This is a genomic window from Nitrococcus sp. (assembly GCF_059432795.1).
Genome location: NZ_JBXWZQ010000124.1, coordinates 1 through 49,476, shown reverse-complemented (window position 1 = coordinate 49,476; position 49,476 = coordinate 1). Strand labels below are relative to the sequence as shown.

The window sequence follows — 49,476 nt, the reverse complement described above, 5'->3', positions numbered from 1 at the left end:
GTTTAACTATGCAGAAGGTCCAGCAGGGCTTCACGCTGATCGAGCTGATGATCGTGGTCGCGATCATCGGCATCCTGGCCGCCATCGCCATCCCGGCCTATCAGGACTACACCATCCGCGCCCAGGTTTCCGAGGGCCTGAGCCTCGCCGACGGCGCCAAGACCGCCATGTCGGAGTTCTACAACAATCGTGGCTCGTTCCCCTCGAACAATGCCTCCGCCGGCTTGGCGCAGGCCGCCAGCATCAGGGGTAACTATGTGACCGGCGTCAACGTCGGCACGACACAGGGCATTGCCACGGTGACTTATGGCAACGACGCCAACACCACCATCAGCGGCGACACGCTTCTGCTCTCGGCCATTACCAGCGGGGGCGGCAGCCTGGTGTGGACGTGCCGGAGCACCACGCTCGACTCCAAGTACGTGCCCACGAACTGCCGCTGATCCCGATCCGGGAGCAACGGCCTGACGTTCGGCAAGAGCCCCCCAATTGGCGGGGCTCTTTTTTATTCGCCACGCCCATCCGCGGCGTGGCAGGCATCCGATGAAAGCGAAAAAAAAGGCGGGCGAGCCATGCGCACGATCACCCGGGGGTTTACACTGGTCGAGTTGCTGATCGTGGTCGCGATCATCGGCATTCTGGCCGCCATCGCCATCCCCGCGTATCAGGACTACACCATCCGCGCTCAGGTCGCCGAGGGCCTCGGACTAGCCGAATCGGCCAAGACGGCGGTGATGGAATTCTACAGCCTCTACTCCCGTCTGCCGGCCGGTAATGCCTCGGCGGCCCTGCCGACGGCGGCGAGCATCAGCGGCAACTACGTCGATCAGGTGCAGATCAACGCCGGCGTGATTCAAATTCGCTACGGCCAGCACGCCAACGCCCTCATCGCTGGGCAAAGCCTGTTGCTCTCGGCAGCCAGTGCCTCCGGCAACCTGATCACGTGGACCTGCCGCTCCGGCTCGATTGCCGGGCGCTACCTGCCGGTCAGCTGCCGCTGAGCGGGATGGCGCGCGGCAGGCTGAGACGGATGGGCAGGGTTTGGGCGCGCGCGCCGCTCTGCCGCCTCGCCGTGCTGGCAAGCATGCTGGTTCTCACCGCTTCGGTCTACTGGCCAGGGCTCGCCGGCGGCTTCACGCTCGATGACTTCCCCAATCTGGTCGATAACCCGGCGCTGACGCACGGGCCGCTCTCGCCGGCTTCCCTTTGGAAGGCGGCGTTCTCCATGGATTCCGGCCCGACCGGCCGGCCGCTGGCCATGCTCAGCTTCGCGATCGAGGCGCGCGTCTACGGCCTGAATCCCGGGGCGATGAAGCTCACCAACCTCGGCATTCACCTGCTCAACGGTCTGCTCGTCTACCTGCTGCTGCGCCGCCTCGTACGGCTTGCCGGAGCGGGCGAGACGGCCGACGTGCTGCCCTGGGGCCGGCCGGATGCCGTAGCGGGGTTCGTCACCGCCGCCTGGCTGCTCGCCCCGATCAATCTCACGGCAGTGCTCTATGTGATTCAGCGCATGGAAAGCCTCGCCGCGCTGTTCATGCTCGCCGGGCTGATCGCCTATCTCAACGGGCGCGAGCGCATGCGCCGCGGACAGCCCGGCGGCACGCCCCGGATCTGGTTGGGACTGGCCGGCGGCAGCGCGCTCGGACTCCTCATCAAGGAGAGCGCGGCGCTGCTGCCGGTATACGCCGTGCTGCTGGAGGCGTTGCTGTTTCGGGGGCGCACGCGCCACGCGCAGATCGATCGCCGGGTGCTGGCGCTGTTCGTCATCGTCCTCGTCATTCCCGCGCTGCTCGGTCTTGCCTGGCTGCTTCCCGGCATTCTCTCCGGGGGGGCTTACGCCAATCGGCCGTTCGACCTCAGCCAACGGCTGTGGACGGAAGGCCGGGCGATGTGGAGCTATCTGGGCTGGATCCTGGCACCCCGCCCCCAGGCTTTGTCGCTTTATCACGACGCCTACCCGCTCTCCACGGGCTGGCTGCATCCGATCACCACGCTACCGGCGGCGCTGGGGTTGGCGGGCCTGCTCGGAGTCGGCTTGTGGCTCTGGCCGCGGCGTCCGTTGATCGCACTCGGCCTGCTGTGGTTTCTCAGCGGGCATTTGCTGGTATCGAGCATTCTGCCGCTCGAACTGGTCTACGAGCACCGCAACTATATGCCGAGCATCGGCATCCTGCTCGCGCTCTGCGCACTGATCCTGCGCGAGCCATCGCGACCGGGCCTGCACCCGGCCCGATTGGGATTCATGATCTCCCTGATAGTGTTGTACGCTTGCCTGACCTTGCTGCGTGCCAACACGTGGAGCGACCCCTTGCGCCTGGCCACCACCGAGGCGGTTCGCCATCCCGATTCGCCACGCGCCAACTATGAGCTCGGTCAGGTCCTCACCGTGCTCGCACCCGATGCGTCTTCGCCGCTGTTCGCCCGCGGCATGGAAGCCTTCGCGCACGCCGCCCGCCTGCCGCACGCCGGGCTATTGCCTGCCCAAGCGCTGATTTTTCTGAGCGCGAAGCACGCGCTTGGGGTCGATGCGCAATGGTGGGGGGATATGAGACATATCATCGCGACGCGCCCGCTCGCCGTCCAGGACATCTCCGCGCTTTACGCCTTGATCAATTGCCGATCGCAGCGTGCGTGCCATTTCGACGATCGGCAGCTAGAGCGCACGCTCGCCCTCGTCACCCGGCGGAATCCGAATCGCCCGATTGTGCTGACGCTGCAGGCGAACTTCGCCGCCAATGTCACGCACGACTATCGCCAGGCACACGCGTTGATGCAGCGCGCGGTTGCGCTGACCCCGAGCAACGCCCAATTCTGGGAGAACCTGATCACGCTGCAGATCGCGCTCGGAGACCGGACGGGCGCGCGTAAGAGCATAGAGCGACTCGAAGAGCTGAACCGCTTTGGCTTTCTGGATGAGGTCTTGCGGGAGCTTCGCGCGGACCATGAGGCACGCTTCGCTCACCCATTACCTCGCGCCTCGGCCTCGTCATGAGATTCGCGTGGCGGGCGGATTCGACCTTGCGACCCGCACTGGCATGGCTTGCCATCCTGGCCGGCGCGTGGCTGCTGTACCGACCGGGGCTATCCGGCACTTTCCTGTTCGATGACTGGAGCAACCTGGCGGTGCTCGGTGATCAGGGCACGATCGATTCGCTGAACGAAGTCATCTATTACCTGACCTCCGGTTTCGCGGGTCCCACCGGCCGCCCCCTCGCGGCCGTGAGTTTCCTGCTGGACGCGAACACCTGGCCCACCGCCGCGGCGCCGTTCAAACGCACCAATGTGCTGATTCATTTGCTCAACGGCGCGCTGCTCTCGGCCCTGACGCTGCAGCTGGCGCGCGCGCTCGGCGCCCGGGGCGCGCGGGCAGCGTGGGTCGCGGTGCTCGCCGCCTCACTGTGGCTTCTACATCCCTTACTGGTGTCGACGACGCTCTATATCGTGCAGCGCATGGCCATGCTCGCGGCCACGTTCGTCCTGGCCGGTTTGCTCGGCTATCTGCATGGCCGCGCCTGGCTGTTGCGGGGGCATCTGCTGCGCGGCTACGCCTGGATGAGCGTCGCCGTGGTCGGTGGCGGCCTGCTCGCGACGCTTTCCAAGGAGAACGGCGCCCTTCTGCCGCTGTTCATTGCGGTATTGGAGAAAACGGTGCTGGATGGCCGCCGCACCGCGGCGCCGTTCGCCACACGCGGCTGGCGGCTCTGGCAGTGCGCCTTCATCTATCTCCCCATCGGTCTCCTGCTTGCCTACATGGCGAGCGCGCTACCCGCGCTCTGGCGGGGCGAGGCGGGTATCCGGGCGTTCACCCCCGGCCAACGCGTGCTCACTGAAGCGCGTATTCTGGTCGATTACCTGGCGGCGTGGTGGCTGCCGCGTCCCTACACCGGGGGACTTTTCAACGATGCCATCGTAGTCTCCGAAGGGCTTTTCACGCCCGCGGCCACGGCTTGGAGCCTGTTGCTGCTCGCGGGCTTGCTCGGCTTGGTCGTCGGGTTGCGGCGCAAAGCGCCGACGGTATCGCTCGCGATCGCCTTCTTTTTCGCCGGCCATCTGCTCGAGTCGAGCTTTTTGCAACTGGAGCTCTATTTCGAGCATCGCAACTACCTGCCGGCCATGCTCATGCCCTTGCCCCTCGCATGGTGCCTGGTAATGGGGCGCTGGGGAGGGGCGCGAACGCGGGCCGGCGTTTCGCTCGCCCTGCTTTGCCTTCTGAGCATCGAAACCGGACTGCGCGCCGAGCTCTGGGGCGCGCCTTTTCGCCAAGCGCTGTCCTGGGCGCGGGAAAATCCGCAATCCGCGCGCGCCCAAAACCACCTCGCCAGTCTTTGGCTGGAGACCGGCAATGTCATGGAGGCACGGCGTCTATTGTCGCGCTCGCTCGCCCGCAACCCCGATCACCTGATGACCCGGCTTGCCCTGTTCGGCGCGGACTGTCGCACCGGCGGCGTGACGGTTGCGGAAATTCAGGCCCTGAAAGAGACCCTGCGCACCGTCGATGTCAAAAATGCCGTCGCCCGGTACCAAATAGAAAAAACCCTTTCCTTTTTGCGGCAAGGGAATTGCCCTACCGTCGCGCCGGAGGTCTTCCAGGAGCTGCTAACCGCAGCATTGGCCAATCCGGCGAGCCGGAACACGCCCCGATGGCGGCAGACGGTGTTGCAGCAACGCGGTGAGCTGCACCTGGAGCAGGGACGGCCCCGCGCCGCGTACCGGGACTTTTTGGATGCGCTGAAGGCCCGCCCCCGATACGACGGCATCCTGAAAAATGCGGCGCTGCTCGCGACCAAGGGGCACCTGGAATTCGCTCTCGCTCTGCTAGACCGGGCCCCGCGGCCGAGCCGACGGGTAAACGGCGCATTCGGAATGGGTATGCTGCACCGTGCCTGGTTGCGTCATACGCGATATTACGCCCAGGAGATGAGTCATTTGCGAAACCAGATCCGCGAGGAGCTCGGTCAGCGGCGCGAGCAGGTTTCCTCCGACGGCGGCAACACCTGACCCGTCACCGCGAGGCGTATCGATCGTGCGGCGGGCGATGCGATGGCGCATCTGTGCAATCGTTGGCAGACCAAAGCCTTCAACGCGAATATATTTGGTTGCCATGAGCATTGCGCTGCGCGGCAAACCGAGTCCGCTCCGCCGAGCCTCGGCGTTGGGCATCATTCTGCCCGCCAAGGACGAAGCGGGGGCCCTGCCCGGACTCCTCAAAAAGCTGAGGGCGGCTTATCCGGACACCGAAATTCTGCTGATCGATGACGGATCGACCGATGCCACGGCCCGCCTCGCGCGCGAGCACGAGGCCAGCCTAATCCGCCATCCTTACAGCATGGGCAATGGCGCCGCGATCAAAACCGGAGCCCGGGCGGTAAAAAGCGACATCATCGTTTCCATGGACGCCGACGGTCAGCACCAGCCCGAGGATATCGAAATGCTGCTCGCCAAGCTTGATGAAGGCTACGACATGGTCGTTGGCGCCCGCAATCACGCCTCTCAGGCAAGCGTCGGGCGATCGCTCGCGAATCGTTTCTACAATGCCCTGGCGAGCCTGCTGGTGGGCCATCGTATCGAGGATCTCACGTCCGGCTTCCGAGCCGTCCGCGCCGCCAAGTTTCGCGAGTTTCTCTACCTGCTGCCCAACGGCTTCTCCTATCCGACCACGATCACCATGGCCTTTTTCCGCGCCGGCTACAGCGTGGCCTACGTCCCGATCGAAACCCGCAAGCGCAACGGCCATGGCAGCCACATTCGTCCGTTACGCGACGGTGCCCGTTTCCTGTTGATCATTCTCAAGGTCGCCACCCTGTATTCGCCGCTCAAGCTGTTCGCACCGGCGAGTGTGCTGTTCTTCCTGCTGGGGCTGGGAAACTATGCCTACACATACGCCATCGGGGGCCGATTCACGAACATGAGCGCACTGCTTTTCAGCGCCTCGGTCATCGTGTTTCTGATCGGTCTGTTATCCGAGCAGATCACGGCTCTGATGTATAAAGACAGCCGGGATTCCGAGTCTCGATAAAGCCGCCGGAATTTGGCGAGCCACGCGGCGCCGCGACGCGCTTCGCGAGAAGATGCCGGAAGCCTCCCCCGCCCCTCCTGTCGCCCGGTTTTACAGTGATACAGTTCCCATGATGCGTTCCAATATGTGAACCATTGCGTATCAACACCTTCCGAGTCCTAGCACGAAAATTGCTACAGCCTACCCCTGCGAACCTAACCATAAAGCACAGGGGGAATCATGCGACACACAACGATTAGAACAGCGGCTGCATTGACGGCCGTTCTCGCGTTGGGCACGGCATTTTCGGCACAGGCGGGAAGCGTGACCGAGTTCAACGCCGATACCGATGCCAATGCGAGTGATTTCGCGGTCGACGGTTTCACCATTCTTGACTTCGTCGCCGAAGGCCGCATCGGCGGGGCATCGACCTTCGAGATCGACGTGGGCAAGAACACGTCGTCGTCCTCCGACTTCTCGAGTGGCGAGCACGCCTGGTCGAACGGCGTCAGCGAGGCCTTTCGCCTTGACTGGGACGGTACAACGGCCACTTGGACCGTCGGCGGCGACGCCGTAGGCTTCTCGGCATTCGACCCGCTCACCGGGTTCAACTCGCTGCTCATCCGCACCGCGACGCCGGCTGCCGACTCCAGCGTCGTGTTCGACAGCCTCATGCTGGACAGCATGGCGCTCGGCTCTTTCTCCAGCGTCTACAACACGGATGCGAGCGACCCCGATCGCCTGGTGGAATGGCTTGCCATTACGGATGTCGGCAACCTGGCAAGCGGGTTCACGCTGACCGGTAACGTGGCCCTGGGGTGGGGATCGACGCAGCCCAGGAACTCCAACCTTGCCTTCCAGATCAAGGGCGCCAACACCACCACGAGCGTACCCGAACCGAGCAGCGTAGCGCTTCTGGGCCTCGGGCTTCTCGGTTTGCTCGGCCTCGGCGCAAGACGAAGGCGCGGCTGAGGCGCCGGCGCCGCGTCCAAACACCTCGCCAGGGAAGGCGAGCGTGCGACTTCGCCCGGCCCGCGGACTTTTGTCGAGCGCGAACAACACGGGCGCGGAAACGCCTTCCGCCCTCGTTGTCGAACCGGCCTGCCGCCAGGTCTGGATGCACGATCGGGGATGCTTCGCCGCTCCGGGGTCGCTACAATTGGATGATTGCTGAACCGGCAAGGCGCTGGAAGGCACGGAGGCCAAGGCAGGAGCTAGCCCGGGGCCGTGGCGGGCGAGCACAACTTCGTAGCTTACAGCGGATGACCGATGAACATCCCGTTCCGCCTCCTTGGTGTAATTGCCGTTGCGGTTGCAATTGGGGCGTTGACTGGCCACGGTTTCTGGGAGCTCACGGTCGCCGGCAAGCACCCGCTGGCATTTGCCGCGCTCGAGCTCTGCGTCGCCGCAACGCTGGCCGTCTCGCTATGGTTTTGGCGTCGCTATTCGCCACGCGACCCGCCTGCACCTCTATCATCGTTCGTGACGATTCCGCCCCAACAATCATTTCCCGAACACAATCATGCTTTAGAGAAGCTCGTCGATGTCCTGCCCGAGGCGGTGACGTATTTTGATGCCGAAGATCGACTCATCTATTGCAATCGCAGCGCGCGGCGGCTGTTCAATGGGGATGCCGCGACAGCGCTACCGACAATTCCACGTGCCGCCCTTACGGCACTCGAACCACTTCTGAGTGAAATCAGCAGTCGAGAGCCGGCGCCGGAGGAAACCGCCAGCCGTGCGCCGCGGCGGCAACTGGCCGATCTAATCCGCGAGCACCAACTCGCTCACGGATGCTGGCTTCACGTCCACGAACACCGCGACGAGGATGGTGGCGCATTGGGGGTATGGACCGATATCACGGCGATCAGGCAATGCGAGGAAAACGCCTGGAACCATGCCGGGCTCCTCGACAGCATGGTCGACGCCGTCGTCATCGTCGATCAGGGGTTTCAAATTCTGGAATGCAACCGCTCCGCCTCAGCGCTGCTCGGCCGCGATGCCAACGAGCTCAAGGGCAGTCCGTTACGCCTGCTGCTGCACCCGGAGCAAGCGGAATTTCTGCTGGAAGCCATTGCCGCCGGGGTCATGCGCGATGGGCATTGGCGAAACGAGCTGTGCCTTTACAGCGCAAGCGGCCAAGACATTACTGTCGAAGCCGTCTTCGGGCCCATGAGGGATACGGATGCTCAGCACTCCCACTCGTTGCTGGGTGTGATGCGGGATGTCCGCGCGCGCAAGGCGGCGGATGCCTACCTCGGCTATGTGGCCAACTACGACCCGCTCACCGCGTTGCCGAATCGAATGCTTTTCCGTGAACGACTCGACCAGGTCCTCGCTGCCGCAAAGTGGCGGGGACAGCAGGCCGCTTTGCACATCATCGATCTGGACAACTTCAAGCTCATCAACGAGGGACTCGGTCACGTTCAGGGTGACGAGGTGTTGCGCGGCATCGCACAGCGTCTTGGCGCAACGGTGCACCGCGGGGACACCCTCGCCCGGATCGGCGGCAACAAATTCGCCCTCATACAGACGGTCCTGCACCAGACCGAGCAGTCCGCCTTGCGCGCTCAACGCGTGCTCGAGGCGATCGGACCGACACTTACCCTGGCCGGTGGGCGCGAGCTCAATGTCAGCGCCAGTATCGGTATCGCCTTGTACCCGCAGAACGGCACCAATTCCGAAGATCTCACCCACAACGCGGGGCTTGCGCTCACCCGCGCGAAGGCGGAAGGACGCAACACCTACCGCTTCTTCGTTCGCGGCATGGAAGAGGAAATGCGGGTACGCTGCGCGCTCGAGCACGACTTGAGTCGGGCTCTGGCGCACCAGGAGTTTTTGTTCCACTACCAACCGCAGATCGAGCTGGCAACAGGTCGCGTGATCGGTTGCGAGGCACTGATCCGCTGGCGCCATCCGAAGTACGGCCTGCTCTATCCGAGTCGCTTCATCCCCATGGCCGAGGAGAGCGGCGCCATCGTGCAACTCGGCGAGTGGGGCCTTCGGGAGGTGTGTCGACAGCTCAAGACGTGGCAGCGGGACGAGCTGCCGATCGAGCGCATTGCCGTGAACCTTTCCGCCGTGCAGTTCCGCTACCCGGAATTCGCCTCGATCGTCGCACAGGTCCTGCAGGAGGCCGCGATTGACCCCGCCTGCCTCGAGCTCGAGATCACGGAATCGCTCGCCATGGAAGACCCGGCGCTGGCGGCGAGCATCGTCGCCGAGCTCAAGGAGCTGGGCGTGAAGCTCGCGATCGACGATTTCGGCGCCGGCTACTCGGCGCTGAATTACCTGAAGCGTTTTCCGGTACAAATGCTCAAAATCGACCGCTCCCTCGTCGACGAGCTCACGACCAGTCGCTGCGACGCGGCCATTACCCTTGCCGTCATCGAACTCGGGCACAGCCTGAATATGCAGGTGCTGGCCGAAGGCATCGAAACCCGGGAGCAACTCGAGTATCTGCGCCGCCACCGATGCGATTTCGGCCAGGGGGCCTCGTTCGCGACGGCCATGCCGGCCGCGGAGTTCGCCGCTTACGTGAACCGATCGGCGTAGCCGAGGCCCGCGGGACCGGCGCGATCGACCATTGGCCCTGGCGCTTACGGCACTCGCGCAACCCGGCGGAAGCGCCGTGCCGCAATGGTGTCGCTGGTGTGCGCACTAATGCCAATTCACAATGAACACACTAAGGGAAGGGCAACTGATGCCGCCGGCCGCGGAGGTGAACAATATGACGATCGCAATTCGTAGCGCATGCGTGATCGTAACGCTCTCAAGTCTCTGGCTGGGGGCTTGCACCACCTCACCCACCGGTCGCAGCCAGCTCAAGCTGTTCCCGGAGAATCAGGTGCAATCGATGGGCGTCAAGGCCTATCAGGAAATGAAACAGAAACAGCCCACCCTCGATGACACCGAGGTAACGCGCTACGTGCATTGCGTCGCCGATGCGATCACCCAAGTCTTGCCCGGTGAATACGGCAAGACCAGCTGGGAGGTCACGGTGTTTCGCGACAACCAGGTCAACGCCTTTGCGTTGCCGGGGGGCAAGATCGGCGTCTACCGCGGCCTGCTCGGCGTGGCCAAGACCCCGGCACAGCTCGCCGCGGTCATCGGCCACGAAATCGGCCATGTAATGGCCGGTCATGCCAATGAAAGACTATCCACGTCCTTTGCCACGCAAACCGGTCTCGACCTGGTCTCGATTTTCGCGGGGGCCGGCGGAGGCTTCATGAAGCAACAAGGCCTGGCGCTGCTCGGTCTGGGCGCGCAGGTTGGAATAATTCTGCCGTTCAGCCGCACGCAGGAAAGCGAAGCCGATGAAATCGGCGAGGAGCTGATGGCAAAGGCCGGATTTGATCCGCGGCAAAGCATCGAACTGTGGCAGAACATGAGCAAGGCGGGCGGCAAACAGCCGCCGCAGTTTCTCTCCACTCACCCTTCTCACGCAACGCGCATCGATGAGCTGCGCGAGCATCTGCCTAGGGCAATGAACCTCTACGAGCGCGCTCAGTTCGATGGGCGCAATCCGCAATGCACGCGTCCGACCGCCGAATAGCCCGCGAGCAGCGTAGAAATCCGCGTGCCTTGCGAGACGGAGCGTTGCCCCGGCCTAACGCCGGGCGAAAAAACGTGCCCGGCGGACGCGCAATCCGCTCGCGCAGGCGGCGGTAAACTTGCTAATCGAAAATCACCGTACGGTTTTCGTAGCAGAGCACCTTGCGCTGTATATGCGCCCAAACCGCGCGAGCCAAGACCACTTTCTCGAGATCCCGCCCCTTGCGTATCAACTCCTCTACGGGATCACGGTGGGTTATCGGCACCACATCCTGCGCGATGATCGGACCGGCATCGAGCTCCGGCGTGGCGTAATGGCTGGTGGCGCCGATGATCTTGACTCCCCTGGCATGCGCGCTGTGATAGGGCCGCGCACCGGGAAAAGCGGGCAGGAAAGAGTGGTGGATATTGATGATCTGATTCGGGTAACGGGCGACGAACTGCGGACCTAGGATCTGCATGTAGCGCGCGAGCACGACGAGCTCGATGCGTTGCGCGTGCAATAGATCGAGGATCTTGCGCTCCTGGTGCGCTTTGTTCTGCGCCGTAATCGAATAGACGTGATAGGGCAGACCGAACTGCTCGGCGACGCCCCGCAGGTCCTCGTGATTACTGAGCAGCATGGGGATCTCCACGCGCCACTCGCCGGATTGCCAGCGCGAGAGCAAATCGTAGAGGCAATGAGGCAGCCGCGAGACCATGATGGCGATACGCGGCACATCATCCGAGAAGTAGAGTCTCCAGTGCATTGCGAAGCGGCGCCCGATCGCCTCGTCGAACGCCTCGCCGATTGCATCGGCGGCGAGGCGAAAGCGCGCGAGCTCCCACTCGATGCGCATGAAAAAAACGCCTCGCCGCTCGTCCACGTGCTGATCGAGGTAAACGATGTTTCCCTCGTTGCGGGCAATGAAATCGCTGATGGCCGCCACGAGCCCGTGCTGATCCGCACTGTGTATCAGCAGAATCGCCGTGCGATCGGTCGCTGCGTTCACGATGAGCCCCCGGAATGCGTGCCCGCTGATGGAAAACAACGGCCGCCCCATCCCCTCAAATCTGCTGGCGGCCAACCTCGATGCCCGGTGTTACACGAGCTTAACACCGTCGGGTGCCTCCCGCCTGGTCCTGGCGCATCGCGCCCGAGGCCTGGCGGGGCTAGCGCTGCTGTAACAGCTCCAGCGCCTCCTCGCGGCTGTAGAAGTGATCCGCGCGGGAAAAGCCGGCGATGAGCCCGGGCTTGGTCTCCATCACGCGGCCTGCCTTGTCGCGACTCAGGATGAGTTCCGCCGGCAGCCCTTCGAGACAATGAACCGCCGCCAAGCGGCCGTCGGCCCGGCGGGAGAGGTACACCTTATTAGTATCAGAATCGAGAAAGGCCGGGCGGAAGCCGTCCGCTCGGTTCCCGTCGCTGACGGCCTTGGTCCCCCGATAGCGCCGATTGTCCTGGAGCAGACGAGTAAGACTCAACGGATAGATGCAGCCCACCTTTGCATTCATGATGCCACTCCCGTTGTCTCCCCGCGCCGCCTCGCGCATGCCACCGAACGGTGCCTGAATCGCGGCTTTTGATTGATGTTTTGCCGCCAACCCGCCTCAAAGGGCACGAAGCGACACTTCAACCAATCCGTTGCATCATACATGCCAACATCAGAATTGCCGATAATCCCGCGTTAATTCAGCTAGTTAAAAAAACGCTTGAAAGCGGAGGACGAAAAGTGTTCAAGAATCCGACACGGCGTGTCACCCGAGCTGACGGTCTGCGCTAACCGATTGCAGACAGCGAGCGCCACGCCGTGCAAGAGGGAAGGCATCGATCAATCGGCGAGCCGCCGGTATTTGATCCGGTGCGGGTTGATGGCCTCGTCACCCAACCGCCGCTTTCGATCCCACTCGTAGTCGGCGTAGTTGCCTTCGAACCACTCCACGCGGCTATCGCCCTCGAAAGCGAGGATATGGGTCGCGATGCGGTCGAGAAACCAGCGATCGTGCGAGATCACCAGGGCGCAGCCGGGAAAGGCCAAAAGTGCCTCCTCCAACGCGCGCAGCGTCTCCACGTCCAAATCGTTAGTGGGCTCGTCGAGCAGCAGGACATTGCCCCCGCGCTTGAGCAGCGCGGCCAGATGCACTCGATTGCGCTCACCGCCGGAGAGCTCGCCGACGCGCTTTTGCTGATCGGCGCCCTTGAAATTGAAACGCGCCACGTAGGCGCGCGAGGGAACCGTGTAGCGCTGAATCTCGATAAGATCCTGTCCCTGCGAGATTTCCTCCCAGACGGTCTTCTGATCGTCGAGCCGGTCACGGCTTTGATCGACATAGGCCAGCTCGACCGTCTCTCCAAGCCGGACCGTGCCCGAATCCGGCTGCTCCTGGCCGGTTAGAATCCGGAACAAAGTGGTCTTGCCGGCTCCGTTGGCGCCGATAATGCCGACGATAGCGCCGGGGGGGACTTTGAAACTCAGATCATCGATGAGCAGTCGCTCGCCGTAACCCTTAACGAGGTGATCGACCTCGATTACCAGCTCGCCCAGCCGTTGGCCCGGCGGTATATAGATCTCGTTGGTTTCGTTGCGCTGCTGAAACTCCCGCGACTGCAACTCGTCGAACTGCCGCAGGCGCGCCTTGCTCTTGGCCTGACGCCCTTTGGGGTTGCTGCGCACCCACTCCAATTCATGCTGGATCGTCTTGCGATGCGCCGCCTCCGCGCGCGCCTCCTGCGCCAGGCGCTCGTCCTTTTGCACCAACCAGGAAGAATAATTGCCTTTCCACGGAATGCCATGGCCGCGATCGAGCTCCAGGATCCAACCGGCCACGTTGTCGAGAAAGTAGCGGTCGTGCGTTACGGCAACCACCGTGCCCGGATATTCGGCGAGATAGCGCTCGAGCCAAGCGACCGATTCGGCGTCGAGATGGTTGGTCGGCTCGTCGAGCAATAACATGTCCGGGTTCGCGAGCAACAGCTGGCAGAGCGCCACGCGGCGCCGCTCGCCGCCTGAGAGACTGCTGATCTCGGCCTCCCACGCCGGCAGCCGCAACGCATCGGCCGCCTGCTCGAGCTTGCGCTCCAGATCCCAGGCCCCGGCGGCCTCGATCTGGTCCTGCAAGCGCGCCTGTTCGGCCATTAGTGCATCGAAGTCGGCATCCGCCTCCGCGAACTGGGCGCTGACCTCATTGAAGCGGTCGAGCAGGGCCTTGACCTCAGCCACGCCGTCCTCGACGTTACCGCGCACGTCCTTGCTCGCGTCGAGCTCCGGCTCCTGGGGCAGGAAACCGATTTTGGTTCCCGGTTGCGCTCGCGCCTCGCCTTCGAAATCGCGCTCGACACCGGCCATGATACGCAGCAGCGTGGATTTGCCGGCGCCGTTCAGTCCCAGCACGCCGATTTTCGCGCCGGGAAAGAAAGAAAGCGAGATGTTGCTGAGAATTTGCCGCTTCGGGGGGACCACCTTCCCCACCCGGTTCATGGTAAAGATGTACTGTGCCATTGTGCCTCGAAAGGATGGGTTCCCAGGCCGACGCCAACACCGTCACGTGCTCGGTTGACGGCTCGGCGGCAGGCGTGCCGCCACTATGCCCCCACGATCCAAGCGACTCGAGCGGACCGAGACGGCAGCATAACGCGCCAGGGGAGGAAAAACCACGCGGGCGCCCGCCCAGACTCAGCCGCGTCCGCGGGTGCGCGTCTTGCCGGCGCGACCATTTTTCTCGATGAACTGGATCATGGCGCCCGCGATGTCCTTGCCGGTCGCCTGCTCGATGCCCTCCAAGCCCGGCGAAGAGTTCACTTCCAGCACAACGGAGCCATGGTTGGAGCGCATGATGTCGACACCCGCGACGTTGAGCCCCATGATCTTCGCCGCGCGCACCGCGCTCGAGCGCTCCTCTGGCGTGATGCGCACGCTCGAGGTCTGCCCGCCACGGTGGACATTGGAGCGAAACTCGCCCTCCTTGGCCTGGCGCATCATCGAAGCCACAATTTTATCGCCCACCACGAAGCAGCGGATATCGGAGCCGCCGGCTTCCTGGATGAACTCTTGAGTCAGGAAATAAGCGTGGAGCCCGTGAAAAGCATCGATCACGCTTTCAGCCGCCTTGTTGGTTTCCGCCAACACGACCCCCATGCCCTGCGTGCCCTCGAGCAATTTGATGACCAACGGCGCGCCCCCGACCAGGCTGATCAGATCCTCGTTGTCGTCCGGCGAATAGGCAAAGCCGGTGACCGGCAGACCGATACCCCGCCTCGCCAGAAGCTGCAGCGAGCGCAGCTTGTCTCGGGAGCGGGTGATGGCCACCGATTCGTTGAGCGGAAAGACCCCCATCATCTCGAATTGTCTGAGCACCGCCGTGCCGTAAAAGGTCACGGAGGCACCGATACGCGGAATGACCGCGTCCACCGATTTCAGGATCTCGCCCCGGTAATGAACCTCCGGGCGGTGCGCGCTCACCTTGACGTAGCACCGCAGGGGATCGATCACCCGGATGCTATGCCCGCGTGCGCGGGCGGCCTCCACGATACGTCTTGTGGAGTAAAGCTTGCTGCTTCGCGAGAGCACGATGATGTTCATAATTCCTTGGCACCGATTGCCTGTGGTGGTGCTCACCGGGAGCGCCGCTGCGCCGCGGCGCGGGCAAAGCCGCTGTCCGCCGCGCCGGCCAGATAGGACGCGCCCGGGTCGACCAGCAACCGCCCTCTCATGGCCCGGCGACCAAGCAGCATACGAAAACCCATAGTATCGCGATTGGTCAGGGTGAGTTTAATCGACCACCGCCGACCCGCGATAAGCACTGCGGTGCGGATCACGAGGCGGCGCTCGCGATGCCCGGTCGAACTGGTCACGACTCGCTCACCGACGACGTCGGCTTTGCAGCATACCGTCGTGTCGGTGCGCCGCTGGATCGGATGGACCTCGAAAGCGACCCGATCCATCCCATTTTCCCGGTAACGGCGCAGATGAATGGCGTGCAGCGCGGAGGTCGCCGCTCCAGTGTCCACCTTGGCCTTGATGCGCTCTACGCCTAGCCCGGGCAGGGCAATCCATTCGCGCCAGCCGACCCACAGGCGAGGTTGCGATCTGTCACGGCTTGCCCCAACCATAGGAGTGACCTCCGTAAAGGCGGACAATGCGATCCGGCTTATGGCAAACTGCCCGTAAATTGAATCGCTCAGTCAACCTCTGCATGGTAGCGGGTATGGCGACCCGGCGTTACTCGGCCCGGTCAGCGGCAACATCCCCGTCGGGCAACACGCCGCGAGCGATGCCGTTGGAACACTCGGCGATCGGCTCGCCCGCGGGTGTGCGCTTTCTCTGCGATCGAATGCTCATACGACTGTGCCGCTGGCTGCGCGCGGCCGGCTATGACGCCAGCCTGGCCGGGGAACGCACGAGCGATAGGCGCCTGCTCACTGCCGCCCTGGCCGAGCGGCGCTATCTACTCACTCGTGATCGTAAGCTGCTGGAACATCGCGGCGCTGCCGAGCGTGTCATCCGGCTTCGTGCGGTGCGCCCGGCCGGGCAGGCCGTCGAGCTCGCAAGGCTCATGTCCATAGATTGGCTGCATTCACCCTTCAGCCGTTGCCTGCTCTGCAATGAGCCGGTACGCAATGACCCGGGGCACGACGCCCCACCGGGCAGCCGCGGACCTTTCAAAAGATGCCCGTACTGCACGCGTCTGTATTGGGAGGGCGAGCACGTGCGGCGCATGCGCGCACAGCTCACCGCCTGGCACCGGGCAACCGCCGTCAGCATGCATCGCGAGGATGAATCATCTATCCTATGAGGCTCGCGAGCGGCGCCGACGCGATCGCAGGTCGCGGCGCTTGATAGGCCGTCGTCGCGGTTCACAGCACATTGTCTGCCCCACCGAGCGGGCTGGCGAACACGCCACGATCCAGCCGTGGCAAGCGTCGGCCTCGGTAAGGCTGCTCAAGATTCCAACTCGCTGTTACGCAGGATCAAGGGGGATCACATGTTCTCCAATGAGATGACCATTGCCGGGTTTGACCCGGAGCTCGCCGAGGCGATCGAGCGCGAGCAATGTCGCCAGGAGGAGCACATCGAGCTCATCGCCTCCGAGAATTACGCCAGCCCTCGCGTTCTCGAGGCTCAGGGCAGCGCCCTGACCAACAAATACGCCGAAGGCTACCCCGCCAAACGCTATTACGGCGGTTGCGAGTACGTGGATGTCGCCGAGCAGCTCGCCATCGAGCGTGCCAAGCGGCTCTTCGGCGCGGACTACGCTAACGTGCAGCCGCACTCCGGCTCCCAGGCCAATGCCGCCGTCTACCTGGCTCTGGCAAAACCGGGCGACACGCTTTTGGGCATGAGCCTCGACCAAGGCGGCCACCTGACGCACGGGGCGAAGCCGAACTTCTCGGGCAAGCTCTTCCACGCCGTGCAGTACGGCATAGACGCGCAGACCGGCGAGATCGATTACGCCGAAGTGGAGCGCCTCGCCCTCGAGCACCGCCCCAAGCTGCTCATCGCCGGCTTTTCAGCTTATTCGCGAGTGGTCGATTGGCAGCGCTTCCGCGACATTGCCGACGAGGTCGGCGCCTACCTTATCGTGGACATGGCGCACGTTGCCGGGCTCATCGCCGCGGGCGTCTATCCCAACCCGGTTCGCATCGCGGATGTCACCACCACCACGACTCACAAAACCCTCCGCGGTCCGCGCGGCGGCCTCATTCTGGCGCGCGAGAATCCGCGAGTCGAGAAGGCGCTCCAATCGCTGGTCTTTCCAGGCACCCAAGGCGGGCCGCTCATGCATGTCATCGCCGCCAAGGCGGTCGCGCTGAAAGAGGCCCTGGAGCCGGCATTCATCGAGTATCAAAAACAGGTCCTGGCCAACTCCCGGAGCATGGCCGAAGCAATCATGGGACGAGGCTACAAGGTGGTGAGCGGCGGCACGGACAATCACCTTTTTCTCATCGATCTCATCAAGCAGGGCTTGACGGGCAAGGACGCTGATGCGGCCTTGGGCCGAGCACACATCACGGTGAACAAAAACGCCGTACCGAATGATCCGCAGTCGCCTTTCGTAACCAGCGGCCTTCGCATCGGCTCACCGGCTGTGACCACGCGTGGCTTCGGGACGGCGGAAGTCCGCGAGCTGGCGGGATGGATATGCGATATTCTGGATGATATTCACGATGAGCACACCATCGCGCGGGTGCGTGACCAGGTGCTGGATATCTGCCGGCGCTACCCGGTCTACCGTTCATCAAGCGCATGAATCGGAGGAAACGATTCGCATCCCGCGCACCAAGCAGGTCAGGCACGCTCGTCTCGGTTCTCCCAGGTCGAACCATCCCATCCGTAATGGCCCGATGAGACCGGCTCACCGAAATCAGCCGAGACCGAACGCCAAGCGGTTCGGCCGGCTCGGCGTCGGCTCGGTATAGACCACCATGCGCTGCCCCTTCTGCCAGGCACAGGAAACAAGGGTGATCGACTCGCGACTCGCCGGCGAAGGGGATCAGGTGCGTCGCCGCCGCGAGTGCTCGCAGTGCGCCGAGCGCTTCACCACTTATGAGAGCGCCGAGCTGATGATGCCGCAGGTGGTCAAACGCGACGGCTCGCGCGAGGCATTGGACGATCGAAAACTGCGCACCGGGCTATTGCGGGCGCTCGAGAAACGCCCCGTGGCCACCGAAGCCGTGGAGGCGGCGATCAGCCGCATTCTCAAGCGTATCCGATTGACCGGAGAGCGCGAAGTGCCGGCTAGGCAGATCGGGGAGTGGGTGATGGGCGAGTTGCGCGAGCTCGATCAGGTCGCCTATGTGCGTTTTGCTTCCGTATACCGCAGCTTCCAGGACGTGAGCGCCTTTCGCGAGGTAATCGATGGGCTCGAGCAGCGACCACCCGGACGGGAGCACACGCCACCGCCCGACAACGAGCCAAAGGGCTGACTCGGCCATCTTCTGGCGACCGTGCCAGGACGCAATGAACCGGCGCAGTCCATAGTCTCCGCCAAGCTCACTACAGCAGCAGCGCGAAAGAGGCGGACGCTCGCACGTGACCAATTTTACAGCCGTTGACCAACAACACATGGCACGCGCTTTGTGCCTGGCGGAACGCGGGCTTTTCTCAACGAGCCCCAATCCCCGCGTAGGCTGCGTGATCGTCCGCGACGGGCAGGTGGTAGGCGAAGGTTGGCATCGCCGGGTGGGTGAGGCGCACGCCGAGGTGAATGCCTTGTCGCTCGCGAGCGAGGCGGCACGCGGCGCCACCGCCTACGTGACCTTGGAACCGTGCTGCCATTACGGGCGCACGCCGCCATGCACTGAAGCGCTGCTCAAGGCCGGAATCAAGCGCGTCATCGTCGCCTGCAAGGACCCCAATCCACGCGTCGCCGGGCAGGGGCTGGAGCGCTTGGCCGCCGCGGGTGTGCTGACCCAGCACGGGCTGATGGCGGAGCAGGCCGAAGCGCTGAACCCGGGCTTTTTCAAACGCATGCGCACCGGTCTGCCCTATGTGCGCTGCAAGCTCGCGATGAGCTTGGACGGGCGAACGGCGATGGCCAGTGGTGAGAGCCGCTGGATCACGGCCGCGCCGGCCCGGGGCGATGTCCACCGGCTGCGTGCCCGCAGCGACGGCATACTCACGGGGCGCGGCACGATAATGGCCGATGACCCGCAACTGACCGCCCGGGATGTCAATGGCGCTTGGGACCTGGTGCAGCCCCGCCGCTTCGTGCTCGATTCCCAGTTGCGCATCCCCGCGCGGGCACGCGTGCTGCAAGGGCCCGACAAGGTGGTCCTGTTATACACTCGCTCCGGGCGGCGCCACAGCGACGAACTCGCCGGCGCCGAGCTATGGCCGATCGCCGCCGATAGCAGCGGTCGTGTCGACCCGCTCCAGGCGTTGGCCGCGATCGGCGAGGCGCAGATCAACGAGGTGCTTCTCGAGGCCGGCCCCACCCTGAGCGGAGCGCTTTTGCAGCGCGAGCTGATCGACGAGCTGGTGATCTACATCGCCCCGCATTTCATGGGGCACGAGGCGCAGCCGCTTCTGCTACTGCCCGGCCTGGTCCGGCTGGCCGACCGAATTTCGGTCAAAATCACGGATCTGCGTGCCGTCGGCTCGGACCTTCGCCTGACGGCACGTCTGGAGAAAAGCTGAATGTTCACGGGAATCGTGCAAGCCGTGGGAACGGTGCGGCAAGCCAGCGCGTTCGAGCAGGACCGACGGCTGCTCATCGAGACGGGCGGCCTGAATTTGCAACCGCTGCGTCAGGGCGATAGCGTCGCCGTCGATGGCTGCTGCCTCACACTCGCCAGCATCGCTGCCGGCGAGATCGCCGTCGATCTCTCCGCCGAGACCCTCTCCCGCACCACCCTAGGGACGCTCACACCGGGCGAGCGCGTCAACCTCGAGCCAGCACTCACGTTGAGCAGCCCGCTCGGCGGCCACCTGGTGAGCGGCCACGTGGACGGTCTCGCCGAATTGCTTTGGCGGCGTCCAGCCGGACGTTGCGAGCGCTGGCGCTTGCGCGCCCCCCAGCGGCTGACCCGCTACGTCGCGGAAAAAGGCTCGATTTGCGTGGCCGGCATCAGCCTCACGGTCAACGCTGTCGACGCAAGCGAGTTTGAAGTCAACCTCGTGCCGCATACATTGCAGGTGACCACGCTCGGGGAACGCCGCCCGGGCGAGCACCTCAATTTGGAGGTCGATCTCATCGCCCGTTATCTGGAACAGCTCATGGCGGGCACCGCCGCGGCGCCCGCCCGCGGCAGCGACTAACTCGGGAGTGCTCATCGGGCACGCCTTGCCGATACCCGCAGGCACGGCGGTGCCTCCATAGCAGGCAAAGGGGATATCCTAATGTTCAACAGCATCGACGAGATCCTCGCGGATCTGCGTCAAGGCCGCATGGCCATCATCATGGATGAGGAGGATCGTGAGGACGAGGGGGACCTCGTGATGATCGCCTCCATGGTGCGTCCCGAGGACATCAATTTCATGGCCCGTTACGGGCGCGGCCTGATCTGCCTTACGCTGACTCGCGAGCGCTGTGAGCAGCTGCGGCTGCCGCTGATGGTCAACGAGACGGAAAACCGTCACTCAACCAATTTCACCTTGTCCATCGAAGCGGCCAGCGGCGTTACCACGGGCATCTCCGCGGCCGATCGGGCGCGCACGATCCAGGCCGCCGTCGCCCCCATGGCCCGGCCCGAGGATCTGGTCCAGCCCGGACACATATTTCCGTTGATGGCACAGCCTGGAGGCGTGCTCACGCGGGCCGGCCACACGGAGGCGGGCTGCGATCTGGCGCGTCTCGCCGGCCTGGAGCCGGCCGCGGTCATCGTCGAGATACTCAACGAGGACGGTACGATGGCGCGGCGCTCCGACTTGGTGAGCTTCGCTCAGGAGCACGGCCTCAAGATCGGCACCGTCGCGGATCTCATCGCCTATCGGATTCGCAACGAGCGGACCGTGGAACGCGTGGCCAAGTGCGATCTGCCGACCGAATATGGAACGTTCCACCTCTATGCCTATCAGGATACGGTCGACGGCGCCCTGCATTTCGCACTGGTCAACGCAACCGTAAATCCGGAGCAGCCGACCTTGGTCCGCGTGCACATCCAGAATACGCTTTCCGATGTCTTTGCGAGCACCGGACCCCACTGCGGTTGGCCGCTGCGCTCGGCGCTGGAAAAGGTAAGCGGGTGCGAACCGGCAGTCGTCGTCGTCTTACGCCGGGCCAGCGACGCCGCCGATATCCTCCAACGCATGCGCCAGTATCAGGTGGCCCCTTACGGCGATCCACAGACGGGGCAGAGCACTCACTCCCGTCAGGCCGAGGATCTGCGCACCTACGGGGTGGGCGCCCAGATATTGACCGACCTCGGCGTGCGGCGCATGCGGGTGCTCAGTGCCCCCAAGCGCATGCATGGGCTCTCCGGTTTCGGCATAGAAGTCGTCGAGTACGTCGAGCCGCCAAGTGATGAGCATTGAGCGTTTAGCGTGCGTGGCGAACCGAGTGCTGCGGAACAAACCGCCGCGGGCAAGGGCCAAATCGCTACATGCCCAGCGCCGGGCGTGGCGAGCGGCAAAGTTTGTGTTTGCAGCGACGGCGCGACGATATAAAGTGCTCGGGCGGATTCGCCCCCTGACCATCGCAACGGACGTGCCTTGATCGCAGCAGGCATTACCGCTGTTCACTGGAGGCGGAAGATGCGCGCTCTGGCGCGGACGCGTCTCTTCCGGCAGGTTTATGCTCAATGACTACGGATCGATGATTACGACCATCGAAGGTGATTTCACTGCCTGCGAGGGTCGCTTCGCGATCGTTGCCACGCGCTTCAATCGCTTCATTGTCGATAGCTTGCTCGAGGGCGCTCTTGATACCCTGCGCCGCCATGGAGTAGCGGGCGATGCGGTGACGGTCATCCGTGTGCCAGGCGCCTACGAGATGCCGCTGGTGATCAATCGATTGGCGCGCTCCGGACGGTACGCGGCCATCATCGCCCTGGCCTGCGTCATCCGCGGCGCCACGGCCCATTTTGACTACGTTGCCGGCGAATGCGCCCGCGGCTGTACCCAGGCATCATTGGCGCACGATGTGCCGATCGGCTTCGGCGTGCTCACCACCGATACCATCGAGCAGGCCATCGAGCGCGCCGGCACCAAGGCCGGTAACAAAGGCAGCGAGGCCACGCTCTCCGCGCTGGAGACAGCGAGCCTGCTGCGCCGTTTGGATTGAAGCGGATCAAAAACATGGCGACGCATAGCAAATCACATACAACGCACCGGCGCAGCCGGGCGCGCCGACGCGTGCTGCAGGCACTGTATCAATGGCAGCTGACCGGCCAGGGAAGCGCGGAGATCGAACGGCAGTTCCTCGAGGAGCACAACATGGCGAGCGTCGACCTCGCATACTTCAGCGAGCTGCTCCACGAGATACCGGCGCGCACGGTAAGTCTCGACGCGCTGATCGAGCCGGTGCTGGACCGTCCGTTGGCGATTGTGGATCCTGTGGAGAAAGCCATCCTGCGCCTCGGAATCTACGAGCTCACACACCGCCTTGATGTGCCTTACCGGGTGGTCGTGAACGAAGCGGTGGATCTCGCCAAGCTTTTCGGCGCCGAAGAGAGTCACCGCTACATCAATGGGGTGCTGGATCGACTGGGCCGCGAGAATCGGCCCCGCGCACACGAACTCCGCCACCGACGCACCGGTTGACATCCACTCACGCAGCGGCGCGCGCGGGAGGAAACCCGCTGCCACTCGCTACCGAACACCCGGCGTCCGCCGGCTTAAGGCGCGCGGCGCCCCACATCCGACGGCCCCTCACCTCTGCTCCGGGCACTGAGGAGATGCTCTGCGAATTCGAGCTAATTGAGCGTTATTTTGCGGCGATCGGCGCGCAACGAGATGACGTTATTCTCTCCGTCGGTGACGATGCGGCGCTTCTCGCACCGCATCGCGACCGCGCTCTGGCCCTGAGCGTGGACACCCTGATCGCGGGCGTTCACTTCCCCCTGGATGCCCCGGTGGAAGACGTCGGCTATAAGTCCCTTGCCGTGAATCTCAGCGACCTGGCGGCAATGGCCGCCGAGCCCGCTTGGCTGTTGCTTGCTCTGACCCTGCCGCAGGCGGATCCGGACTGGTTGGGGCGTTTTGCCGCGGGGCTCGCCACGCTGGCGAATGCATCGGGAATGACTCTGGTCGGTGGCGATGTCAGTCGCGGGCAGACCCTGACCGTAACCATTCAGGTGGCCGGCTACGTCGATCGCCCCCTACGCCGCGACGGTGCCCGCCCCGGCGACGGCCTTTACGTGTCCGGCACCCTCGGTGATGCGGCGCTTGGCCTGAAGCTCTGGCAGGAGCAAACTCGTCGCGGTGCAGATGTCCGTTTCCTGATCGAGCGCCTGCACCGTCCAACGCCGCGCATTGCCCTGGCACGGTCACTGGCCGATCTCGCTCATGCCGCCATCGACATATCCGATGGGCTGGTAGCAGACGCCACTCATATAGCCGAGCGCAGCAGCGTGGCCATGCGCATCGAACCGCACCGGCTGCCGCTGTCCGCCGCGATGCGGCGCGTCGCGCCCGCACCTCGGGCGCTCGCCTTGGCCTTGAGCGGCGGTGATGACTACGAACTTTGTTTGAGCCTGCCGCTGGAACGAGAGCGGGAGGCCAGGGCTCGGGCAGAAAAACTCGGCGTGAGTCTCACCCGTATCGGTCGCGTGGTGGAAGGCAATGGGGTACAGCTCGTCTCAGCCACGGGTGAGATAATCCCTTACGAGGACTCAGGCTACACCCACTTCTCCTAGGGAGCGCGGGGAGTGAAGTGGCGCATCTGCGCGCTCCGAGGCATAACGACCACTTGAGTCGCCGCTTTGCTCGTGGGCGGAGGCTGAGAGCAAAATCAAGAAGCCCAGTTAGATCTCTCAAGATAATTACGATAGATCGACCAGGTTCGATCTTCCCAGGCCTTCACTCGCGGATTATCGGCATAGCGGCGTTCCAGCGCGTGCGTATGCCGCCAAAGCGCGCGCGCCTCGGCGACGGTGGATCTGTCGGGGGTGGAAGCCTTCAGAACCAACCATTGCTGCTGAATCGCGTTGATTTCCTCGTGAAGCTGCTGCACGCCCGAGCCGCCGGCCATCAGCCCGAGGACCAGAAGGCCCAAGAACGAGCCCAAGACTGCCTTTTTCATTCTCCTCACCCTCTTTCCTTAGATCGGAAGGCCATGCCCTTGCAGTTCCGGTGTTGGACCTTATCCGGTTGAAAAAGTTCCCCCCCCCGCTCGTCGATTTCTCAGGCTGCGAGTCGCTGCGCGCGCCACCCGCGCCGCCTCGGAGGCTGCTCGAGCACGCCCGCTCAGAGCAACCCGGTCTCGAGCTGCGCTGCTTCCGACATCATGTCCTGCGTCCACGGCGGCTCCAGGACGATCTCGATATCCGCCTCCTCGACCGTCGGCACGCGGCTCACCTTCGTTTTGACGTCGTAGGCGAGAATATCGCCCATTCCGCAGCTCGGAGCGGTCAGCGTCATGCGGATATGAACTTGGCGACGGTCCTCGGCCAGCTTTTTGATGTCACACTCGTAGACCAATCCCAATTCGACCACATTAACGGGAATTTCCGGGTCGTAGCAGAGCCGCAGCTGATCCCAGATCGCTTTTTCCACGTCCTCGTCGCTCGCGCAATCCGGCAAGGTGGGCGGCGGATCCGGTTCCCGACCGATAGCGTCGGCATTCGAGCCATCGATACGAAACAGGTTTGCCCACAGGTTGACCGTGTAGCTACCGCCCAAGGCCTGCGTTATCTCCCCCTCCGAGCCCTTGGGGATGATTCCCGTCTCTCCGGAGGGAACCAGCGCGACCTCACAATCGCGGAGAAACGTCACCGCAGTGTCGGATTCCGATGCCATGAGCACCTCCTAACGCGTCGGCCATCGCCGGGCCAAGACGAACTCGCGCCAAGCCGACGATGAGCGATATAGATTATTAAGGAAAATTCTACCAGCAGCACACGGGCTAGAGAAGCCGGCCCGAGCGCGCCTGTGGCGAGCCGACGGACAGCATCATACACCCGTGTCCATTTAATCCTCTCCCTCGTTTGAGGTATGTTGTTCGGTTTAGCAGCGTTTAGGTAGTAAAGAAACCGATGACTGATCCAACCAAAAGGCTACGGGAGGAGCTCGAGCGTCGCATCCTGCTGCTCGACAGCGCGACGGGCACGATGATCCAGCATTATCGCCTGACCGAGGAGGACTTCCGCGGTGAGCGGTTTCGGGACCATCCTTGCAACCTTCAGGGCAATAACGACCTGCTGGTCTGCACCCGCCCGGATATCGTCACCGAAATTCACCGCTCGAACCTGCAAGCCGGCGCGGACATCATCGAAACCAACACCTTCAACGCGACCACGCTCTCTCAGGCGGATTATGCGACGGAGCATCTGGTCCACGAGCTCAATCTGAGCGCGGCACGCCTCGCGCGCGACTGTGCCGACGAGTTCTCGCGCGCCACGCCGCAGCAGCCGCGATTCGTCGCGGGCGTGCTCGGTCCGACCAGCAAGACCGCCTCGCTCTCCCCGGATGTCAACAACCCCGGCTACCGCAACGTGAGCTTCGAGCAGCTGGTTGACGCCTATACGGAAGCCGCCGACGGGCTGATTGCCGGTGGCGTCGACCTGCTGCTGGTGGAAACCATTTTCGACACATTGAACGCCAAGGCCTGCCTGTTCGCGCTGGACGGGTTGTTTAAAAAACTCGGCGCGCGGGTGCCGGTCATGGTCTCGGGTACCATCACCGATGCCAGCGGACGCACGCTCTCCGGTCAGACCACGGAAGCGTTCTGGAATTCGGTGCGCCACGCGCAACCCTTCGCGATCGGCCTCAATTGCGCGCTCGGTGCCGAAGATCTGCGTCCCTATATCCAGGAACTCTCGCAGATCGCCGACACCCACGTCAGCACGCACCCCAACGCCGGGCTGCCCAATGAGATGGGGGAATACGAGCAGAGCCCGGAAGCCATGGCGCGGCTGCTGCACGAGTTCGCCGAAAACGGCTTCGTCAACATCGTCGGCGGCTGCTGCGGCACCACCCCCGAGCACATCACTGCCATTCGTGAGGCCATCGAAGGGTTGCCGCCGCGGCGGCTGCCCGAGCGGCCGCGCGTGCTGCGCCTCTCCGGCCTGGAGCCGCTCACGCTCGGCGCCGATTCCCTGTTCGCGAACATCGGCGAGCGGACCAACGTGACCGGTTCGGCGCGCTTCCGCCGCTTGATCAAGGAAGATGACCTCGAGGCGGCGCTGGAGGTGGGACGCGATCAGGTCGAAAGCGGCGCCCAGATCATCGACGTCAACATGGACGAAGGGCTGCTGGATTCCAAGGAGTGCATGGTGCGCTTTCTCAATCTGGCCGCCGTGGAACCGGATATCGCCCGCGTACCGTTCATGGTGGACTCCTCCAAATGGGAGGTGATCGAGGCCGGCCTGCAATGCATTCAGGGCAAGGCGATCGTCAACTCCATCAGCCTCAAGGAGGGCGAGGAGGATTTCATCGCCAAAGCCGAACTGATCCGTCGCTACGGCGCGGCGACCGTGGTCATGGCCTTCGACGAGCAGGGCCAGGCCGATACTCTCGAGCGGCGCATCGCCATCGCCGAGCGCGCCTACCGGACCCTTACCGAGCGGGTCGGCTTCCCGCCCGAGGACATCATCCTCGATCTCAACATCTTCGCCGTGGCAACCGGTCTCGAGGAGCACAACAACTACGCCGTGGACTTCATCGAGGCGGCCCGGGAGGTCAAAAAGCGCCTGCCGCACATCAAAGTCTCCGGCGGGCTCTCCAACCTCTCCTTCTCCTTTCGTGGCAACGAGCCGGTACGCCGCGCGATGCACTCGGCCTTCCTCTATCACGCGATACAGGCCGGCATGGACATGGCCATCGTCAACGCCGGCCAGCTCGAAGTCTACGACGACATACCTCGAGACCTTCTGGAGCGGGTCGAGGATGTGCTGCTCAATCGACGTGACGATGCCACCGAACGGCTGGTGGATTACGCCGAGCAATTCAAAGGCCAGGGCGCCAAGAGCAAGGAAGAGGATCTGGAGTGGCGTACCTGGCCCGTGGCCAAGCGCCTCGAGCATGCGCTGGTCAAGGGCATCGTGGAGTATATCGAGGAGGATACCGAGGAGGCACGGACCCAGCACGAGCAGCCCATCGAGGTGATCGAAGGGCCGTTGATGGATGGCATGAACGTAGTCGGCGATCTGTTCGGCTCCGGCAAGATGTTCCTGCCGCAAGTGGTCAAAAGCGCCCGCGTCATGAAAAAGGCGGTCGCCTATCTGCTCCCGTTCATCGAGGCTGAGAAGGCCAAGCACGGTAACAGCGAGCCTAACGCCCGAATCGTGATGGCAACGGTCAAGGGCGACGTGCACGACATCGGCAAGAACATCGTCGCCGTGGTCTTGCAATGCAACAACTTTGACGTCACCGATCTCGGCGTCATGGTCCCCAATGAAAAAACGCTGGCCGCGGTTCGCGAGCACAATGCCGACATTGTCGGCCTATCGGGCCTGATCACCCCCTCGCTGGACGAGATGGTGGGGATGGCCAAGGAAATGGAGCGGCAAGGCCTGGAGCTCCCGCTGCTGATCGGCGGCGCGACCACCTCGCGCGTGCATACGGCAGTCAAGATCGCCCCCCAGTATTCCGGCGACGTCATCTATGTCAAGGACGCTTCCCGCGCGGTCGGGGTCTGCGCAAAGCTCATGAGCACCACGCAACGCGCAGCCTACGTGCAAGGCATCAAAGAGGAATACGAGGGGGTGCGGGAGCAACGCGCCAAGCGCCAGCGCAAGCAGAAGTGGCTGCGCATCGCCGATGCGCGTGCGAACCGCTATCCCATCGATTGGACAGCGTACGAGCCACCCCAGCCGCGGGAGCCGGGCTTGCACGTGCTCGATGATGTCGCCCTGGAGACGCTGGAGCCCTATATCGACTGGACGCCTTTTTTCTCTGCATGGCAGCTGGCGGGACGCTTTCCGAAGATCCTCGACGATGAGGTCGTCGGCGAGACGGCGCGCAAACTCTATGCCGATGCCCGCGCCATGCTGGCCCGCATTATCGAGGAGAAGTGGCTACAGGCCCGAGGAGTCTTCGGTCTGTTCCCCGCCAACGCGGTCGGCGACGACACGGAGGTTTATGCCGACGACTCCCGCACCCGGCTACATCTGGTCACCCACCACTTGCGCCAGCAGAATGAAAAGCCCGCCGGACGGCCCAATATGAGTCTCGCTGATTTCGTGGCGCCCAAGGAAACCGGGCTGGCCGATTGGCTCGGCGCCTTCGCGGTGACCACCGGTATTGGCATCGAGGAGCACGTGCGGCGTTTCGAAGCCGAGCACGACGATTACAATGCCATCCTCGTCAAGGCGCTCGCCGACCGCCTCGCCGAGGCATTTGCCGAAATGCTCCACCACCGCGTGCGTACGCAATTTTGGGGCTACGCCGCGGACGAGCAACTCGATACTGAAGCGCTGATTCAGGAGCAATATCACGGCATTCGGCCCGCACCCGGCTACCCGGCCTGTCCGGACCACACCGAGAAAGCACTGCTCTGGGAGCTCCTTGATGCCGAGCGCCAAGCGGGCATCACGCTCACCGAAAGCTGGGCAATGGTGCCCACGGCAGCGGTAAGCGGATGGTATTTCTCCCATCCGCAATCGCGCTATTTCGGCCTCGGCCAGATCTATCGCGATCAGGTCGAGGATTACGCCAAACGAAAAGGCATGAGCCTGGGGGAGGCCGAACGCTGGCTCTCGCCCAACCTGGGCTACGACCCGGAAGAGCTCGGCTGAGAGCCGTTCGTCCGCCGCCGCGGCATCCGGGGCTAGGCAACAGCGGCCAGTATGGTTATAAAGAGATAATGAGCACGTTGAGACTCGACGGCGAACGGGGTCAAACGCCCTTAATGGCCGAGGCTCGAGGCGCTTCAGCGACTTTGACACGGTAAGTTGTCGTCACCGAAGGAGTAGGCGAAATGGCTCGCATCGTCATCAAAGATCTCCACGAGAGCATCACGCTCGATCAGAAAGCTACGAAAAACATCCGCGGAGGCGCGCGCGGTCTGGTGGGCGGCGGCAACCATAGAACGCGGGCACCGGCTTCGCTCACCCAAAACTCACTGCGGCGCCTGTTGTCCAACAAGTAAGGCCATCAGACACATTGGAGCCAACGTCTCGCGCCAGCGCACAGAGTACACATGGACCCCAGCAGGGCGCATTCGCCCTGCCAAACACGGAGCTCGGGCGCCTATTGATAACGCTTGCCGGCACCTCCAAATCTGATGGCATGGAATGTGCAATCTACCAATTCAGGCCCATCAGGAGGTTACGGCATGAGCCTGTTACTGGACGATCTCCCCAAGAATCCGGGACGCGATCAGATCGCGGCACGTCGCGTGCGCAATTGCAACCAAGCGCCCGGGCGTCCCTTGGGGCCGCTATTCCGGCCCATGGATGCCGATCGATTGATCAAGGATAACGTGGCGCATATCGGTAGCGCGGGAGTCAGCGAAGGCAATCAGGACCAGGGCTTTCGGCCGGCTTTCCGCAATGTGGAAACCGGCTGCGCCGTGCTCGCCCGCTTCAAGGACGGCTCGCCCGCTCCCATGCACCTTCTCGACGGGCTGCCCGAGGCATGGGTGCTGGAAAAAGACGCGGCAGGGCGCGTGCTTAGGGTCAAGCCCTGCGTGATCGCGGGCTTTCTGCGTCACGGACGCTTCTATACCCGTGAGCAGGCCGCAGCAGCCGCCGGCGACGCAGATTGACTCGGGCTTCGTGAATGCAGCGACGGTACGCGGGGAGGAACTCGTCTCGCCGAGCAATGCAACCAACCTCTAGGCGGTCGGTTTCTCGCTCGATTCCGACACCAACGCCGCTTGGCGGGGCCAGGACGCCTCGCTACCGCAAAAGCCATCCTTCAGAAAGTCAGCGTGCCTTGGGTGTAGAACAAGGCCGTATTGCCATCGGCAGGGGCGTTCGGTGCGGTCTCTAAAAACTCGCCCTTGACGAGATACGCGCCGCCCAATTCCAGACGAAAATTCCCGGGGATAAGGTCGGCACGCACCCGTGCCTCAATCTGATGACCGACAAAGGAGCCGGAATTCCCGCTTGGATCGTTCAAGCCAGCCGCCGGCAGGGCGTCTTGCCTGCTGGCAAGCCAAACGGCGCGGTAGCGGACAAAGCCATTCACCGTTGGGCTGGGCTTGACATTTATCCTGGCGGCGGGCGAGTTAATGTTGCTGCGCTGTGCAAAAATTCCATAGATCCCGGTCGGCCCGAAATCTCCCCGCGGTTGCCCGTATAGGCCATCGAACCGGTTGTTCTCGCCGTCAGTCGGGTCATCGTCGCCGCTCGCGTAGTCGTACTCCAGAACGAGCCGTGGCGCCCAGGGTATATCGATTGTCCGCCCGACCTCGGCGTGCAGATAACCCGCGCGATGATCTAGATCCTTCGTGTCGGACGGCGAGTTCGTCGCTCTCGACTCACCGATTTGAGCAACACTTTCGATCTCGAAATCCCAGGCACCCGTGGCTGGCGTGCGGAAAAGGCGCAGCCCCGGCGTCAGGAGGCGGCGGTTGTTGGTCGGGAAATCCGCACGGTCACTCTCGTGCAAACCAAACACGTAACCCTCGGCCGTAATACCACCGAGCAGATTTTCCTGAACAAGGTCGACGCCCCAAAAGCGCACCTTGAAGCTTTCCACGTCGTTGACTATGTCGTTGTCGTCAAGCCCATCCCGGCTATTCGGGCGAGGCTCGAGTGGCAGCGTGTAAAACGCTTGTACCTGCGTACCGCGCGAGCCTTCCCAGATGGCGCGAACGCCGGTAAAGGCATTGGTCGTATTGCGGTAACGGTTGCGGGCCACCAATCGACGGCTGCCGATGTCTATCGTCATACGACCGGCGGAGATATCCATTTCATCGCCCGGCGCAAAAGCATCGGCCCTCTTGAGCCCGATGTAAGCGCGAACGACTTCAGCCGCATTGATATCGTCTGTCCCGATCGGGGTGCCCGCGTCGTCCAACTGAGAGCGGGAGTCCTGCACTTCAAACCCGGTATAGAACGGATCAAAGTTCGCTTGAACCCCAAAAAACAGCCTCTCGACCAGGATTTGATCGTCTCCGCTCGCGCCGGCACTGAAGGCGCCATTTAGGTTTTCGTAGCGGACGCGGTAGCTGCCGCCGATCTCCAACCAGTCCGGCGCTGACAAAGCCTCATGCAAGCGCCAAGGCGTCTGGTCCGCAAGCGCTGCGCCGCTAAAGGGCAAGACAAGGACCGCTGTGGCCGCCAGTCTCCACCACCCGGTGAATTTTGATTTACAGGCCATGCCCCCCGACGGATTTTTCTTAAAAGAACGAATCTAGCCACAGCGCTGCGCTTGGCTCAAGCGTCATTTTTGGAATCAGCCGATCAAGCGAGGGCGGCGGGGCATCTCTCTGGGCACCAGCCGTTGCTGCCGTCCCGATACCGCGCGTCCTTCGGCGCAGCGAGGATTTCGGCACAACCCAGCACCTCGATCAAGGCTAAGGCATCAGCGAGATTCCACGTGGCACTCCGGGCAAGGGTGAGCCGCCGGCGGGCTTTCAGAAGCTCAGCATGGCCTGAGTGTAAAAATAGGCGGTATCGCCATCACCGGCGGCGTTCGGCGCGTCTTTCAGAAACTCGCCATCGAAGAGGTAGGCTCCGCCCAGCTCCAGACGGAGGTTGCCAGGTAGAATGTCCGTGCGCACTCGCGCCTCGATCTGGTGCCCCACAAAGGATCCGGACGCGCCGCTTGGATCACGCACCCCGGCCTTCGGCAACGCATCGCGCTCGCTTGCGAGCCAAACCGCCCGGTAGCCGACAAAACCCTGTATGTTGGCACTTGGCTTAACCTGAACCCTCGCTCCGGGCGAGCTGATGTTGCTGCGCGCAAATGCTCCGTAGATCCCGGTCGGCCCGAACTCGAAGCGCCGTGACCCGAACAACGTATCGAAGCGGTTGTTCTCGCCATCGTCGGAATCGACGTCGCCGCTGGCAAAGTCATATTGCAATACCAGGCGTGGCGACCACGGCACATCAAACGTATGTGCCAGATGAGCGTGAGCAAAACCCGCGCGATGATCGAGATCAGCCGTATCGGCCGGGGATGTCGTCGATCTTGACTCGCCGCCCTGAAGGGCCGCCTCGATCCCGAAATCCCAACGCCCCTTCGCCGGGGCGATAAAGAGCCGAACGCCGGGAGTCAGAAGCTGGCGATTCGCTGTGGCCACCTCTGGGCGGTCGTTCTCGTGCAAACCGAAGACATAGACCTCACCCGTCAGGGCGCCGAGCAAATTTTCCTGCATGAGATCGATGCCCCAAAAGCGAACCGCGAGGCTCTCGACATCATTGGCTATGTCGTTGTCGTCAAGCCGATCCCGAGTATTCGGACGACGATCCAGTGGAAGCGTGTAAAAGGCCTGCACGCGCGTGCCCGCCGACCCCGTCCAAAGCGCATGAACTCCGCTAAAGCCATTGATGGTGTTGCGAAACCGGTTGCGGGCGACCAGCCTGCGGCTGCCGACATCGATGGTAAGACGCCCGGCGGTGAGATCCAGCTGATCGCCCGACGCGAAAACATCGTGGCCTTTGATCCCGAGATAGGCACGCAGCAACTCAACGGCATTAATATCGTCCGTTCCGAGCGGAGTCCCGGCATCATCAAGCTGGGAACGGGAATCCTGAACCTCGAAGCCGACATAGAACGGGTCAAGGTTCGCCCGGACGCCAAAGAGCAGGCGTTCGGCCAGAATTTGATCGGCCCCGCTTGCGCCCGCCCGGAAGGCGGCATCTAAAGTTTCAAACCGGGCGCGATAGATCCCACCGACCTCCAACCACGCCGGCGCGGATAAGGCCTCGTGCAGACGCCAGGGTGTCCCGTCCGCAGCGCCTGGGGCGCTAGTGGGCAAAGCCAAGACGAACGTAAGGCCGAGGCCGGAAAGCAGGCGGGGACGCTTGAAGGCGTAGCTTGCGGCCATGTCAGCCTTCCACGCCAGCGTCATTCACCGGCTCCATGGTGACGGGTCGCAAGGGGTGGCAAGGCCACATCATTCGTTATGTCGCACACTTCATAGCGTTCGTTATGTTATTTACTACATAACGCTATGTCAATTGCCGGTCGCGGGGTGCGAGCACCCCCGCACACTCAGGACGTGCGGATGGACTGAAGCGTTCGGTGACCTGCGGATCGGCGTGTCTGAGTTCAATCGATCGGTGGCAGGCCCCTGGGGGCCGCTACCGGGCGTCGGATGCCTTGGCACGCGCGCTCAACGGCGGCGCCACCAATAGAGCCCGTAAATGCCGAGATTGATGATCAACACGGCCGTACCCAAAGCGAGCGCTACGCTGCGCGTGAACACCTCGGGGTAGATCAACGGCAAGAGATGCTCTTCGATGAAGCCGCCCTGGTAACCGGTCTCGCCGGCCCTTCGACGCAGGTCGTTTTCCAGCGGGGTGAGCGGGCAGACCCAGCCAATCCATTCGATCAACAGCCCGTACAGCACGGCCGGCAGGTGCGCCCAGGCGAGCCCGGGTTTCCAGAAGACCAGCAATCCCCCGAAAACCACGAACAGAATAAACAGCAAATGGACGATGACCACGAGATCGGCAAGCGCATGATAAGACATGACATGGACTCCACGGGAGCGAGCTTAACCGGGCGCCGTCCGGTGGGCGTTGCGCAACGCTCTTCGGCGCGAATCTCATACTAAACATCCCAGTCGCTCCCGCGCCGTAACCGATGGAAATTTTTGCTGATCTCACAGTCGGGCTTGACCTGCTGACGCTGGTCGTGCTCGCGGTCATCCTTGGCATTGACGACCTCATCTTCATCGCGATTCTCGCCGATGACCTGCCCGCTAACCAGCGCGACAAGGCCCGCCTTGTCCGTGCGTGAGGCTCACCGAGCCGCTGTTCAGCCTGCAGCCGCTCGGAAGTCCATGAACTGGACGGGCCGCGAATTGCGCGGGTGAGGATTGCAAAGACGCGCGCAGCACCCGAGCAGACGGTACCGCCATGCGCACACTCACGCGCCGCGCCTGGCCTCCGCTACTGCGGACGCGGGTGGCGCTCGAGCAAGGGGATCATGCCGTCTTGGGCGGCCGGAAGGACTTGGCGCTGAGACCGTGCTTTCTCAGAAGCGTCTGCAAGTAAGAGCGGTTCATTCCCGTATTTTTCGCTAGCACGGTCACCCGGCCACCAACCTCGCGCAGGCGTTGCTCGAGGAAGATGCGCTCGGCCTGGTCGCTTGCGATGCGCTTGATTTCGCTGAGCGAATCCGCCGTGGCGAGCGAGTCCGGTTCGGCGAGGCTGCGATCCGCCGCCCGCTGCCGTGCGCCCTCAGGCAAATGCTTCAAATCCGCCGTGCCCTCGGCGAGGCAGGAGAGGCGAAAGATGAGGTTGCGCAGCTCACGGATATTGCCCGGATAGGCATAGCTCAGGAGAAACTGCCGCAGGCGCACGGAAAGCTGCACCGGCGGACGCTGCAGCTGCTCTGCCGCCTCATCGCAGAAGAAGTCGATCAGCAGGGGAATCTCGTCACGACGCTCGCGCAACGCCGGCAAGGCCACATGAATGACGCTGAGCCGGTAGTAAAGGTCTTCCCTGAATCGCCCCTCCTGGCTCATTTGATAGAGATCGCGATTGGTTGCGGCGACGATTCGCGCGTCCACGGCTATCGGCTCGTCCGAGCCTACGCGCTGAATCTCCTGCGATTGCAGGACACGCAATAATTTGACCTGGCCTTGCAGGGGCAGCTCCCCGATCTCGTCGAGGAAGATGGTGCCGCCGTTAGCGCTCTCGAACTTGCCCTTGCGGTCACTGGCGGCGCCGGTGAACGCACCTCTTTTGTGGCCGAAGAGTTCCGATTCGATCAGATTCTCCGGTATCGCGCCACAGTTGACCGAGACAAAGGCGCCGGCGCTGCGCTGGCCGTTGGCGTGAATCACCTTGGCGAAAAGTTCCTTGCCGGTGCCGCTTTCTCCCTCGATCAGCACCGGCAGGCTGGTCGGCGCGGCTTTCTCGCCGATCTCCAGCGCCTCGAGAAGCTTTGGGCTCTCACCGAACACCCCCTCGAAAATAAAGCTGCGATCCAGCAAGGCCTGGCGGCGCTGCGGCGCACTCGCCGGGCGCTCTTCGGGCGTATCGGGCGTATCGAGCGGTTCGAGCGCTCGCCCGGCGCTGGCCTGGACGAAACGCTCCTTGCGCGAGAGGGTCATGACCTTGGCGCGCAGCTCACCGCATTGGCCGAGCAGCTTCTGGATCTGCGCCCGATCCAGCTGTTGCGCCCAGCGCAGCGTCGAGCGCAGTATCTCGATCTGCTCCAACAGCTCGCCGTAGGCGCTCGTGGCGGGTTTCTTGAATGTAAAGCGTTTCATCGGGCACCGGCGATCTGTTTCTGCACCAATTGATAGTACATGCCCTTTTTGTTTACCAGATCCTGATGCGGCCCCTCCTCCACCAGCCGTCCTTGGTAGAGCACGAGGATTTTATCGGCATCCATGACCGTGCTGAGCCGATGGGCGATGACAACAGCGGTTCGCCCCTTCAGTATCTCACGCATGCTCCTGAGGATGTTGCTCTCCGACTGCGTATCGAGCGCCGAGGTCGCCTCGTCGAAAACCAGCAGGCTGGGATCGTGATAGAGCGCGCGGGCGATGCACAGACGCTGGATTTGGCCGCTGGAAAGCCCCATGCCGCGCTCGCCGACCACCTGTTGATAGCCCAGCGGAAAGCGGCTGATGAACCCATGCGCGTCGGCAAGCTTTGCGACTTCAACGATCCGGCGCTGCTCGGGGTTATCCTCGCCAATGGCGATGTTCTCGGCGAGCGTCCCCGAGAAGAGCAAATTGTTCGCCATCACATAACCGATGTGAGCCCGGTAGTACTCCTTGTCGATCAGCCCGAGATCGTAGCCATCGACGCTGATTCGCCCTTCCGTCGGCAGATAGAAACCGACGAGCAGCTTGGCGAGCGTGGTTTTGCCGGAACCGCTTTGGCCCACGATCGCCACCATCTCCCCCGGTTTGATGGCAAAGCTGATGTTCTCCAGCACGTACGGGTTCTCCTTACCGCCGTAGCGGAAATAAACGCCCTCGAAGCGAATATCGCCGCGAAGGTCCGGCAGGATAATCCGTGAGCTGACCTCGGAGGCTTTTTGCTCGGGCTCGAGATCCAGCACGTCGCCGAGCCGTTCCATGGCGACACCGGCCTCGTTGATCTGATCCCACAGCCCGACGAGCCCCATCAGGGGCGCCATGACACTGCCCATCAGCATGTTGAACGCAATCAGCTGACCGATGGTCAGCTCCTGGTTGAGCACCAGATTGGCGCCCACCCAGAGAATGACGATGGTGGTGGCGGCGCTGAACAGCTGCCCCATCGTCCCGACGATCGCCTCGAAGCGCTGCGCACGATAGTTCACATCGAGCGATTGGGCGTATTTCTTCTCCCACTTCAGCCGCAGCGCCCGCTCGATCCCCATGCCCTTGACCGTCTCGGCCGCGGCGAGGGTCTCCATCAGCGTGGATTCGGCTTCGGTGGACGCGCTGAAACTCGAGCGCGCATAGTTTTTTATCTTCGGCGTAATCAGTACCGTCAACAGCAGAATCGGGACGATCATCATGATCAGCAGCAACGTCATCTTGACATTGTAGAGAAACAGCACGATGAAATAGACGAAAACCATGAGCAGATTGAGCAGCGTGGTGATGGTCGACTGCGTGAGAAAGGCGCGAATCGTGATGTTCTCCTGAAAGCGGGCGAAGATATCGCCCGTCTTGCGGGTGGCGAAAAACGAGATCGGCAAGGACAGCGTGTGCTTGAAAAACTGCGACATCATGGCGAAATCGAGATTTCGAACCATGAAGCTCGCCAGGAAACCACGCAACAGCCCCGTGAGCTGAGTGAATAGATGGGCGATCACCAGGCCGACGATCAGGACGTGCAGCAGCTGAAAGCTCTGATGGACCACGACCCGATCAAGGATGTTCTGCACGATGATGGGCGGCGCGACGCCCAGCATCTCTATGATCAGGGTCGCCATGGCCAAATGCCCGAGTATGCCCTTGTACGGCCTGAGATAGCCCACGAAACGCACCCAGGGCGAGCGCCCCGTGGCGATCTCCACCATGTCCGTGCCGGGCGTAAAGAGTAGGCAGGTGCCGGTCCAGCCTTTCTCGAAATCCTCCAGCGTCATCTTGTTGAAACCGAGCGCCGGGTCGGCAACCCAGACGTGACTCTTGGAAACGCCGTAGACGACGATGTAGTGGTAACCTTCCCAATGGGCGATGAAGGGCAGGTCGAAGCCCAGCAAGGCCTGATAAGTACACTTGACCGCCCGCGTGGTGAACCCGAGCGACTCCCCCACCCGCGCCAGGCTGTCCAGCGTCGCCCCTTCGGTCGTGACATTGGCGAGCTCACGCAGCTTGCCCAAGGTCATCGGGATGCCGTAGTGCTTACAGATCATCGCCAGACAGGCCGCGCCGCAGTCCATCTCCTCGGCCTGCGCCACCAGCGGGAAGCGCTTGAGCACGCGTTCGCCGAGTCCCGCGCGGCTTTTGAGATCGAGCAACACCCGCCGGCCCCGGCGCTCGGCGAGCTTCTTTTGCCGCAGCAGGTCGCGTTCGAGAAAGCGGATCCGCTCCTCGAGGAGCTCCTTGAGCTTGGGGTTGCGCTCGAGTATGAAATGAACCGTTTGCTGGCGGATGACGATAAGCGTCGTGTCGCAATCGGCGATGGCGCTGGCCACCTGCTCCTGCTGAAGCAAGCAGGATTTTTCCCCGAAAACATCGCCCTGGCGCAGGCTGGCGAGCGGATACTCCCGCCCTTCCTCCCGGCGGACCAAGCGAACCCCGCCTTTGCGGATAACGAAGAGTCGCTGCTCATCGCGCGCGTCCTGCTCCAGGATCACCTGACCGGCGCGCACGCGCTTTACCCCGATGCTGCGAATGAGCTCCTCGAGCTCGTTTTTGTCGACTTTGCGGCGCAGATCGAACAGCCGCGTGACGAATCCCCCGGCGGCCTGAATCGCCGCGTAATGCGCGATGTAGGTCTCCGCCTGCTTGTTGTTCGCGAGGATCGCGCTGAACGCCTGTCGCGGAATATGAATCAGCTCGGTGCGTGAGGAGGCCCGCACCGAGGACTCGTGCCGGTATTCGCGCAAGGCGGCGATTTCGGCAAAGACCTCGCCCTCCTTGCGAATGCCCATGCTGATTTCTTTGCCCCGGTCCTCGGTGAAAATCCGCACGGCACCGGATTTGATGACATAGAGGCCGCTCTCGGGCTCACCGACATTGCAGACCGTCTCGCCGAACTCATACACCCTGATCTCGGCCTGATCCTCCAACACCTCCAGCTGTTCTCGGCTGAAGGCGGAGAGAATTTCGACCGTGGCGAGAAAGTCGGTGAGCGATATTGTATTCACCAGCTGCTCTCCTGCACGCCTTCGCTGTCGGACTGTGCTCTGCCGCGAACTCCTCGCCCGCACCCCATGCGCGCCGCCTCCTCGTCACGGTGTCAGAGCACTTCCAGATGATGCTCATGCGTGCGGGCTTCAAGCCAAGCCCGATAGACGAGGCGGCGCACTTCTTTTTCGGTATCGCTGTCGAAAATGGCCGGATGCCTCGCCTCGATCTTGAATATCTCGTAGAAAAGCTCATCCGGTGTCTGGAACGGACCGAGCAACTCGCCTGCCGAAGCATTGAACACCTTGGCTTCGCTCTCCTCCTGCAGCTCGCCGCGCAGCACCTTGCCGACCAGTCCGCCGTTGTGCTTCGTCTCCTCGTCGAGCGAATGCTCGCGCGCGAGCTCCGCGAACATCTCGGGCTCCTCCTCGGCCAAAGAGAGAATCTCTCTGGCCTTGCTCTCGGAGTCCACGACGATGTGGCTGATTTCGATGCTCTCGAATTTCGGCGAGTTGAGACTGAAATACTCCTGAATGGCCTCCTCGCGACGGATCTGCTCGAGCATCTTCTCCTTGTACAGCGTGTCCGTGATATAGGCCTCGAAGTCGTCCAGACTCACCCCGAGCTGCTGGAGGAACTCCTGCGTGTCCTTGGCTCGATGCAGTCCTTCGACCCGGCGTATTTGATCGAATCGCTCCTGAACTTCCTCGATCGTAACGTTCACGCCGGCGCGTTTTGCGGCGTGCACCGTCAGCTTCTCGCTGATCAGCTCCTCGATCAGGTTGTCGAAGCTTCCATTGAGCTTGAGCCACTTGACCAGCCCTTCCGCGCTGATTGTTTCGTCGTCGATTTTTGCGACTTCCATTATGGGTCACCTCCGTTTTTCTCTGGCCAGATAGCAGGATTCGGCGAGCTCACCAAGCACTCACCTCGCGCAGCGGATCCAGCGCCAGATCGATGAGGCGACGCTTGCGCACCACGATCTCGGCGGTACCGGTCATACCGTAGCGCAACGGAACCTCCGTGTTCCCGACCGAAAAGAAATCCCGCTGCATACCAATACGGCCTTCGTAGGTTGGCTGTTTGTTCTGCAAATTCGCGCTGGCCGTCGGAGAGATATACTCCAGCGTCCCTTCGATTAACCCGTAACGCTGGTAGGGAAAGGCAGGGAACTTTAGCTTCACCGGCATGCCCTCGCGCAGAAAGGCACGGTCGGTTTCATTGATCGACACTTGCAGCACCGGCCGCGCGCCGGCGGGCGCGATGCTCGCGATGGGTTTCGAGGCAACCACCTTGTCCCCGCGTTGGTTCAGCGCCAGCCGCGTAATCACCCCGGAGACCGGGGCACGCACCAAGAGCAGATTCTCTTCGTCGATGTCATCGAAGCTCACCCGCGCCGCCCCTTCGGCGGCGGCCCGCGCGATGCGCAGCTGTGATTGCTCCGCATTCTGCAGGCTGGCCAGCTCGAGCTTTTTTTGCGCGTATTCGGTACGCAGGCTCAACAGCTTCTCCGATGTCTCCTGGATCTGCACCCGGCTGCTCTGGTAGACCTTGCTCAAATCGACATCGAACTGGGCCAGCTCGGCTCGGGCCAGATCGTAGGCGGTTTGCTTCGCCGCCAACTCGCGGCGCTTGGCGTCCACTTGCTGGCGGGAAAGCCCGCCGCCGCCCGGTGAGCGGTGCAGACGCTCGTACTTCCTGGCTTGCGCGCGCGCGTAGGCGAGCTCATTCTTCGCCTCCTTCAAGCGCGCGCGCGCCTTGCCGAGCCGGATGCGCTGCTCCTCGCCGAGCTTGGCAATGGCCTCGTTGAGGCGCTTGTCGTGCAACCGCTGGGCTTGATCTATTTGAACCTGAAGCAGATTCAACTGCTGCTCGATCACGCGCATGCGATCCGGAAGCAGCTCATGCTGCTGCTCGGCGTCGGTCAGCTTCAGCTTGGCCTGCAGGGCGTTAGTCGCGAGCTGAATGGCGTCGACGGCTTTGACGCGGGCGAGCACGTCGCCCTTGGAAACGGGCATTCCCTCGGCGAGATAGATATCGACCAGCTCGCCGTCGACCGGAGAGTAGATGCGTCGCTCGTCGGCATCGGGGCCGAGTACACCGCCGGCCTGCACAATGACGTCGGCGTGGCCGATGAAAGACCACGCGGCGCCGGCCATCAGCAATGCAAAGAGCAGCAGGATCAGCGCGCGCGTGAGCCGCGAGGGCTCGGAGGAGAGGATTGTGATCCCCTCGGCGCTGTGATCCTCCAGCGCATCCTGCAAGGCGGGTTGGCGTTCGGGCCATTTATCGCTCATGGCTCATGATCTCCGGTGGACCCGGCAACAGCTTCAGCTTGGCCTTCAGCAACGAGGCATCCATGACGATCCGCATGTCCTTGAGCCATTGACGCTGCCGCTTGACCTCCGCGAACAACTTTTCGTAGAGGCCTCGCGCCGGGGCCGGCGACGGCTTTTGCAAAAGCTCATAGGTGCTCATCATGTCGCTCGCCTGGGCAAAAGCTCGCGAGAGCAACCCAGCCTGGCCTCGGTAGGCCTCGGATACGGCATCCTCCAGGCGCAACAGGCCGTCGATTCCACCCTGCGCTTGATAGCGCCTCCAGGCCGCGCTGGCTTGCTGGAATTGCTGCTTCGCCTTTTGCAGCGCCTCGGTCCGGTAGCTCTGGTAATCGTCCGCCAGCGCATGGCGCAGGCGAGCGTCACCGCCGGGCTCGAGACGGTTGTAGAAGGCGAGCAATTTTTGGCCATACCCGGCGCTGCCTTTTGCCTGCCCGAGCAAACGGTAATCGTCCAGTACCCTTCTATAGCGCTGCAATCGTTGCTGCGCCACCTCGCCCCAGGGGCGCCCGGCAAGCCGCTGCAGAAGCTCGAAGGCGCGATCCCACTCGCCCTGCGACCAGGCGTGCTGAGCTTTCTCATACTCCTCGGCGAGCTCCGGCGGCGGGAGCTTTTCAGCGATCTGCGCTTGCGCCGCCTGTCGAAACAACGGCGTGGCAAATTGCCCCTGTCGATTGAGCCGCAATGCGACATCGAGCTCATGCCGCCCAATCGCTGCCTGAATGGCCTTCCACCGCTGCAGATCCTTCAAAACCCGACCCATGCCGCCAACGCGCGGGTATTGGCTCTGGAATGCCTTCAAAGTCCGTTCCGCAGCATCCGCGCGACCGGCCGCCAAGTCCTTGCGGACGCTTCGCGCAAGCTCCGCGATGGCATTCACATAGGTCGATTTCTGATTCTGCAAGCTCATCAGGTGACTCGCCACACGGACCCCCATGGGGCGGAACTCCGGCACGTAATCGATGAGCCGGGTCAACCGGTTGCGATGCGCGTGCGAATCCTCCTCCCACCACTCGACCAGCTCGGTGATCACTGCCTCGTCGCGAAAAACGACGATCGGTGCGTGAGCGCCCCCTCGCTTGGCTACGAATTGCTCCAGCCGCCCGGCCCATTCGATCAATTCGAGCATGCTACGGGCGTCGTCGTTGAACTTGCTCAACCGCGCGGCCGACGCCAGAACGTCCTCGGCCGCCTGGAAATCACCGGCCTCCAACTTGCTCATCCAGGGCGGCACCACGCGCTTGGCGAGCGACTCGGTGCCGAGCAGACCGATACGCTCGTTGCCGGGGTCCGCCTCCAGGTGGCGGCTGGCCAGCGCGGCACTCTCGGCGTAGCGCCCCTCGGTCATCAGCTCGCGGATGGCGCGTTCGGGGCTGCCCTTGAGATAAAATCCCAGTGCTATGGCGATTGCCATCAACCCGCCGGCGAACCCGAGCCAGAGCCAGCGGCGCTGGCGACGCTTCGGACCGTCATCGGCGAAGGCCGCCTTGACCTCGGTCAACAATATCCGCAGCCGCGCGAGCGGGCCCCGGCGCCGCGGTTTGCCGGCGCTTCGGCTCGCCTCGAGCGCCCCGTGCCCGCCCGATTCTGCGCCGGCCGCTTCCCCGGCATCCCCCGCCCCCTCGGCTTCCGGACAGAAAGCATCGAGGAAGGAGTCGGCCGCCGAGACGAAAATCGTGCCCGGCTCCTGGCTGAGCGCCTCGGCCGCGACCGACTCGAGCTCTATGCGATAGCTGAAGAAGTTGCCCCCGAAAGCGATGCTCGCCCGGTCTTCGAGCCGAGCGGCGGCGTTCACGCGTTCTGCGTTGAGGAAGGTGCCGTTGGTGCTGCCCAGATCCTCCACATAGAGGCCGTCCTGTCGCCGGAAGATCAGGGCGTGACGGCGCGATATGTATCGGGACTCCTCGGGAAAGCGGGTCTTGTAGCCTGCAAATACGCCCACATCCTTGCCGATCAGGAACGGGAAGTGCTCGACCGCGATGGGCTCGAGCGGGGTCTCCCCGTGCGTCGGCACCAAAACCAGGGTCAATGGCCCACGCTCGGGTTCCGCTACCCGCTCCTCGCCGATTTCGAGCCGAAAGCAAAGCGTCCCCGCAAAGCAGACCTCGTCTGCGTCGGCGAGAGATACGGCGCGCCGGTGCACGGCCCGCCCATTGACGGTCGTACCACCGCGGCTGCCCAGATCGACCACATGCAGCGTGCCCTGGTGGCGAAACAGCTTTGCGTGATTCGCGGACAGCCCGGGCGCGGCCCCCTCGGGAAGCGAGGAAAAAGGGGCCTCGGCCGCACCGATCGCGAAGAGATCGTCACGAACGACGATCTCTCCGAGCTCCAGGTGAGTCAGCGGCTTGAGCGTGAACTTCATAGCCGATCCCCTTCAGGCGGCACGGCGGGGGCTGTTACTCCTTATGGCTCCGCGAGACGAATTCAGGCGGCCAGCCGCCCCCCAGCGCTTTATACAACGTGACGGTATCGGCGAGAATCTGCTGATGTAAGGTCAGTAACAACAGTTCTGCCGACAAAAGGCTGCGCTGCGATTCGAAGACCTGAAGCTGCGAGACCATGCCGTTGTCGAGCTGTGCCCGAATTTGTCGATTTGCGGTTCTGAGATCTCTCAGCTGCTCCTTGAGCGCGCGCATCTGCCTCTTACGGAAAACGAGGCTCACCAGCGCATTTTCCACTTCCTCGTAGGCTGTGAGGACCGTCCTGCGGTACTGCTGCTCCGCGATCTTGGCCCGCGCTTGGTTAACCCTGACGTTGGCCTTAAGCGAGGCATCGAAGATCGGCACGTTGATCGCTGGAGCGAGCCCCAGCGTGAAGCCCTTGAGCAGCGAGGAGAGCACTTGGCTCGCCACTCCCCCATTGGCCGTCAGACTAAACGAAGGTAAGCGGGCAAGCCGCGCCTGCCCCGTCAGATTGTAGGCCTGGAGCACACGATATTCTGCGGCGATGATATCGGGCCGGCGCGCGAGCAAATCGGCCGGCAGCCCGGCCAGAACCTTCGGCACACGAACCTGCTCGAGCAGCCCGACGACCGGCACGTGCAGCTCTCCGGCGGGTATGCCCAAAAGCGTCGCCAGCTGATTCTCCGCCACCTGGCGCTGGCGTTGAAACTCGAGCAGCAGCTGTTGCAGATTCCTCACCTCGGCACGCTGCTGCAGCACCATCGTCTGGCCAATCAGGCCATCACGATATTGTCTCTCATAAATCTCCAATATCTGCCGGTTCTTGGCCAGGAACCGGCGCTGCTGGCCACGCTGCTCGTCGAGCTGGCGAATCAGGAAGTAGATACTGGCCACATCCGAGGCCAGGGTGAGGTAACCGGCTCGCCAGTCCGCCTGCGAAGCCCGCAACGCCGCTTGCTGAGCTTCGACGCCCTTGCGCAGTTTACCCCAGATGTCGACCTCCCAGTTCAAGGCGCCGCTTGCACTGTACTGACGGGTCGTGCTCGGGTCGGTGAATTTGCCGGGAAGGATCTCCGTGCGCGAGCGGGTAATGCTCGGCTGCGCCGTGGCGGTCACTCTCGGCAGTCTCGTGGCCCGTGCCTGCCCGACGCCGGCGCGCGCCTCCATGATGCGCCCCGCGAGAATCTTGAGGTCGATGCCCTGCGCAATGGCCTGGTGAATGAGCCCGTCGAGATACGGGTCCTGGAAACCGCCCCACCAGTCAGGCTGAATCGCCTCCACCGCAGCGCGCCCGCCGGGTTGGGTCGACCAGAGATGCTTGCTTGGTGCCTGAGGGAGCTCGTAGTCCGTGCCGAAGAACGTGCCGCAGCCGCTGAGCAGGCCCAAACTCATCCCGACCATGAGAAGGCGGCCGACCGCCTGACGCATGGCGGATTTCGTGGGGAGTCTGGCACGATGGACCCGCATGGCTTGCTGCCTCTTCACGGCATGCCACTCCCTCGAACGATAGAGATGGCACGGCCTCGTTTTCATAAAGTTTGAACCATGTCACCCGGTGGTCAATACGGCCGTGGGGCGCGGGCCCCGCGGCCGCGCCATCAAGCCGATTGGTTCTGGAAAATGCTGGCGTTTTGCTCGATGCGGTTGTTGTCACCGAAGGCCAAGGCCGTCTGCTGCACGACCGCAAACTGAGCCTGCGAAGAAGTATTCACACCGACCCCCAGCGTCTGCGCAAAGGCGAACGGAAACGGGAACCGGCGACTGAGCTTCTGCATCATACGCTGCATGGAGTAGTGGCGGACCACGGCGCCGAACAGCGCGCCTTGACCGCCGGTGACACGCAGCCGCGCTTGGCGCTCCAGGCTCTTCTCGGCGCTGAGATCTTGGATTTTGATGGCTGACATGTGGGGTCTCCTCTCAGTCAAATTAGGCGGGGCGCCGCAGAGGGCCCCCGCCCGTTTCGAGCGGGGCGTTCAGACACGCTGGCCTTGGCCGATAATCGCGCTTAAGTCGAATGGCTTCGGTCCGCCGAAACCCACCGCCGTGTTGTTGATTACGGCCACCTGGATCTGCGGGCTGATCGTCTGATTCAGCACGATGGGTGAGTGAAAAGGCTTGAGACTGCCGCCGTACCAACCGCCTTTCACGCTCAGGCTCGCCTGCCGATCCAACGGCTTGGTCGCGCTCAGGTCACGGATCATGATGCTCGCCATGGTGTCGTACTCCTTGCTACTGTGAATTGCAGAGATTTCTCGATCCGAGAGCCCAATGCTCTCGTTGTCTGGGTATTTGCAGCTTGCATGCCAACGACCGGAACCCGCTGGAAAATAAACTTCATCTAATTGTTTTTAATAGTTATTTGCCAATTCGAGAAGAGCGGAGGAGAGGTTTGCGAGGCACGCTGGCCGACAACGGAAGTTTGTTATCGGCAAACGTTTTTTCGTGACACTATGCACTAGCAATCAACAACTCGACTTCCCGGCCGCATCCGTGCTTGCGCAAGCCTCGTCTTGCCACATGCCGGCTCCGGGCGGCCCCCCGCCGCCAGCGCTTGCGCCCCGAGCACCGGCCGTGCGATCGGCAAAAAGATCCCCGGCATCGATCCAGAACCTAAAATAAGGGAGGGCACCTCGAAGTCCCTCCGAGCTGGCGGACGCACCAACCACAAAGGGCATGACGATGGCGCAGATTGTATCGGTGCATTCCTATCGGGGCGGTACCGGCAAGAGCAACATCACGGCGAACCTCGCCTATCTGCTGGCAAAATGCGGCGAGCGGGTGGCCGTGCTGGATACGGACATCCAATCGCCCGGCGTTCACCTGGTCTTCGGGATCGAGCCCGAACGGATGGTCTACACGCTCTCCGACTTCGTATTCGGGCGATGCGAGCTGGCGGAGACGGTCTACGATATCGACCGCAACTGCGGGCTGGTCGATGGTCCCGGCAAGCTCTTCCTCCTGCCCTCGAGCCTGGCGGTGGATGATATCTCCCGCGTGGTGGCCGAAGGCTATGATGTCCACTGCTTCGACAGGGAGTTCAAGCGGCTGATCGCCGAGCTGCGACTCGATTTCCTGTTCCTGGATACACACCCGGGGCTCAATCGGGAAACCCTGCTCACGGCCGCCATCTCCGACCAGCTGCTCATCCTGCTGCGGCCCGACAAACAGGACTATCACGGAACGGCCGTGCTGCTCGAGGTGGCCAGCCGCCTGCAGGTGCCGAACATCTTCATGGTGGTCAACAAGGTCGCCGAACGCATCGATCCGGAGACGATGCGCAATGAAATCCGCTCGGCCTACGGCCACGAGGTGATCGGTATTCTGCCGCTGGATGCGACCATGGCCATACTCGGCAGCCGGGAGCTGTTCGCCGGCTGCCAGCCGCAGCATCCGCTGACCCAAGAGCTGACCGCCATCGCCAGCCGACTGATGAGCGAAAAAAATGCATGTCGACCACAATAAACCGCAAGCGCCTGAGCCGCCTTCGGCTATTCCACGGCCGTGAGAGGACGGCGCATGGCCTCGATCGTCAGCTGACGATCGAATCGCCCCCGCATCGGGACGACTACAGCACGCTGCACCGCCTGGCAACAGCGGGCGAGCACCGCCTGGTCGTCTCGCTTGGTGGTGGGGCCACGGCGGGATTGTGCGGCAATATTGCCCTCGCCCGCCTGCTGGAGGAGCTCGATTTGAAAGCGCACATCAGCGAGCTTTGGGGAACCAGCGCCGGCGCCGTCGTGGGGGGAAGCTGGGCAAGCGGCACAAGCGCTTGCGAGATGCTCGCCACGATTCGCACGCTCGGCCCGAAAGACGCGGTCGACCCATGCCATGGGGCAATTTTGCGCTCCTTGCTGCTGCGCCCGTTCGGGCGTTTCCTGCCCGCTGGCCTCATCCGGGGCCGGCGGCTCGCCACGCTCATCGAGGCTGCCCTGAAGACCAGGGACTTTCAAAGCTGCACCATTCCATTTCGCTGCATCGCCTGCAGCGATGATGGGCTCAACCGGCGCAAGGTCTTCCGCACCGGACCGCTCTTACCCGCCATTCTCTCGAGCATGAGCCTGCCCGGCATTCTGGCGCCACGGCCGGCGCTCGCGCACGAGGACTGCGGCTATTACGACGGCGGACTGGTGGAGAAAACCCCGTTGATCTCGCCGATCGCCGAGCACCTGCGCAGCGGCGACACGCGCAAGCTGTTACTGATCGCCACCCATTTCAGCAGCGACGAGCGCCGCAAACCGGCCCGCGGCTTCATCCATCGTTTCATACAAAGCATCTACGCGTTGGAGGAGGCGCTTTGGACATACCAGCTCAAGGAGGCACGACAGCGCTACCGAGGAGCCGTCACACTACTACTACTGAACCCCCATATCGTCGAACCGACGCTATTCGATTTCCGCCATGTTGCCGAGCATTACCTGCGGGCACGTGAGAATTTCAAGAAAAAACTGCGAAACGGCTCGCTCGCCCTCACCTTCGGTGCCGACTGAGCCTGCCCGATAGATGTGATCCGTGTCGTTCTGACGGCGCGCGTGTGCCCTCAAGGGGCAATATACTGCGCGAAAAAGTCATCGACCTCCTTGCTGACCCGGCTTCGATCAATGTTGATCTCAAAGGAGCCCCGCGCATTGAGCAAACGCTCGGGGCAGTGAAACAGCAGCAACTGCTCGCCCAAGGCAAGGCTGTCTCCGTGGCTCAGATACCACGCCCGTGCGGCGGGAATTCTTTGGCCGTTGACGTAAACACCATTGCGGGAGCCGATATCCACGACGAAATAGCGCTCGTCCTCGCAGGCAAGGTAGGCGTGCTCACGGCTGACGGTGGGCGAGGCCAACACGAGATGATTCGTCTCACGGCGCCCGATATCGGTACGCGCGCGGTTGAGCTCGACGTTCTGACCGACGTCGCCACCATGGATCACGATCAGCTGCGCCGCAGGCGCGCTGGCGCCATCGTTTCTCACCGCGCTTACATGAAACGCTTTGGTCGAAGTGTCATTCTCTTCCATCGTCACTCACTCCGGTGCGCTCGCGAGACCAGCCGCTTCCGGCGATGACCACGGCGGTTCGCGCCCGCGCGATCCACACGCGGTGGGGTGCACGCTTCGTCAAATCCGCGCCGCCGACGGCCTGCCGGCCGGCGGACAGGCCATGGGATTTCTCAAACCGCCGCCGTCAGCCGATCTCGTGCTGTATCTCCGCAAGCGAGTGAGCCGGCGGAATGCCGGCGTCGATGCTCTCGCCAAGCTGATGCTCGATCTGACTGGTCGAGAACAAACCCCGCACTTTCTGCTCCTTGGTGACTTCGTCGACGTCCAGCACCAGCACGTGCTGGCGCTCGAGTTGACGCAACGTCTCGACAACATGGCCTACCAGGGCGTTGCGCACACTGAGCAGATTGAGCCCGATGATCTCGCCTTGCGGTGTCATCATCGCCTGTACCCGAATCGACGAGTGCGGAGTGCGGGTTTCCTGAACCAGCTGGACGGGACGTACATCCTGTATGTCCCTTGCGGTGATGACACCGATTATCTCCTCTTGCTCGTTGATCACCAGCAGGAGGCGCACACCGACCCGTTTCATTTTCTCCAAGGCGGCGTCTATCGAAACATCGGGACGTACGGTAACTGGCTTCACACGGCGGAAATCGGTCATGACCTCCACGGCCGGGCTATCCCAATGCACGATTTCCGGAGGCTCCTCCGGGCGCTCGAAGGTTCGTCCTGGCTGCAAGTGGATATGGGAAAGGACTGCAAACTCACGCTTCATCGCCGAGCTCCTTTACCTGCATCCCGATTGAGGTGCCGGAGTGAAGGCTTCACCCCACGCAGTTAAGCCTTCCCTCGGGCCGCACGGTACGCAGCCGAGCCCAGAGCCCGGAGTCGGGCGTGGCAAAAAGCTCTCCACACCGCTCTCCCGCGCCACCTGGATGACCACGACCACCGGCACCCTCCGCAACGTTCCTGTTTGCGCTCCATAGCGCAGCATAGGATCCTCATAACCAGTGTAGATGATTTGTCTTTGTCTCTCAGGTTACCGACCCTGTCCCAGTATCACCCGGAGCGATGCACGGCGCGCCGAAATACGCTCGGCGCAGCCCACGCCGATACCCTTACCTGCTGCTGCGCGGCCTATTGCGAGGTCGCGGCATAAAGTGCGCGCGAAGAATTGTCTAATGACGGGAAATGCGGAGGGAAATCCAGTTCGATAATGAGCTGCCGCCGAGGCCGCAAAGACGGAAATCG

42 protein-coding genes and 1 pseudogene are annotated in these 49,476 nt (G+C 62.9%); 23 read left to right on the top strand and 20 right to left on the bottom strand.

The genetic code is table 11. The features are described 5' to 3' along the window. The first annotated feature begins 8 nt into the window (after window positions 1-8). The 8 genes from AC52Q4_RS09680 to AC52Q4_RS09645 all read left to right on the top strand — a co-directional run bounded on the left by AC52Q4_RS09680 (window position 9) and on the right by AC52Q4_RS09645 (window position 10,553). On the top strand, window positions 9-443 hold the full coding sequence (locus AC52Q4_RS09680) for a pilin (RefSeq protein ID WP_495536592.1): 435 nt from the start codon (window positions 9-11) through the stop codon (window positions 441-443). Between the two features lie 129 nt (window positions 444-572). Further along, window positions 573-1,001: a pilin gene (locus AC52Q4_RS09675; RefSeq protein WP_495536589.1), complete on the top strand. Its 429-nt coding sequence runs from the start codon at window positions 573-575 to the stop codon at window positions 999-1,001. After that, window positions 944-2,995, top strand: a complete 2,052-nt coding sequence (locus AC52Q4_RS09670) for a tetratricopeptide repeat protein (protein ID WP_495536588.1) — start codon at window positions 944-946, stop codon at window positions 2,993-2,995. Before AC52Q4_RS09675 ends, AC52Q4_RS09670 begins: the two co-directional genes overlap by 58 nt. Then, window positions 2,992-5,001, top strand: a complete 2,010-nt coding sequence (locus AC52Q4_RS09665) for a tetratricopeptide repeat protein (RefSeq protein ID WP_495536587.1) — start codon at window positions 2,992-2,994, stop codon at window positions 4,999-5,001. The genes AC52Q4_RS09670 and AC52Q4_RS09665 overlap by 4 nt, the downstream gene beginning before the upstream one ends. Before the next feature lie 103 nt (window positions 5,002-5,104). Beyond that, the gene (locus AC52Q4_RS09660; RefSeq protein WP_495536586.1) at window positions 5,105-6,019 is read left to right on the top strand and encodes a glycosyltransferase family 2 protein; all 915 of its coding nucleotides are present in this window, start codon (window positions 5,105-5,107) and stop codon (window positions 6,017-6,019) included. Window positions 6,020-6,238: 219 nt separating this feature from the next. After that, window positions 6,239-6,970 carry a choice-of-anchor W domain-containing protein gene (locus AC52Q4_RS09655; protein ID WP_495536585.1) on the top strand — a complete coding sequence of 244 codons (732 nt, stop codon included), beginning with the start codon at window positions 6,239-6,241 and terminating at the stop codon, window positions 6,968-6,970. A 297-nt stretch (window positions 6,971-7,267) separates the two neighbouring features. After that, window positions 7,268-9,553, top strand: coding sequence for a putative bifunctional diguanylate cyclase/phosphodiesterase (locus AC52Q4_RS09650; protein WP_495536584.1), 2,286 nt, complete (start codon window positions 7,268-7,270; stop codon window positions 9,551-9,553). 121 nt (window positions 9,554-9,674) lie between these two features. After that, window positions 9,675-10,553: a M48 family metallopeptidase gene (locus tag AC52Q4_RS09645; protein ID WP_495536583.1), complete on the top strand. Its 879-nt coding sequence runs from the start codon at window positions 9,675-9,677 to the stop codon at window positions 10,551-10,553. A gap of 121 nt (window positions 10,554-10,674) precedes the next feature. Here the strand turns inward: AC52Q4_RS09645 and purU are convergent, their stop codons facing one another. The 5 genes from purU to AC52Q4_RS09620 form a co-directional block, all read right to left on the bottom strand. Further along, entirely contained in the window at window positions 10,675-11,544 is an 870-nt protein-coding gene (purU, locus tag AC52Q4_RS09640) for a formyltetrahydrofolate deformylase (RefSeq protein ID WP_495536582.1), read from the bottom strand. 160 nt (window positions 11,545-11,704) lie between these two features. Then, window positions 11,705-12,046 carry a hypothetical protein gene (locus AC52Q4_RS09635; RefSeq protein ID WP_495536581.1) on the bottom strand — a complete coding sequence of 114 codons (342 nt, stop codon included), beginning with the start codon at window positions 12,044-12,046 and terminating at the stop codon, window positions 11,705-11,707. A gap of 317 nt (window positions 12,047-12,363) precedes the next feature. Next, the gene (gene ettA, locus AC52Q4_RS09630) at window positions 12,364-14,031 is read right to left on the bottom strand and encodes an energy-dependent translational throttle protein EttA (protein WP_495536580.1); all 1,668 of its coding nucleotides are present in this window, start codon (window positions 14,029-14,031) and stop codon (window positions 12,364-12,366) included. Between the two features lie 174 nt (window positions 14,032-14,205). After that, window positions 14,206-15,111: a 30S ribosomal protein S6--L-glutamate ligase gene (rimK, locus tag AC52Q4_RS09625; RefSeq protein WP_495536579.1), complete on the bottom strand. Its 906-nt coding sequence runs from the start codon at window positions 15,109-15,111 to the stop codon at window positions 14,206-14,208. 32 nt (window positions 15,112-15,143) lie between these two features. Next, the gene (locus AC52Q4_RS09620) at window positions 15,144-15,641 is read right to left on the bottom strand and encodes an ATP-dependent zinc protease family protein (protein ID WP_495536578.1); all 498 of its coding nucleotides are present in this window, start codon (window positions 15,639-15,641) and stop codon (window positions 15,144-15,146) included. A gap of 161 nt (window positions 15,642-15,802) precedes the next feature. Between AC52Q4_RS09620 and AC52Q4_RS09615 the strand changes: the two genes are divergently transcribed. The 9 genes from AC52Q4_RS09615 (at window position 15,803) to thiL (ending at window position 23,825) form a co-directional block, all read left to right on the top strand. Next, a complete protein-coding gene (locus AC52Q4_RS09615) occupies window positions 15,803-16,324 on the top strand; it encodes a Mut7-C RNAse domain-containing protein (protein WP_495536577.1) in 522 nt (173 codons plus the stop codon). Window positions 16,325-16,513: 189 nt separating this feature from the next. After that, window positions 16,514-17,779 carry a serine hydroxymethyltransferase gene (gene glyA / locus AC52Q4_RS09610; protein ID WP_495536591.1) on the top strand — a complete coding sequence of 422 codons (1,266 nt, stop codon included), beginning with the start codon at window positions 16,514-16,516 and terminating at the stop codon, window positions 17,777-17,779. A 175-nt stretch (window positions 17,780-17,954) separates the two neighbouring features. Beyond that, on the top strand, window positions 17,955-18,455 hold the full coding sequence (nrdR, locus tag AC52Q4_RS09605) for a transcriptional regulator NrdR (protein ID WP_495536576.1): 501 nt from the start codon (window positions 17,955-17,957) through the stop codon (window positions 18,453-18,455). A gap of 106 nt (window positions 18,456-18,561) precedes the next feature. Then, window positions 18,562-19,668: a bifunctional diaminohydroxyphosphoribosylaminopyrimidine deaminase/5-amino-6-(5-phosphoribosylamino)uracil reductase RibD gene (ribD, locus tag AC52Q4_RS09600; protein WP_495536575.1), complete on the top strand. Its 1,107-nt coding sequence runs from the start codon at window positions 18,562-18,564 to the stop codon at window positions 19,666-19,668. Further along, the gene (locus tag AC52Q4_RS09595; protein WP_495536574.1) at window positions 19,669-20,289 is read left to right on the top strand and encodes a riboflavin synthase; all 621 of its coding nucleotides are present in this window, start codon (window positions 19,669-19,671) and stop codon (window positions 20,287-20,289) included. It abuts the gene before it with no gap. Between the two features lie 81 nt (window positions 20,290-20,370). Next, a complete protein-coding gene (ribBA, locus tag AC52Q4_RS09590) occupies window positions 20,371-21,504 on the top strand; it encodes a bifunctional 3,4-dihydroxy-2-butanone-4-phosphate synthase/GTP cyclohydrolase II (protein ID WP_495536573.1) in 1,134 nt (377 codons plus the stop codon). A gap of 280 nt (window positions 21,505-21,784) precedes the next feature. Beyond that, window positions 21,785-22,252: a 6,7-dimethyl-8-ribityllumazine synthase gene (gene ribH, locus AC52Q4_RS09585; RefSeq protein WP_495536590.1), complete on the top strand. Its 468-nt coding sequence runs from the start codon at window positions 21,785-21,787 to the stop codon at window positions 22,250-22,252. 14 nt (window positions 22,253-22,266) lie between these two features. Next, window positions 22,267-22,731, top strand: a complete 465-nt coding sequence (nusB, locus tag AC52Q4_RS09580; RefSeq protein WP_495536572.1) for a transcription antitermination factor NusB — start codon at window positions 22,267-22,269, stop codon at window positions 22,729-22,731. 134 nt (window positions 22,732-22,865) lie between these two features. Beyond that, on the top strand, window positions 22,866-23,825 hold the full coding sequence (gene thiL, locus AC52Q4_RS09575) for a thiamine-phosphate kinase (protein ID WP_495536571.1): 960 nt from the start codon (window positions 22,866-22,868) through the stop codon (window positions 23,823-23,825). A 95-nt stretch (window positions 23,826-23,920) separates the two neighbouring features. On the opposite strand, the gene AC52Q4_RS09570 is transcribed toward thiL, so the two are convergent. Further along, window positions 23,921-24,211, bottom strand: a complete 291-nt coding sequence (locus AC52Q4_RS09570; RefSeq protein ID WP_495536570.1) for a hypothetical protein — start codon at window positions 24,209-24,211, stop codon at window positions 23,921-23,923. 164 nt (window positions 24,212-24,375) lie between these two features. Continuing rightward, window positions 24,376-24,927 carry a putative Fe-S cluster assembly protein SufT gene (sufT, locus tag AC52Q4_RS09565; RefSeq protein WP_495536569.1) on the bottom strand — a complete coding sequence of 184 codons (552 nt, stop codon included), beginning with the start codon at window positions 24,925-24,927 and terminating at the stop codon, window positions 24,376-24,378. Between the two features lie 236 nt (window positions 24,928-25,163). Between sufT and metH the strand changes: the two genes are divergently transcribed. The 3 genes from metH to AC52Q4_RS09550 all read left to right on the top strand — a co-directional run bounded on the left by metH (window position 25,164) and on the right by AC52Q4_RS09550 (window position 29,836). Further along, window positions 25,164-28,865 carry a methionine synthase gene (metH, locus tag AC52Q4_RS09560; RefSeq protein WP_495536568.1) on the top strand — a complete coding sequence of 1,234 codons (3,702 nt, stop codon included), beginning with the start codon at window positions 25,164-25,166 and terminating at the stop codon, window positions 28,863-28,865. A gap of 182 nt (window positions 28,866-29,047) precedes the next feature. Continuing rightward, window positions 29,048-29,218 carry a hypothetical protein gene (locus AC52Q4_RS09555; protein WP_495536567.1) on the top strand — a complete coding sequence of 57 codons (171 nt, stop codon included), beginning with the start codon at window positions 29,048-29,050 and terminating at the stop codon, window positions 29,216-29,218. Window positions 29,219-29,404: 186 nt separating this feature from the next. Continuing rightward, window positions 29,405-29,836 carry a hypothetical protein gene (locus AC52Q4_RS09550; protein ID WP_495536566.1) on the top strand — a complete coding sequence of 144 codons (432 nt, stop codon included), beginning with the start codon at window positions 29,405-29,407 and terminating at the stop codon, window positions 29,834-29,836. Window positions 29,837-29,988: 152 nt separating this feature from the next. Here AC52Q4_RS09550 and AC52Q4_RS09545 read toward each other — a convergent pair whose 3' ends face one another. The 3 genes from AC52Q4_RS09545 to AC52Q4_RS09535 all read right to left on the bottom strand — a co-directional run bounded on the left by AC52Q4_RS09545 (window position 29,989) and on the right by AC52Q4_RS09535 (window position 33,718). Continuing rightward, window positions 29,989-31,398 (bottom strand): alginate export family protein, encoded by a 1,410-nt coding sequence (locus AC52Q4_RS09545; protein WP_495536565.1) that lies wholly within the window; start codon window positions 31,396-31,398, stop codon window positions 29,989-29,991. Window positions 31,399-31,654: 256 nt separating this feature from the next. After that, a complete protein-coding gene (locus AC52Q4_RS09540; RefSeq protein ID WP_495536564.1) occupies window positions 31,655-33,094 on the bottom strand; it encodes an alginate export family protein in 1,440 nt (479 codons plus the stop codon). A gap of 264 nt (window positions 33,095-33,358) precedes the next feature. After that, window positions 33,359-33,718 carry a DUF2784 domain-containing protein gene (locus AC52Q4_RS09535; RefSeq protein WP_495536563.1) on the bottom strand — a complete coding sequence of 120 codons (360 nt, stop codon included), beginning with the start codon at window positions 33,716-33,718 and terminating at the stop codon, window positions 33,359-33,361. Between the two features lie 113 nt (window positions 33,719-33,831). Between AC52Q4_RS09535 and AC52Q4_RS09530 the strand changes: the two are divergent. After that, window positions 33,832-33,978: pseudogene (locus tag AC52Q4_RS09530) on the top strand (TerC family protein); the annotation flags it as partial. A gap of 196 nt (window positions 33,979-34,174) precedes the next feature. On the opposite strand, the gene AC52Q4_RS09525 reads toward AC52Q4_RS09530, so the two are convergent. The 8 genes from AC52Q4_RS09525 to AC52Q4_RS09490 all read right to left on the bottom strand — a co-directional run bounded on the left by AC52Q4_RS09525 (window position 34,175) and on the right by AC52Q4_RS09490 (window position 45,448). Continuing rightward, window positions 34,175-35,467 carry a sigma-54 interaction domain-containing protein gene (locus tag AC52Q4_RS09525; RefSeq protein WP_495536562.1) on the bottom strand — a complete coding sequence of 431 codons (1,293 nt, stop codon included), beginning with the start codon at window positions 35,465-35,467 and terminating at the stop codon, window positions 34,175-34,177. Then, on the bottom strand, window positions 35,464-38,514 hold the full coding sequence (locus tag AC52Q4_RS09520) for an ABC transporter transmembrane domain-containing protein (protein WP_495536561.1): 3,051 nt from the start codon (window positions 38,512-38,514) through the stop codon (window positions 35,464-35,466). The genes AC52Q4_RS09525 and AC52Q4_RS09520 overlap by 4 nt, the downstream gene beginning before the upstream one ends. Window positions 38,515-38,606: 92 nt before the next feature. Beyond that, complete coding sequence (locus tag AC52Q4_RS09515) at window positions 38,607-39,359, bottom strand: peptidylprolyl isomerase (protein ID WP_495536560.1); 753 nt, start codon at window positions 39,357-39,359, stop codon at window positions 38,607-38,609. Window positions 39,360-39,408: 49 nt separating this feature from the next. Beyond that, the gene (locus AC52Q4_RS09510) at window positions 39,409-40,791 is read right to left on the bottom strand and encodes a beta-barrel domain-containing protein (RefSeq protein WP_495536559.1); all 1,383 of its coding nucleotides are present in this window, start codon (window positions 40,789-40,791) and stop codon (window positions 39,409-39,411) included. Beyond that, window positions 40,781-43,195, bottom strand: a complete 2,415-nt coding sequence (locus tag AC52Q4_RS09505; protein ID WP_495536558.1) for an FHA domain-containing protein — start codon at window positions 43,193-43,195, stop codon at window positions 40,781-40,783. The genes AC52Q4_RS09510 and AC52Q4_RS09505 overlap by 11 nt, the downstream gene beginning before the upstream one ends. A gap of 34 nt (window positions 43,196-43,229) precedes the next feature. Continuing rightward, entirely contained in the window at window positions 43,230-44,663 is a 1,434-nt protein-coding gene (locus AC52Q4_RS09500) for an efflux transporter outer membrane subunit (protein ID WP_495536557.1), read from the bottom strand. A 170-nt stretch (window positions 44,664-44,833) separates the two neighbouring features. After that, window positions 44,834-45,139 (bottom strand): hypothetical protein, encoded by a 306-nt coding sequence (locus tag AC52Q4_RS09495; RefSeq protein ID WP_495536556.1) that lies wholly within the window; start codon window positions 45,137-45,139, stop codon window positions 44,834-44,836. A gap of 69 nt (window positions 45,140-45,208) precedes the next feature. After that, complete coding sequence (locus tag AC52Q4_RS09490; protein ID WP_495536555.1) at window positions 45,209-45,448, bottom strand: hypothetical protein; 240 nt, start codon at window positions 45,446-45,448, stop codon at window positions 45,209-45,211. Between the two features lie 460 nt (window positions 45,449-45,908). Here AC52Q4_RS09490 and AC52Q4_RS09485 point away from each other — a divergent pair, with 460 nt between their 5' ends. Both AC52Q4_RS09485 and AC52Q4_RS09480 read left to right on the top strand, forming a co-directional pair. Then, window positions 45,909-46,697: a MinD/ParA family ATP-binding protein gene (locus AC52Q4_RS09485; protein ID WP_495536554.1), complete on the top strand. Its 789-nt coding sequence runs from the start codon at window positions 45,909-45,911 to the stop codon at window positions 46,695-46,697. Next, complete coding sequence (locus tag AC52Q4_RS09480) at window positions 46,682-47,722, top strand: patatin-like phospholipase family protein (protein WP_495536553.1); 1,041 nt, start codon at window positions 46,682-46,684, stop codon at window positions 47,720-47,722. The genes AC52Q4_RS09485 and AC52Q4_RS09480 overlap by 16 nt, the downstream gene beginning before the upstream one ends. A 50-nt stretch (window positions 47,723-47,772) precedes the next feature. On the opposite strand, the gene AC52Q4_RS09475 is transcribed toward AC52Q4_RS09480, so the two are convergent. Beyond that, on the bottom strand, window positions 47,773-48,240 hold the full coding sequence (locus AC52Q4_RS09475) for an FHA domain-containing protein (RefSeq protein WP_495536552.1): 468 nt from the start codon (window positions 48,238-48,240) through the stop codon (window positions 47,773-47,775). Window positions 48,241-48,406: 166 nt separating this feature from the next. After that, a complete protein-coding gene (locus AC52Q4_RS09470; RefSeq protein WP_495536551.1) occupies window positions 48,407-49,000 on the bottom strand; it encodes a CBS domain-containing protein in 594 nt (197 codons plus the stop codon). Between the last annotated feature and the right edge of the window lie 476 nt (window positions 49,001-49,476).

Bases quoted from the DNA above. Each gene is read 5' to 3' on its own strand.
- AC52Q4_RS09480 (WP_495536553.1), top strand. From the start codon at position 46,682: ATGTCGACCACAATAAACCGCAAGCGCCTGAGCCGCCTTCGGCTATTC.
- AC52Q4_RS09495 (WP_495536556.1), bottom strand. From the start codon at position 45,139: ATGTCAGCCATCAAAATCCAAGATCTCAGCGCCGAGAAGAGCCTGGAG.
- AC52Q4_RS09545 (WP_495536565.1), bottom strand. From the start codon at position 31,398: ATGGCCTGTAAATCAAAATTCACCGGGTGGTGGAGACTGGCGGCCACA.
- AC52Q4_RS09470 (WP_495536551.1), bottom strand. From the start codon at position 49,000: ATGAAGCGTGAGTTTGCAGTCCTTTCCCATATCCACTTGCAGCCAGGA.
- AC52Q4_RS09595 (WP_495536574.1), top strand. From the start codon at position 19,669: ATGTTCACGGGAATCGTGCAAGCCGTGGGAACGGTGCGGCAAGCCAGC.
- AC52Q4_RS09515 (WP_495536560.1), bottom strand. From the start codon at position 39,359: ATGGAAGTCGCAAAAATCGACGACGAAACAATCAGCGCGGAAGGGCTG.
- AC52Q4_RS09540 (WP_495536564.1), bottom strand. From the start codon at position 33,094: ATGACGCTGGCGTGGAAGGCTGACATGGCCGCAAGCTACGCCTTCAAG.
- AC52Q4_RS09525 (WP_495536562.1), bottom strand. From the start codon at position 35,467: ATGAAACGCTTTACATTCAAGAAACCCGCCACGAGCGCCTACGGCGAG.
- AC52Q4_RS09505 (WP_495536558.1), bottom strand. From the start codon at position 43,195: ATGAAGTTCACGCTCAAGCCGCTGACTCACCTGGAGCTCGGAGAGATC.
- sufT (WP_495536569.1), bottom strand. From the start codon at position 24,927: ATGGCATCGGAATCCGACACTGCGGTGACGTTTCTCCGCGATTGTGAG.
- AC52Q4_RS09510 (WP_495536559.1), bottom strand. From the start codon at position 40,791: ATGAGCGATAAATGGCCCGAACGCCAACCCGCCTTGCAGGATGCGCTG.
- AC52Q4_RS09645 (WP_495536583.1), top strand. From the start codon at position 9,675: ATGAACACACTAAGGGAAGGGCAACTGATGCCGCCGGCCGCGGAGGTG.
- AC52Q4_RS09665 (WP_495536587.1), top strand. From the start codon at position 2,992: ATGAGATTCGCGTGGCGGGCGGATTCGACCTTGCGACCCGCACTGGCA.
- ettA (WP_495536580.1), bottom strand. From the start codon at position 14,031: ATGGCACAGTACATCTTTACCATGAACCGGGTGGGGAAGGTGGTCCCC.
- nrdR (WP_495536576.1), top strand. From the start codon at position 17,955: ATGCGCTGCCCCTTCTGCCAGGCACAGGAAACAAGGGTGATCGACTCG.
- AC52Q4_RS09500 (WP_495536557.1), bottom strand. From the start codon at position 44,663: ATGCGTCAGGCGGTCGGCCGCCTTCTCATGGTCGGGATGAGTTTGGGC.
- AC52Q4_RS09555 (WP_495536567.1), top strand. From the start codon at position 29,048: ATGGCTCGCATCGTCATCAAAGATCTCCACGAGAGCATCACGCTCGAT.
- AC52Q4_RS09535 (WP_495536563.1), bottom strand. From the start codon at position 33,718: ATGTCTTATCATGCGCTTGCCGATCTCGTGGTCATCGTCCATTTGCTG.
- AC52Q4_RS09660 (WP_495536586.1), top strand. From the start codon at position 5,105: ATGAGCATTGCGCTGCGCGGCAAACCGAGTCCGCTCCGCCGAGCCTCG.
- AC52Q4_RS09655 (WP_495536585.1), top strand. From the start codon at position 6,239: ATGCGACACACAACGATTAGAACAGCGGCTGCATTGACGGCCGTTCTC.
- nusB (WP_495536572.1), top strand. From the start codon at position 22,267: ATGGCGACGCATAGCAAATCACATACAACGCACCGGCGCAGCCGGGCG.
- AC52Q4_RS09615 (WP_495536577.1), top strand. From the start codon at position 15,803: ATGCCGTTGGAACACTCGGCGATCGGCTCGCCCGCGGGTGTGCGCTTT.
- AC52Q4_RS09570 (WP_495536570.1), bottom strand. From the start codon at position 24,211: ATGAAAAAGGCAGTCTTGGGCTCGTTCTTGGGCCTTCTGGTCCTCGGG.
- AC52Q4_RS09680 (WP_495536592.1), top strand. From the start codon at position 9: ATGCAGAAGGTCCAGCAGGGCTTCACGCTGATCGAGCTGATGATCGTG.
- AC52Q4_RS09620 (WP_495536578.1), bottom strand. From the start codon at position 15,641: ATGGTTGGGGCAAGCCGTGACAGATCGCAACCTCGCCTGTGGGTCGGC.
- thiL (WP_495536571.1), top strand. From the start codon at position 22,866: ATGCTCTGCGAATTCGAGCTAATTGAGCGTTATTTTGCGGCGATCGGC.
- AC52Q4_RS09635 (WP_495536581.1), bottom strand. From the start codon at position 12,046: ATGAATGCAAAGGTGGGCTGCATCTATCCGTTGAGTCTTACTCGTCTG.
- AC52Q4_RS09490 (WP_495536555.1), bottom strand. From the start codon at position 45,448: ATGGCGAGCATCATGATCCGTGACCTGAGCGCGACCAAGCCGTTGGAT.
- glyA (WP_495536591.1), top strand. From the start codon at position 16,514: ATGTTCTCCAATGAGATGACCATTGCCGGGTTTGACCCGGAGCTCGCC.
- AC52Q4_RS09650 (WP_495536584.1), top strand. From the start codon at position 7,268: ATGAACATCCCGTTCCGCCTCCTTGGTGTAATTGCCGTTGCGGTTGCA.
- AC52Q4_RS09675 (WP_495536589.1), top strand. From the start codon at position 573: ATGCGCACGATCACCCGGGGGTTTACACTGGTCGAGTTGCTGATCGTG.
- metH (WP_495536568.1), top strand. From the start codon at position 25,164: ATGACTGATCCAACCAAAAGGCTACGGGAGGAGCTCGAGCGTCGCATC.
- ribH (WP_495536590.1), top strand. From the start codon at position 21,785: ATGATTACGACCATCGAAGGTGATTTCACTGCCTGCGAGGGTCGCTTC.
- AC52Q4_RS09475 (WP_495536552.1), bottom strand. From the start codon at position 48,240: ATGGAAGAGAATGACACTTCGACCAAAGCGTTTCATGTAAGCGCGGTG.
- AC52Q4_RS09550 (WP_495536566.1), top strand. From the start codon at position 29,405: ATGAGCCTGTTACTGGACGATCTCCCCAAGAATCCGGGACGCGATCAG.
- rimK (WP_495536579.1), bottom strand. From the start codon at position 15,111: ATGAACATCATCGTGCTCTCGCGAAGCAGCAAGCTTTACTCCACAAGA.
- AC52Q4_RS09485 (WP_495536554.1), top strand. From the start codon at position 45,909: ATGACGATGGCGCAGATTGTATCGGTGCATTCCTATCGGGGCGGTACC.
- ribBA (WP_495536573.1), top strand. From the start codon at position 20,371: ATGTTCAACAGCATCGACGAGATCCTCGCGGATCTGCGTCAAGGCCGC.